This is a genomic window from Spirulina subsalsa PCC 9445, from assembly GCF_000314005.1.
GTDB lineage: Bacteria > Cyanobacteriota > Cyanobacteriia > Cyanobacteriales > Spirulinaceae > Spirulina_A > Spirulina_A subsalsa.
On record NZ_JH980292.1, the window covers coordinates 576715 to 634385 of the forward strand.

The 57671-nt window shown below is 48.2% G+C and carries 51 protein-coding genes and 1 pseudogene (2 of these 52 only partly in view); 30 read left to right on the top strand and 22 right to left on the bottom strand.

Features of this window, described 5'->3' with window-relative positions; genetic code table 11:
* Both vapC and SPI9445_RS0103050 read right to left on the bottom strand, forming a co-directional pair.
* Positions 1-179: pseudogene (gene vapC, locus SPI9445_RS31770) on the bottom strand (type II toxin-antitoxin system VapC family toxin) (it extends 229 nt beyond the left edge of the window).
* Positions 166-378, bottom strand: coding sequence for a type II toxin-antitoxin system VapB family antitoxin (locus SPI9445_RS0103050; protein ID WP_017303248.1), 213 nt, complete (start codon positions 376-378; stop codon positions 166-168). The pseudogene vapC and the gene SPI9445_RS0103050 overlap by 14 nt, the downstream one beginning before the upstream one ends.
* Before the next feature lie 261 nt (positions 379-639).
* Between SPI9445_RS0103050 and SPI9445_RS31910 the strand changes: the two genes are divergently transcribed.
* From SPI9445_RS31910 to SPI9445_RS0103075, 6 genes are all read left to right on the top strand, one after another.
* Positions 640-750: an NACHT C-terminal alpha/beta 1 domain-containing protein gene (locus SPI9445_RS31910; protein WP_420329811.1), complete on the top strand. Its 111-nt coding sequence runs from the start codon at positions 640-642 to the stop codon at positions 748-750.
* 79 nt (positions 751-829) lie between these two features.
* Positions 830-997, top strand: a complete 168-nt coding sequence (locus SPI9445_RS30280) for a hypothetical protein (RefSeq protein WP_017303250.1) — start codon at positions 830-832, stop codon at positions 995-997.
* 244 nt (positions 998-1241) lie between these two features.
* A complete protein-coding gene (locus SPI9445_RS31915) occupies positions 1242-1442 on the top strand; it encodes a hypothetical protein (RefSeq protein WP_026079490.1) in 201 nt (66 codons plus the stop codon).
* Complete coding sequence (locus SPI9445_RS28130; RefSeq protein WP_071525254.1) at positions 1442-1651, top strand: hypothetical protein; 210 nt, start codon at positions 1442-1444, stop codon at positions 1649-1651. The genes SPI9445_RS31915 and SPI9445_RS28130 overlap by 1 nt, the downstream gene beginning before the upstream one ends.
* Positions 1652-1954: 303 nt before the next feature.
* Positions 1955-3538 (top strand): serine hydrolase, encoded by a 1584-nt coding sequence (locus SPI9445_RS24145; protein ID WP_017303252.1) that lies wholly within the window; start codon positions 1955-1957, stop codon positions 3536-3538.
* Between the two features lie 214 nt (positions 3539-3752).
* Positions 3753-4982: an RNA-guided endonuclease InsQ/TnpB family protein gene (locus tag SPI9445_RS0103075; RefSeq protein WP_017303253.1), complete on the top strand. Its 1230-nt coding sequence runs from the start codon at positions 3753-3755 to the stop codon at positions 4980-4982.
* Between the two features lie 90 nt (positions 4983-5072).
* Here the strand turns inward: SPI9445_RS0103075 and SPI9445_RS0103080 are convergent, their stop codons facing one another.
* From SPI9445_RS0103080 to SPI9445_RS30285, 8 genes are all read right to left on the bottom strand, one after another.
* Entirely contained in the window at positions 5073-5363 is a 291-nt protein-coding gene (locus SPI9445_RS0103080) for a hypothetical protein (protein WP_017303254.1), read from the bottom strand.
* 33 nt (positions 5364-5396) lie between these two features.
* Positions 5397-6338: an Hpt domain-containing protein gene (locus SPI9445_RS0103085; protein ID WP_017303255.1), complete on the bottom strand. Its 942-nt coding sequence runs from the start codon at positions 6336-6338 to the stop codon at positions 5397-5399.
* A gap of 54 nt (positions 6339-6392) precedes the next feature.
* Positions 6393-7034 carry an HAD-IA family hydrolase gene (locus SPI9445_RS0103090; RefSeq protein WP_017303256.1) on the bottom strand — a complete coding sequence of 214 codons (642 nt, stop codon included), beginning with the start codon at positions 7032-7034 and terminating at the stop codon, positions 6393-6395.
* Positions 7034-8257, bottom strand: coding sequence for an NAD(P)/FAD-dependent oxidoreductase (locus tag SPI9445_RS0103095; RefSeq protein ID WP_017303257.1), 1224 nt, complete (start codon positions 8255-8257; stop codon positions 7034-7036). Before SPI9445_RS0103095 ends, SPI9445_RS0103090 begins: the two co-directional genes overlap by 1 nt.
* Before the next feature lie 182 nt (positions 8258-8439).
* Positions 8440-9225, bottom strand: a complete 786-nt coding sequence (locus SPI9445_RS0103100) for an ABC transporter permease (RefSeq protein ID WP_017303258.1) — start codon at positions 9223-9225, stop codon at positions 8440-8442.
* The gene (locus SPI9445_RS0103105) at positions 9225-10208 is read right to left on the bottom strand and encodes an ABC transporter ATP-binding protein (RefSeq protein ID WP_026079492.1); all 984 of its coding nucleotides are present in this window, start codon (positions 10206-10208) and stop codon (positions 9225-9227) included. Before SPI9445_RS0103105 ends, SPI9445_RS0103100 begins: the two co-directional genes overlap by 1 nt.
* A gap of 430 nt (positions 10209-10638) precedes the next feature.
* Entirely contained in the window at positions 10639-11181 is a 543-nt protein-coding gene (locus SPI9445_RS0103110; RefSeq protein ID WP_017303260.1) for an SgcJ/EcaC family oxidoreductase, read from the bottom strand.
* Between the two features lie 562 nt (positions 11182-11743).
* Positions 11744-11881: a hypothetical protein gene (locus SPI9445_RS30285; protein WP_017303261.1), complete on the bottom strand. Its 138-nt coding sequence runs from the start codon at positions 11879-11881 to the stop codon at positions 11744-11746.
* A 46-nt stretch (positions 11882-11927) separates the two neighbouring features.
* On the opposite strand from SPI9445_RS30285, the gene SPI9445_RS26890 reads away from it, so the two are divergent.
* From SPI9445_RS26890 to SPI9445_RS0103150, 7 genes are all read left to right on the top strand, one after another.
* Positions 11928-13997 carry a type I restriction-modification system subunit M gene (locus tag SPI9445_RS26890; protein WP_202803629.1) on the top strand — a complete coding sequence of 690 codons (2070 nt, stop codon included), beginning with the start codon at positions 11928-11930 and terminating at the stop codon, positions 13995-13997.
* Positions 13998-14044: 47 nt separating this feature from the next.
* On the top strand, positions 14045-14275 hold the full coding sequence (tumA, locus tag SPI9445_RS0103125) for an antitoxin TumA (RefSeq protein WP_017303262.1): 231 nt from the start codon (positions 14045-14047) through the stop codon (positions 14273-14275).
* Positions 14265-14642: a toxin TumE gene (gene tumE, locus SPI9445_RS0103130; RefSeq protein WP_017303263.1), complete on the top strand. Its 378-nt coding sequence runs from the start codon at positions 14265-14267 to the stop codon at positions 14640-14642. The genes tumA and tumE overlap by 11 nt, the downstream gene beginning before the upstream one ends.
* 128 nt (positions 14643-14770) lie before the next feature.
* On the top strand, positions 14771-16063 hold the full coding sequence (locus SPI9445_RS27245) for a restriction endonuclease subunit S (RefSeq protein WP_017303264.1): 1293 nt from the start codon (positions 14771-14773) through the stop codon (positions 16061-16063).
* Positions 16060-17718, top strand: a complete 1659-nt coding sequence (locus SPI9445_RS0103140; RefSeq protein WP_017303265.1) for a DNA glycosylase AlkZ-like family protein — start codon at positions 16060-16062, stop codon at positions 17716-17718. Before SPI9445_RS27245 ends, SPI9445_RS0103140 begins: the two co-directional genes overlap by 4 nt.
* A gap of 59 nt (positions 17719-17777) precedes the next feature.
* The gene (locus tag SPI9445_RS0103145; protein ID WP_017303266.1) at positions 17778-20903 is read left to right on the top strand and encodes a type I restriction endonuclease subunit R; all 3126 of its coding nucleotides are present in this window, start codon (positions 17778-17780) and stop codon (positions 20901-20903) included.
* A gap of 2 nt (positions 20904-20905) precedes the next feature.
* Positions 20906-21589 carry a M48 family metallopeptidase gene (locus tag SPI9445_RS0103150; protein WP_017303267.1) on the top strand — a complete coding sequence of 228 codons (684 nt, stop codon included), beginning with the start codon at positions 20906-20908 and terminating at the stop codon, positions 21587-21589.
* Between the two features lie 83 nt (positions 21590-21672).
* On the opposite strand, the gene SPI9445_RS0103155 is transcribed toward SPI9445_RS0103150, so the two are convergent.
* The 5 genes from SPI9445_RS0103155 to murG all read right to left on the bottom strand — a co-directional run bounded on the left by SPI9445_RS0103155 (position 21673) and on the right by murG (position 30749).
* Positions 21673-23478 (bottom strand): hypothetical protein, encoded by a 1806-nt coding sequence (locus SPI9445_RS0103155; RefSeq protein ID WP_017303268.1) that lies wholly within the window; start codon positions 23476-23478, stop codon positions 21673-21675.
* Positions 23479-23491: 13 nt separating this feature from the next.
* On the bottom strand, positions 23492-27079 hold the full coding sequence (locus tag SPI9445_RS27250; protein WP_237747919.1) for a Dor-1 like family protein: 3588 nt from the start codon (positions 27077-27079) through the stop codon (positions 23492-23494).
* A 542-nt stretch (positions 27080-27621) separates the two neighbouring features.
* Entirely contained in the window at positions 27622-28785 is a 1164-nt protein-coding gene (dnaN, locus tag SPI9445_RS0103165; RefSeq protein ID WP_017303270.1) for a DNA polymerase III subunit beta, read from the bottom strand.
* 38 nt (positions 28786-28823) lie between these two features.
* Entirely contained in the window at positions 28824-29699 is an 876-nt protein-coding gene (locus tag SPI9445_RS0103170; RefSeq protein WP_017303271.1) for a DMT family transporter, read from the bottom strand.
* Positions 29700-30749, bottom strand: a complete 1050-nt coding sequence (murG, locus tag SPI9445_RS0103175) for an undecaprenyldiphospho-muramoylpentapeptide beta-N-acetylglucosaminyltransferase (RefSeq protein ID WP_017303272.1) — start codon at positions 30747-30749, stop codon at positions 29700-29702.
* Positions 30750-30997: 248 nt separating this feature from the next.
* Here murG and SPI9445_RS24165 point away from each other — a divergent pair, with 248 nt between their 5' ends.
* The 9 genes from SPI9445_RS24165 to SPI9445_RS30290 all read left to right on the top strand — a co-directional run bounded on the left by SPI9445_RS24165 (position 30998) and on the right by SPI9445_RS30290 (position 40834).
* On the top strand, positions 30998-31663 hold the full coding sequence (locus SPI9445_RS24165) for a hypothetical protein (protein WP_017303273.1): 666 nt from the start codon (positions 30998-31000) through the stop codon (positions 31661-31663).
* A gap of 145 nt (positions 31664-31808) precedes the next feature.
* A complete protein-coding gene (locus tag SPI9445_RS24170; RefSeq protein ID WP_017303274.1) occupies positions 31809-34673 on the top strand; it encodes a P-loop NTPase fold protein in 2865 nt (954 codons plus the stop codon).
* Entirely contained in the window at positions 34666-36111 is a 1446-nt protein-coding gene (locus SPI9445_RS0103190; RefSeq protein ID WP_017303275.1) for a DUF1802 family protein, read from the top strand. The genes SPI9445_RS24170 and SPI9445_RS0103190 overlap by 8 nt, the downstream gene beginning before the upstream one ends.
* Positions 36112-36214: 103 nt before the next feature.
* The gene (locus tag SPI9445_RS0103195) at positions 36215-37087 is read left to right on the top strand and encodes an oxygenase MpaB family protein (protein WP_017303276.1); all 873 of its coding nucleotides are present in this window, start codon (positions 36215-36217) and stop codon (positions 37085-37087) included.
* Positions 37088-37379: 292 nt separating this feature from the next.
* Positions 37380-37802, top strand: a complete 423-nt coding sequence (gene pirA, locus SPI9445_RS0103200) for an arginine synthesis PII-interacting regulator PirA (RefSeq protein WP_017303277.1) — start codon at positions 37380-37382, stop codon at positions 37800-37802.
* A 127-nt stretch (positions 37803-37929) separates the two neighbouring features.
* Positions 37930-39288 carry a nicotinate phosphoribosyltransferase gene (locus SPI9445_RS0103205; RefSeq protein WP_017303278.1) on the top strand — a complete coding sequence of 453 codons (1359 nt, stop codon included), beginning with the start codon at positions 37930-37932 and terminating at the stop codon, positions 39286-39288.
* 41 nt (positions 39289-39329) lie between these two features.
* Positions 39330-39899, top strand: coding sequence for a nicotinate-nucleotide adenylyltransferase (locus SPI9445_RS0103210; RefSeq protein ID WP_026079493.1), 570 nt, complete (start codon positions 39330-39332; stop codon positions 39897-39899).
* 47 nt (positions 39900-39946) lie between these two features.
* Positions 39947-40681, top strand: coding sequence for an NUDIX hydrolase (locus SPI9445_RS0103215; RefSeq protein ID WP_026079494.1), 735 nt, complete (start codon positions 39947-39949; stop codon positions 40679-40681).
* A 6-nt stretch (positions 40682-40687) separates the two neighbouring features.
* Entirely contained in the window at positions 40688-40834 is a 147-nt protein-coding gene (locus SPI9445_RS30290) for an AraC family transcriptional regulator (protein ID WP_202803775.1), read from the top strand.
* Positions 40835-41011: 177 nt separating this feature from the next.
* Here the strand turns inward: SPI9445_RS30290 and SPI9445_RS0103220 are convergent, their stop codons facing one another.
* Complete coding sequence (locus SPI9445_RS0103220; RefSeq protein ID WP_164674457.1) at positions 41012-42127, bottom strand: hypothetical protein; 1116 nt, start codon at positions 42125-42127, stop codon at positions 41012-41014.
* Between the two features lie 115 nt (positions 42128-42242).
* The gene (dxs, locus tag SPI9445_RS0103225) at positions 42243-44153 is read right to left on the bottom strand and encodes a 1-deoxy-D-xylulose-5-phosphate synthase (protein WP_017303282.1); all 1911 of its coding nucleotides are present in this window, start codon (positions 44151-44153) and stop codon (positions 42243-42245) included.
* A gap of 161 nt (positions 44154-44314) precedes the next feature.
* On the opposite strand from dxs, the gene SPI9445_RS24175 reads away from it, so the two are divergent.
* Positions 44315-44920, top strand: coding sequence for a hypothetical protein (locus SPI9445_RS24175; protein ID WP_017303283.1), 606 nt, complete (start codon positions 44315-44317; stop codon positions 44918-44920).
* 104 nt (positions 44921-45024) lie between these two features.
* Here the strand turns inward: SPI9445_RS24175 and SPI9445_RS0103235 are convergent, their stop codons facing one another.
* Positions 45025-46275 (bottom strand): SUMF1/EgtB/PvdO family nonheme iron enzyme, encoded by a 1251-nt coding sequence (locus tag SPI9445_RS0103235; protein WP_017303284.1) that lies wholly within the window; start codon positions 46273-46275, stop codon positions 45025-45027.
* Positions 46250-47038: an ergothioneine biosynthesis protein EgtC gene (egtC, locus tag SPI9445_RS0103240; RefSeq protein ID WP_017303285.1), complete on the bottom strand. Its 789-nt coding sequence runs from the start codon at positions 47036-47038 to the stop codon at positions 46250-46252. Before egtC ends, SPI9445_RS0103235 begins: the two co-directional genes overlap by 26 nt.
* A gap of 30 nt (positions 47039-47068) precedes the next feature.
* Here egtC and SPI9445_RS0103245 point away from each other — a divergent pair, with 30 nt between their 5' ends.
* From SPI9445_RS0103245 to SPI9445_RS0103270, 6 genes are all read left to right on the top strand, one after another.
* Complete coding sequence (locus SPI9445_RS0103245) at positions 47069-47410, top strand: DUF952 domain-containing protein (protein WP_017303286.1); 342 nt, start codon at positions 47069-47071, stop codon at positions 47408-47410.
* 80 nt (positions 47411-47490) lie between these two features.
* On the top strand, positions 47491-48420 hold the full coding sequence (gene miaA, locus SPI9445_RS0103250) for a tRNA (adenosine(37)-N6)-dimethylallyltransferase MiaA (RefSeq protein ID WP_017303287.1): 930 nt from the start codon (positions 47491-47493) through the stop codon (positions 48418-48420).
* A 48-nt stretch (positions 48421-48468) separates the two neighbouring features.
* Positions 48469-49374, top strand: coding sequence for an Hsp33 family molecular chaperone HslO (hslO, locus tag SPI9445_RS0103255; RefSeq protein WP_017303288.1), 906 nt, complete (start codon positions 48469-48471; stop codon positions 49372-49374).
* The gene (locus SPI9445_RS24180; RefSeq protein ID WP_017303289.1) at positions 49375-50712 is read left to right on the top strand and encodes an O-antigen ligase family protein; all 1338 of its coding nucleotides are present in this window, start codon (positions 49375-49377) and stop codon (positions 50710-50712) included. It abuts the gene before it with no gap.
* Entirely contained in the window at positions 50693-51778 is a 1086-nt protein-coding gene (gene ald, locus SPI9445_RS0103265; RefSeq protein ID WP_017303290.1) for an alanine dehydrogenase, read from the top strand. Before SPI9445_RS24180 ends, ald begins: the two co-directional genes overlap by 20 nt.
* Before the next feature lie 10 nt (positions 51779-51788).
* A complete protein-coding gene (locus tag SPI9445_RS0103270) occupies positions 51789-52826 on the top strand; it encodes an RpnC/YadD family protein (protein ID WP_017303291.1) in 1038 nt (345 codons plus the stop codon).
* A 241-nt stretch (positions 52827-53067) separates the two neighbouring features.
* On the opposite strand, the gene ftsH2 is transcribed toward SPI9445_RS0103270, so the two are convergent.
* The 3 genes from ftsH2 to petH all read right to left on the bottom strand — a co-directional run bounded on the left by ftsH2 (position 53068) and on the right by petH (position 56956).
* The gene (gene ftsH2, locus SPI9445_RS0103275; protein ID WP_017303292.1) at positions 53068-54954 is read right to left on the bottom strand and encodes an ATP-dependent zinc metalloprotease FtsH2; all 1887 of its coding nucleotides are present in this window, start codon (positions 54952-54954) and stop codon (positions 53068-53070) included.
* A gap of 248 nt (positions 54955-55202) precedes the next feature.
* Positions 55203-55589, bottom strand: coding sequence for a hypothetical protein (locus tag SPI9445_RS0103280; protein WP_017303293.1), 387 nt, complete (start codon positions 55587-55589; stop codon positions 55203-55205).
* A gap of 185 nt (positions 55590-55774) precedes the next feature.
* Positions 55775-56956, bottom strand: coding sequence for a ferredoxin--NADP reductase (gene petH / locus SPI9445_RS0103285; protein WP_017303294.1), 1182 nt, complete (start codon positions 56954-56956; stop codon positions 55775-55777).
* Positions 56957-57524: 568 nt separating this feature from the next.
* On the opposite strand from petH, the gene SPI9445_RS0103290 reads away from it, so the two are divergent.
* On the top strand, positions 57525-57671 hold the 5' portion of the coding sequence (locus SPI9445_RS0103290; protein WP_017303295.1) for a phosphoribulokinase. It continues 864 nt past the right edge of the window; 147 of the gene's 1011 nt are visible here — the first part of the coding sequence; it begins with the start codon at positions 57525-57527; its stop codon lies beyond the right edge, outside the window.

The following is a 57671-nucleotide window of genomic DNA, read 5'->3' on the forward strand; positions in this document are numbered from 1 at the left end:
AGATAGGTTTCTAATAACCTCCACTCCCGCTCATCTCGGCAACCTTGCAACAGTTCCATTTGAGTAAATCGGCTCAAAAAAATGGGTTGCTCCTTAATAATTTCTGATAAAGATTGACCAACTGTACCCGTCTTGTCTCGGAAAACAGCAATCCAAACGGATGTATCAATCAAAAACATTTCGGTTTAACCGTAAGGCTTTATAGTCGTAATCTGTTGAGAATTGAATCTGTCCGCTCAAATCGAGTAAATTTCGTTTTTTGCGGTTTTTGACTAACTCGGATAAAGCAAAGTTAATTAATTCTTGTTCTGTCTGAATATTGGTTAAGCGCAATCCTTCTTTCACCAATTCTTCATTGAGTTCGATGGACTTTTTCATCGCTAGTGGTTGATTTTATGTTCAGATTTATTGTCATACAGATTTACTTATACTAACATTTTTCTGACTCAATATCCCCCTGATTTGGGAAATCACTTGTCCCGACGAAGACCCCGCCGGAAATGCGCCGTCACCTCAAAACCCTAAAACGCGCCCCACCTCCTCCCCCACCGCGCCATCCTCTTCGGTAGCGAAACGGTTTCCACCCCGACCCAACCCACCCCAGAACTCATTGCCTTTTGCCAAAAACTGACGGGGGTAATCGCCGTAGCCTTCCTCACCGAGGAACCCCTAGAAGCGCCGTTAAAAGGCTTTCCCCCCAATCAACTCAATCTGATATCTGCCATTGAAACCTGGTTAGGGGAGATTTAAGCAGCCAAGAAACCTGGTTTCTGACCCTTAGCGGCAAAATTAGCTAAAATGTCAGCACCCCCTAGCCGCCAACTCAAAAATGACTCAAACTCTTGATATCACTGGACTCACCCCAAAACAAATCGAGCAAATTCAGAAGATGATAGAAACCTTTAAAACGATTAATCAACAGCAGAACCAATTAACCCCAGAAAATCTCTCAGAATCAGACTTAAATTCCTTGTTTTTTGCCAGCGAAATCCTCTAGCCCTTTAATCGGACGATGCTTTATGGTAACAGAAGCTAAACGAATTTATCTGGATACGAACATCCTCGCTTATGTTGCTAATACGAAAGCCCCTCAACATAAAGCCGCTTTAGAAATAGTTAGACCCACAGAAAGGGAAATTTTGTGTGTCTCATCGCAGGTTTTAGCGGAATTTTACTCCTATATTACTCTGATGCCTTGCCAGCCCAGCTATAATTTCTACAACCACGACAGAGGTAAAATTGTGTCCGACCTAAAAGAAATTGAACAAGCAATTCTCTCCCGGCCATCCCATGAGTTTAAAAAACTAAAACAATGGTTCCTTGATTTGGATTATCAACGGTGGGATGAACAGATAGAACAGGATATTGCCGAGGGTCATTTAGAAGCCTTCGCTCAAGAGGCGATCGCGGAGTTTGTATCTGGACATTGCCGAGAACTCTGATGCACTATACCACTCGACGATTTTGGCAATGTTACCATGCTTTACCGGAAACTGTACAAACAACTGCCGATGAATGCTACAACTTACTCAAATCTGACCCGTCTCATCTGTTTCTCCATTTCAAAAAACTGGGGAAAAGGTATTGGTCGGTTAGAGTCGGGTTAAATTATCGTGCTTTGGGTGTTGAAGTAGAGAACGGCATTTCTTGATTTTGGATTAGAACCCATGCCGAGTATGACCGATTGATTAGCACATAACCTGGAAATTACTCGCTTAACGTTAAAATTCCCAAACAGTATTTAATCGACCAGGTGGATGACTTCAAGCCTGTGCCTGAGTTAACCTTGTGCAATCCCTTTGACCCAAATCTGATATCCGCCATTGAAACTTGGTTAGGGAAGATTGTTGAGCATCGACCCAAATTTTCATGGAAATTTTTTGCTATTTGTCAGCGAAATTGGTTTAATGGGTGAAGTTCCTATTGGAAAAAGTACGGTGGGGATCTTTAATTCATGCCATCAGACGGATCATCAGATAAAAAACGGGAGAAGTTGGATCTAGCCTTGCCTTTTGGTGGGTTAAATCCCACTCCGCCTCCTCCTGCGCCATCGCCCCCTTCCCCTATCCCGCCTCACCTTTCTCTTCCCAAAGCCTCACCGGAGAACCAAGGAGGCTATCATCAAGCTCCTAAACCGGGGCGGCAATCCTTGCGCGAGGTTTCTCTACCCTCTCGTCCTCCTCAAGATGCCCCTGTTTCCCGTCCGAATCCCCCTCGTCCAACTCGCCTCCCACGTCCTCCTCAAGATGCGCCTGTTTCCCGTCTTAATTCGGCTCGTCCGACTCCAGTTAACCCAAAATTAGTTAACACAAAACGGCGTAAAAGTCAAGATATATCCCCGACCAAAACGCGGCGCGCCCCAGCCCAACCGACCCGACTCCAACAGACGACCCAACTTCAAAGAGCTTACTCTGTCCAGCCCTCGCCTTCGGATACTCCTAGACCTCGGGGAACAGGGACCAAAAAACCGATTTCACCTAAATCTCCCCCGACGCTGACTTCTTTGTTGTTGGTCTATAGTTTGCGGGTGTTGATTTTGGGGGTTGGGGCTGGTGCGATCGCCGGAACCATTTTAGGCACAGTGGACGCTTCCCGTAATTTACCCTTTCTCACCCCCTCCCCCACCACCAGTCAAGCGATCCGAGATCGGGGAGATCAAGGTCGCTATCCCCCTGCATTAGCAGCCAATCGCGAGATTACCCCCCTTAAAAATCGGTTACAAAGTCTGATCGCTCGCTACTCAGAATTTGAGGCCGGGGTATTTTTTATGGACTTAGACACCGGAGACTATGTAGACATTCAAGGCAGCAAACCCTTTGCCGCCGCTAGTACGATCAAAACCCCCATTCTGATTGCGTTTTTCCAAGCCTTAGATGCGGGAAGTGTAAGCTTAACAGAAACCCTTGTTATGGAAGAGGATACCCGGGCTGGAGAGGCCGGGGATATGCAGTATCAGCCCATCGGAACCCGCTTCTCAGCTTTAGATACTGTCACCCGCATGATTACCATTAGTGACAACACAGCAACGAATATGATTATGAAGCGTTTGGGGGGGCAAGACATCCTGAACCAACGCTTTGCAGAATGGGGTTTGTCAGCGACGGTGATTCGCAATTTGTTACCGGATCTCGAGGGGACGAATACAACCAGCGCGGTGGATTTAGCCCATGTGATGGCTAGGGTGAATCGTGGGGATTTAGTGAATTTGCGATCGCGAGATCGGTTGTTAGAAATTATGCGCAATGTTCAGAATAACCAACTCCTCCCCCAAGGCTTGGAAAATGGGGCGATTATTGCCCACAAAACTGGAAACATTGGTTCTGTGGTGGCTGATGCCGGACTCATTGATACACCCACGGGGCGGCGCTACCTCGCGGCCGTGATCATTCAGCGCCCCCACAATGATCCCAAGGCCAAGGATTTAATCCGGGACATCTCCCGGGAGGCCTATCAATATTTTAATCAACCCGTTCCCACTCCTGATACAACAATGGCTCCTCTAGAACGGGATTCGATTGCCGTTCAGCCGGGAGTTTGAGTCATCAACTCCCCGACTCCTGACTCCCGACGAACAGACTTTCTCAGCAAGCCCTAACTTTTCAGCTTTGCCCTGCCAACTGGGGAAACACCGATGAGATGAAAAGCCGACCAGCATAGAACAGCGAAGCACGACTAAGAATAACTCTAATCTATCGTTGCCAATTTAATTCTAGTGTACTAGGATAGTTTGTGTAGCAGGTCGATGGCGCAAAATGTTTGTTTTAGAGTACAAGCTTAGAGGAAAACCATCTCAATATCAAGCCATTGATGAAGCTATTCGGACAGTCCAGTTTGTTCGGAATAAATGCCTTAGATATTGGGAAGAAAATCAAAGTGTAGGACAAAAAGATATTTATCGATATACAACTCAATTGAGAGATGAATATCCTTTTGTCAAAGAGCTTAACTCTACGGCTTGTCAACAGGCTTGCGAACGGATTTGGACTGCTATTCTTCGGTTTTATAACAACTGTAAGAGGAAAATTGCTGGCAAGAAAGGTTATCCCAAATACTCCAAACGGACTCATTCTGTTGAATTTAAAAAGTCAGGGTGGAAACTTAATCGAGATGCCAAGAAAATAACTTTCAGTGATGGAAAAAACATTGGAGAGTTAAAACTAATTGGTAGTCGAGACTTGTTCTATTTTCAAGAATGGCAAATTCAACGAGTGAGAATAGTTAAAAGGGCTGAGGGATATTATTGCCAGTTAATGCTAAAACTCGATGTTAGAGATATAACCCCACAATTAGAACCGACCCAACAATGTGTAGGGCTAGATATGGGGTTAAAATATCTTTATGTTGACAGTAACGGTAATACAGTAGAGCCTCCTAAGTATTATCGAAAAGCCGAAAAGCATCTTAATAAACTGAATAAAAGAAAGTCTAAAAAGTTTAAAAAAGGCAATAGGCAGTCCAATAACTACAAAAAAGCTAGTCGAAAATATGCTAAGGGACACTTAAAAGTAAGTAGGCAACGAGAAGAGTTTGCTAAAAAATTGGCACTCCGTTTAATTCGGTCAAACGACTTGATAGCTTACGTTGGCGAAGCCTGCACGAAGTGCATAGATTTAAAAGTCAAGAACCTTGTCCGCAATCAAAAACTCGCCAAAAGTATTAATGACGCTGGTTGGTCACAATTCAGAAAATGGATTGAGTATTTTGGCATTAAATACGGCAGATTAACGATTGCAGTTAATCCAGCCTATACGAGTCAAGAATGCTTTAATTGTGGTCGATTAATCCAAAAGTCTCTATCAGTTAGAACTCATGTTTGTTGGTGTGGATATGTAGAAGATAGAGACAAGATGGCGGCATTGAATATACTCAAAAAAGCTACGATAGGGCATATCGGAAGCTGGTCGTTAGACCTAAACGCTTGGGGAGATTTAAGCTCTATCTTGGTTGGTAGAAATACCTGCCAAGACAACTTGAGTCAGTGAACCAAGAATCCCTCGCTTTTAGCGACGGGAGTGTCAATAATATCATCAGAAACTCCGAGTTCTGGATCTAACAAAACTTTAAGGCCATGTCTAGGAAAGAGAACTAAAGCTTTTTTCCGGCTGAAAATCTCGGCAATAAATCGCTTGTTCTGTATTAGCAATGGTGGGGTGAATGGTACATTTCAAGCGGTGATCATTGGTGAAAAATTGGCAATTCGTACAGGGGATTTGGTGCATGGTTTGACTACGGGCGAGAACCTCTTGAACACTGCCCACAATGGAACTAATTAGGCTCAGAATGAACAGCCAAGCGAACAGGAAACACAAGGGAATTAGAAAAGGTTGGATGACATGAACAAAGGGAGCAAGCAGTTGAAACATAGACCGATATGACGAACAGGAATTAAAAATCTACTATTTGGCAGCTAGTAATTCCACCAGTTGAGAGAGTTGTTGTTTACTAAACACATTCATTAAGGTTTTGGCCGCCGCCTTGGGTTCTACGGGGATCAGAACTTGGGGCGTTTTCGCGTCGGCCAGTTGTTTTAAGGCGGGGCTAACTTGAATGTCCTCCGACTGTCCTAAAACCTTTAAGTCGCTGTTGTGTTTGAGTTCTTTAATAATAACCGGGGCAAGGGTGCGATAGGAATATTTCGGATTGCCAATGGCCTGATGACAGGATTTTGTCACCATTTGCCAGCCTTTCTCCTTGGGGGCTAATTTGGCCAAGCGCACACATAACTTTTGCAGTTGTTTGCGGCCTTCGGGGGTGGCTTTAGCTTTGAAGAGGGCGAGCATTTCTTTTAACAAGGCCTTAGTTTCGTTGGCAAAGGGATCTGAGGGGGGAGGTGGCGCACTGGGGGCTTTTTGGGGCTTTGGACTTTCTTCGATGACTTCCCCACTGACTAACTGATGTAAATAGTTTTCTAGGGTATCAAAATCCGGTTCAGCCGCTTTGGTGATCCGGCTGGCTGTTGCATCTTGTAAACCATCGGGACTTTCTAAATGATCTAGGAGGGTGTGTAGGGTGTCGTACCCCTTGAGGAATAAGGCCTCTAGTCTGCCATCGACGGGAACATCATGTTCCTTGAGGATTTTAAAACAGTCTTCGAGACGGTGGGCGGTTTTTTGAATGCTGTCGTAGCCCAACATGGCCGATCCCCCTTTGACGGAGTGGGCGGCACGAAATAATTCATTGAGCGCTTCTGGATCTTTACAGACTTTGGGCAAATCCATCACCCCCTGCGCTAAGGTTTCGAGGTGTTCCCTCGCTTCCTCAATAAAATACCCTAAGATTTTCTGTTGATTGGCCGCATCCAAGGTTCTTTCCCCCCACTTGAGACGAACTTGATTCAAAGATAGCTGATTTCGGGTTCAGGCGCTTGATTCCGCTTCCTCTGGAGCCTCGGGTTAACGTTGGAGGAGGAAGGGGCGTAAACCTGCCGCTTTGGCTCCGCGATAGTCTTGTTCTAAACTATCCCCAATAAACCAGGCTTGACTGGGGGGACATTGATGTTTTTCGAGGGCTTTAGTGAAAATTTTGGGATTGGGTTTAGCCACACCGGAGGAGGAGGAAATGGTGATACTTTGGAAAAATTTCCTCAACTCTAACCCGTCTAAAACCGAATGAATCCGGGAGTCGAAATTGGAAATAATGCCTAATTCGATCCGTTCATAACGCCACTTTTCCAAGGAGGGCAGGATGTCGGGGTAAATTTCCCAAGGGTCTGGGGTGGCAAAATACCCATAAAGTCGATTGAAAAAGGCGGGGAAATCCTGAAAGTCTTCGAGGACTCCCGCTTGAGCAAAGGTGGATTTGGCGATCGCCTGCCACCAGTTATATTCCTTTTCGGGAATTTCCACCCACTTCGCCCCCGGAAAAGCGAGGGGGGCGGCGTTTTTGAAGGTGTCATGAAAGGCCTGGTCGAGTCGCTTGGGATCGACCTTTACGCCAAATTCTTGGGCGATCGCACCGTAGACTTCCCCGACGCTCCCCTTGACCCCAAACAGGGTTCCCACCGCATCGAATAAAATGACTTTTGGTTTAGACATTACGAACTTTTGGACTGGGATAGAACTTTAAGCAGTGGCTGAGTGAGCCAGTTCACCCCCACAGCGAATTGATGCTGTAAGGTCGGTAAACGGTATAAATAGGCCAGTCGGCGGGCGACATAGCCAACAGACCCCTCTAACTTCATCCCCAACCCGTTCAGGGTTGCGGTTTCGACTCCTAATGCTAGCATCTCTCCTAGACCTTGATAACGGAATGGCAGTAATGGGCGATCGCACACCGAAGCCCAAAGGTTCCAAGCGCAATAATCCGCCTGTTGAATCGCCACCTGTGCCGTTGCCTGTTCGCGGAGCGTCACGAAGTGAATATCTTGCCCGGTGACATCCTGACAATGGGCGGCATCCCCCAAAGCGAACAGATGGGGATAGTCTACCACTTGCAGGGTGGGCTGAGTCATTAATTGACCCCGTTCATTGTGAGGTAAGGGTAAATCGCGGATCAGGTCACTCACTTGAGTTCCCACCGTCCACAGCACAATCTCTACAGGTAACAGATCAACTTGTCCTTTATACAACAACTCTAGGGAATCGGCTCCCACAGACTCCACGGAAGTTTCTAAATCAACCCAGACTTTCCGCACTTCGAGGGCTTTTTCCGCCGCTTGACGGTTAAAATCCGTCGCCGTTTTGAGCAGTTGCTCTCCCCGTTCCACCAGGCGAATCCGTCCCCGTTCCCCCAAACGATCGGCCAACTTACAGGCTAACTCTACCCCACTATATCCCCCACCGATAATCGCGACGCGGATTTTGTCCATCTCCGACTGTTCGAGAATACGCAATTTTTCCAAGAGGTGGTAGGCGTGGGGGAGGGTACGGAAGGGGATAGCATAATCCTGTACACCCGGAATATTGCTCAGGGGGGTTTGTCCCCCTAGAGCAATGGTCAAATAGTCATAGGTCAAAGCGGGGCGATTTTCTAACTCTACATACTGTTCTTCAATCTCAATTCCCGTCACCTTCGCCTGATAGAAGCGAATCCCCGTCTGACTCAATAACTCCTCAAAGGGGGGCGCAATTTCCCAAGTTTGCAACTCCCCTGTAATTAACTCATAAAGTAAGGGAGCAAACAAAAAACGGTCATTTTTATCCACCAGCACAATTTCGGGGGGGTTTCCCTCCCAAGGAAATTGGCTTAAGCGCAAAGCGGTATAGAGCCCCCCAAACCCCCCCCCGAGGATGACAATTCGTTTCGCTGCGGTAGTCATAAACAGTTAGGCGTAAAATCTAAGTACAACAATCCTTTTCAGGATAACTGCTATCGTCGGCAAGTGGGGAAGCAAGGAGACTGAATCTGGGCGATCGCAGAACCTCGGGAAAATCTCATAGTCACCTGAAGCCCTCCCCACCCGCGAGAGCGCGAGATGAGGGATTCAACCACCAAAATCATTCACGCCCCCATTCCCGAGTATTTTCTCAACCCCTTACGCCACAACCAACGATTCAGTCCCAACAACACCCCTCCCCAGACCAATAACGTTAAGAATCCCCGCCCCACCGACACAGGCAGCCCAATAAACAGCGCCACCGGGAAATAGAGCAAATAGGGAAAAGGAGTCCACTGGGCTATTTCCTGCATAAGCGGCGGAAACACCTCCAACGGGGCAAGATAACCCGATAAAAACAAATAAAACAGGAAAAACAAATCCTCCAGCGCACTCGCCCGTTCCGTCCAAAACGCCAAAATCGCTAAAGTATATTGCAACAAAAACCGCAAACTAAACGCCAATCCTGTCGCCAAACACCCCAGCAAAAATTGCCCTAAACTCATGCTCCAGAAGGCTTGAGGATAGAGCCAGAAAAACAGCACAATCAGCACCACCACAAAAGGGAGACGAGCCAACCGTTCCGAAAGATGGGCAGCGACATGATGCCAAACCGGGTCAATGGGTTGTAATAACTTGAGGGATAATTTCCCCTGCACCACCTCCTTTTCAAACTCCCAAATCACCCAAACCAGCGTAAATTGACGAACAATAAACACCATAATGAAATAGCGGGCAAAGGTGAGAGGGTCTAGCGTAAATTGTCCCCCCTGGGCGGCTTCAATCCAAACCCCCATCAAAATAATGGGCAAAGACCCCGAAAGCACCCAAAACAACAACTCTGCGCGGTACTCCACCATATAGGCGTAATACACCACCAAAAAGGTTTTAATTTTTTGCCACAGCCCCATTATTCTTTCACCCCCTGCGTGAACAATCGACCAATAACCTCCTCAATCGGCGGCTCCGCCACACTTAAATCCTCTAAAGGCAGTTGGGCTAAAAGTTGCGCCACCGTTCGCGTCAGGTCTTCCCGACGAACCAAAAACCGCACCTCGCGCCCCTCCATGGATTCAATTTCTCCGTATTGGTTCAATTGCTCTAAAGGGACTAACTCCGTCAGTTCCACCTTCACTTCCCGATAGGGGGCAAAGCGTTCAAGGAGGCCGTCTAAACTGCCATCGTACATTAACTGACCTTCGTGGATTAATAGCACACGCTGACAGAGGGCGGTAATATCGGCCATGTAGTGACTGGTCAGGAGAATTGTGGCCTCATAGCGGCGGTTATATTCCCGCAAAAACTCCCGCACAGCAGCCTGAGCGTTGACATCTAAGCCAAGGGTGGGTTCATCTAAAAATAAAACGGGCGGATGGTGGAGAAGGGCAGCCAAGAGTTCCGCTTTCATCCGTTCTCCGAGGGAGAGTTTCCGCATCGGCTGGGTGAGTTTCCCCTCTAGGGCGAGGAGTTGGGAGAGTTCTTGGACTCGGTGTTTAAATTCAGCCTCGGGGATTTGATAAACGGCCGCGTTGATTCTCAGGGAGTCTAGGGCGGGCAAATCCCAGAGCAGTTGCTGTTTTTGCCCCATGACGAGGCTCATTTTTTTGAGAAATTGAGGTTGGCGACGAAAGGGGACATATCCCGCAACACGCACCTCTCCACTGGAGGGGTGAATCAATCCGGTGAGCATTTTTAGGGTGGTGGTTTTCCCGGCACCGTTGGGACCGAGAAAACCGACGATTTCCCCCGTGTTTAGGCTAAAGGAGATATTCTGAACGGCATGGATGGAGCGATAGGTACGGCGGAAAAAGTGGTTTAGCGTACCTTTTAAGCCCGGTTGTTTGAGGGCGACGGGATAGGTTTTGCTGAGGGCTTCGACTTCAATAATGGACATAAATTCCTGCAAAGGATGGATTGTGATGTCCATTGTCTAGACCCGAGGGAGGAGAAGGCAAGAGGTCAACGGCGAATTATCGCTAGGGCTTGCTGAATAAGTCCGAGAGTTGGGTAATCGGGAGTCGGGAGTCGGGAATCGGGAATCGGTGTAGGGGCGCAATGCTTGCGCCCTAGGGTGTCGGGGGAGGGGGAGAGAGGGAGACAAGGAATTAAGACTTATTACCTATTACCTCACCCCTGTTCCCTGTTCCCTGTTCCCCGTTCCCTAAAATAAAAGAGTTTTGGCTATTCACTAGCCACTATTCCCCTGCTCCCCTGCTCCCTGTTCCCCACCCCAAGCAGAGTTATTCAGCAAGCCCTAGCTAGTCCTAATGAGACATGAAGGCTATTGTCCTATTTCGATTCCGGGCGAGCCTTTTTTGCAGGACTCAGATAGGTTTGCTATAGTATTGCTCTTTGATATCCACTTCAGACGTTGCAGCTACTTCAGGCATTAAAGAAGAGTGATGATGAGCAATTAACCATTGACCATTTTCATAAACATAGACATAGGAATAACGGGCAGAGGCTTCAATCGCTTCGCCATTTTCGTTATGCAAGGTAAAGGTATAAATCCCCACATCAGAGGCTTTATTACAACCCAGTGTGATGGTACGTTCATTGATTACACCTTGAGGTCGTTGTTGCAGAAACTCAACGAAATAGTCCTTAATTTTTTCCGGTGTCGTGCGGGGGGTGTTGGAAATAGTCGGCAGTAAAACGGCACTTTTACTATAGTTTGCGGCCACTTCAACCGGGTCTAAAGTGGCGAGAGATTGATTCCAACGGTCAAATAAGCTGCTAATTTTCTCTTCACTCACTGGCGCACATACTTTAGTCCGGGGGGTCGTTTCTTGGGCATAACTAGGCAGGGCTAAACTAGCCGCTAAAACACTCAGAGATAGACTAGAAAAAACAGCTTTAAGTAACATAATTTCCCAACTGAATAGATAGCAAACAATTCTTTTTCACGATGACATAGGCTTTCGGAGATTGCCCTCTACCTTAAGGCCAGTATAAAAGCTTAGTGAAAATTAGATATAAGAAAAACTTATTTTCGAGCGCGGAGGGGGAGCCGCAGTTTGTAGGGTGCGTTAGCGGAGCGTAACGCACCGTTGGGGCATGGTGTATCTAGGGTCTGCTGTTCACTTCGTGACGCTCCGCGAACGCGAAGCGTTGCGTAGCAATATATCCCTCTAAGCAGTGTTACTAGGACTTTTAGCCGTTTTAAGAGCGAGAAACTGTAAGGTTTTAGGGATAAATCATCAAAAAGGCTTGCCTTTTTCCGATTCCCCCTGTTCCTTCTTTTTCCCTGTTTTCCACCCGGAGTAGAGTTATTCAGCAAGCCCTATCTAGGTTACGGCGGGGAGTTAACGCCAATTTGTTGGGGTATCCCGTGTTATGGTGCGTTACGGCCGAATAAACGCTCATCGTGGGAATTTGCCCTTAATTGCTGCCTAACGCACCCTACTGCTAAGTTGAAGCCACCCCTCCCTAAACCAAAAAGATACTTAGGGGATCCGCTAGTTTCTGCTGGGTTCCGGCTAACACTAGGGAGAGATACTGCCTTAAGCGTCGCCCTTGCTGATAGTTGGGAATATAATTCCCCTGACCATCGGGACGGAATACCACTAGGATAGAACAGGGGTGAATATACAGTTTGAGGACGGTTATTAAGTTGAAACGCGAAAAGATTACCCTTTCACAACTTGAAAGCTTTCTATTTAAAGCCGCCGACATCCTGCGGGGCAAGATGGACGCATCCGAGTTTAAGGAATTTATCTTCGGGATGCTGTTCTTAAAGCGCTTGTCGGATGAGTTCGACTGCAAGCGGGAAGAAATTAAACGCCAGTACGCCCACCTTGACGAGGAAATGGTGGCGGAATTGCTTGAAGACTCCCAATCCTACGGTGAAACCTTCTTTGTGCCGCGCCGCGCCCGTTGGCATGAGCCTTGGATGGATCAGGATAAGGACGGTAACTGGGTACAAGTCCCGGCAATCAAGCACCTGAAGCAGAATATCGGGGATATGCTCAACAAAGCCCTTGCTGCGGTGGAAGATGCCAACGATGCCCTGGCGGGGGTTCTCAAAAATAACATCAACTTCAATGCGGTCAAAGGTAAGACCAAAATCCCCGATCAGAAATGGAAGGACTTAATCGACCATTTCAATCAGCCGGGGTTTGTTCTGGTTAACGATAATTTCGAGTTTCCCGACCTACTGGGGGCCGCTTACGATTACCTGATCAAGTTTTTCGCGGATAACGCCGGGAAGAAGGGCGGAGAATTTTACACCCCGGCCGAAGTGGTGCGGTTGTTGGTGCAACTGGTTAAACCGGAGGCGGGAAACACCATTTATGACCCCACGGTAGGCTCTGGGGGCTTTCTCATTCAGTCCTATCAGTATGTGGAAGAACAAGGACAAGACCCGAAGGACCTGGCGCTCTACGGACAGGATTCCAATGGCACGGTTTGGTCTATCTGCAACATGAACCTAATTCTGCATAACATCACCAATTTCACGATTGAAAACGGCGATACCCTAGAAAATCCGCAGATTGTGGAGAACGGACAAGTCCGCAAGTTCGATCGCGTTCTGGCAAATCCCCCCTTTTCCCAGAACTACAGCCGCGCCAATCTGGAATTTAAAAATCGGTTCTGGGAATTCTGCCCGGAGACGGGAAAAAAGGCTGATTTGATGTTCGTGCAGCACATGATCGCCAGTCTGAAGACGACGGGACGGATGGCGACCATCATGCCCCACGGGGTTCTGTTTCGGGGCGGGAAGGAGAAGCTAATCCGCGAGGAGATGATTGAAAGGGATGTGATTGAGGCGATTATCAGTTTGCCTTCGGGACTGTTTTACGGGACGGGTATCCCTGCCTGCGTGTTGGTGGTGAACAAGAGCAAGCCGGACGAACTGCAAGACAAAATTCTGTTTATCAATGCCGATCGCGAATATGCCGAGGGCAAGGCACAGAACAAGCTACGCCCGGAAGATATCGAGAAAATCGATTATGTGTTTACCCAGAAGTTGGAGTATCCCAAATACAGCCGGTTGGTGAGCAAGCAGGAAATCGCGGAAGAACACGACTACAACCTCAACATTCGCCGCTATGTTGATAACACGCCGGAACCGGAACCGGAGGATGTCACAGCCCACCTGATGGGCGGTATTCCCCAGGGGGAAGTTATAGCCCAGGCGGGTGAGTTTGATCGCTTCGGAGTCGATCCTGATAGGCTGTTCGAGCCATTGCGTCCGGGATATCTGGCATTTCAAGGGGCGATCGCGCAAAAGTCGGCGATTAAAACGACATTGGAGGCGGACGACCGTTTGCAGGATACCCTCGGTCAACATTACCAAATTCTAGAAAGCTGGTGGCAGGTGGCGAGGGATGACTTTGCCCAATTGGGAGAGGGGAAGAAAATGCCGGAGGTGCGGCGGGAGTTGCTGACGGGGCTGAAACAGCAGTTAATCCCGTTGGGGGTGTTGGATGAGTTTAAGTCTGCCGGGGTGTTTGTGAACTGGTGGCAACAAATCCGCTACGACCTGAAAACGATTATTAACACGGGTTGGCATCATTCCCTGATTCCTGACGATTATTTGATTGACGAGTTTTTCCGGGGGGAAATTAAGGCGATCGAGGATTTGGAAAGCCAAATTAGTGCAGCCCAGGGAGAGTTAAGCGAGGCGGTGGAGTCAGGAGTTGGAGGCGGAACGGGAGGAGACATTGAAAACGTTAAATGAGTATTTAAACAAATTAGGGTATTTGAGTTAAGCTCTGGAGGTTCAAAATGCGAAAACAGCACGTTATTTATACTTCACCGTTGGATGCACTGATTGCCGTGACCAAGCGTCTGAGTTTGTATGAAAGTCAGTACAGTATGGACTCAGAGGAGTTTTTTAATCGCTACTCAAAAGGAGAATTTTCCGATGATGAGCATTGGGTTGAGTGGGCAAATGATTATCGTCATTTTTTGGGCTTGCGGTTGGAGTTAGAGAAGCGATTACAAGATGTTGCATGACGTTTTAGCCAATTATCTAAATCAGATTGAGCAGGCTTTAATGGCACTAGAGGATGTCTATGTCGAGCGATATGTGGAGGAGGTGTTAACGCCACAACGAGCTACGTTGCGGATTCGGGTGCGGTTTAGTGAGGGGCAGTTATTGGAAATCAATGAGGCGATTGTGGTTGAGGAGGATGTATTAATGTGGTTAGATTATCGTTATCACTATCAAAATCAGGGCAATTGTTTGATTTTTCGCTATGACAGCACTCCCCATTTTCCAGGTTTATCGAGTTTTCCCCATCACAAACATTTACCCGATGGGGTTATTGCTTGCGAAAAGCCAGATATTACTGAGGTTTTACGAGAGGCGATCGCTCAGTAATATGAGTGCTGTTAAGTTGGTTTGTTTTGGGAGAATTATGCGGTATCGAGTCAGGAGTTGGAGGCGGAACGGGAGGAGACGCTGAAGACGTTAAATGAGTATTTGAGTCAGTTGGGGTATTTGGATTCATGAGCGTAGAAGGTTGGGAAATCAAGAAAATTGATGAACTAGCGTTAGTTGATCAGGAAACTCTCAGCGAATCGACGGATAAAAATTTTTGTTTTTATTATATTGATATTGGTTCTATCATTGAAGGAAATTTATTAATTCCATCCAACACAATCACTTTTAAAGAGGCTCCTAGTCGTGCAAGAAAAAGAGTTTATTTTAGTGATGTTTTAATGTCTACGGTTAGACCTAATCTTAAATCTTTTGTTTATTTTGATAGAACAGATAACAATTATATTGCGTCAACGGGATTTGCCGTTTTATCTGCGAAGGATGGAGTAGATCCGCGTTTTATTCTTTATTCAATTTTATCTGATAAAATTACGGCCCAGATTGAATCTTATATAGTAGGTTCAAACTATCCAGCGATAAACTCTAATGATGTCCGTAATCTCCAAGTTCTTACTCCGCCTTTTGTCGAACAACAACAGATTGCAAATATTCTCTCTACAGTCGATCGCGCCATCGCCCAAACCGAAGCCCTCATCGCCAAACAGCAGCGTATCAAAGCCGGACTGATGCAGGACTTGCTGACCAAGGGCATCGACGAAAACGGCAATATTCGCAGCGAAGAAACCCACGAGTTTAAGGATAGTGCGATCGGTCGTATTCCTGTGGAGTGGGAAGTTAAACAAGTTGTAGATGTGCTTTTAACGTCTCCTAAAAATGGATATTCTCCACAAGAGGTAGATAGCTGGCAGGGTATCTATACCCTTGGTTTAGGATGCCTTACATTTAATGGATTTCGAGCAACTCACTTAAAAAATGCTCCCGCTAATGACTCTAATGTTGCAAAAGCAATTTTGAATGATGGAGATTTTTTAATCAGTAGATCTAACACCCGTGAGTTCGTTGGACTTGTTGGTATCTATCGGAATGTTGGTCATCCCTGTATTTATCCAGATTTAATGATTCGACTACAGTTTGATGATTCGGTTGATAATCGTTATATGCAATACATTTTGGGAGGAGAAAAACTAAGAAGACAAATTCAAAATGCTGCAACAGGTACTTCGGAAAGCATGGTAAAAATTAACTCATCAGTTGTTCAAAAGTTATATTTTTCCAAACCAAAACTAGAGGAACAGTATAGAATGCTAAAAATTTTAGAAAAATATTCCGAAAGTATAGAAATTTTCAGGCAACAAAGCGAAAAACTTAAGGTTAAAAAAACCGGACTAATGCAAGACCTCCTAACGGGAAAAGTCCGCGTCACCCCATTACTCGACAACAGTGGAGGTATAGACTCGTGACTCCTCAACTTCCCACCCAGGAAAGCCTCACCGTCGAATTTAAAAGCGACAGAAACAAACTGTCAGATCGGGATTTAATCGAAGCCATTACCTGCCTTGCCAACACCGAAGGCGGCGAACTCTGGCTAGGTGTAGAAGACGATGGCACCCCCACTGGACTCCACTCCAGCCGTTCACAACTTAACTATTTAGTGGGTCTTGTGGCAGCGCGAACCGCCCCCTCTCTCTCTGTTCAAGTCGAAGCCATTACCCTAGAGAGCATAACCGTCGCCCGCCTCCAAATCCCCCAAGCCAGAGGAGAAATTGCCACCAGTAACGGCGTGTATTTACGTCGTCGCCTCAAACCGGACGGAACCCCCGAATGTGTTCCTATCTTGCCCCACGACCGCATTAGTCGCGCCAGTCGCTTTGGTCTGACCGATGTATCCGCCCAACCCGTTGCCGAGAGTACCTTACAAGACTTTGACCCCTTAGAACGAGATCGGTTGCGTCAGTGCATCCAAAGCTACGGAGGAGATCGCCCCTTACTCGAACTCGACGACGAAGCACTGGATGGAGCCTTGGGCTTCACCCGCCGCCAACCCGATGGCAGTCGCATCCCCACCCTCACCGGGCTGCTCCTTATCGGTCGAGAAACCGCCCTTCGGGAGTTAGTTCCGACCCATGAATTCGCCTTTCAAGTCTTGGCACAGGAAGCCGTGCGATTTAACGAATTTCGACGCTTTCCCCTCCTCAAAGCCCTCGACTGGCTCGAAACCAACTTTCGCCCCTACAACCCCGAACAAGAAATTCAAATCGGGTTGTTTCGCGTCCCTATTCCTAAAGTGGATATGAGCGCATTTCGGGAAGCGATCGCCAACGCCCTCATCCATCGCGACTATCACCAACTCGGGGCCGTCCATGTCCGCCTCGAAGACGAAGCCCTGAGCGTCAGTAACCCCGGCGGTTTGGTCGAAGGAGTCACCCTCGCCAATTTGCTCACCACCGAACCGCGCCCCCGTAATCGCTGCCTAGCGGATGCCATGAAACGGATCGGCATCGTAGAACGATCCGGACGCGGCATTGATAGCATCTATCGCGGACTGCTACGGTTTGGACGACCCGCCCCCGATTACAGCGATACCAGTAACACCAGCGTTGTCCTCCACCTTGCCACCGCTGACGCTGACTTAGACTTTCTCCGCCTTGTCGTCGAAGAAGAAAACCGCCAACGCAAACCTCTCCCCATAGATAGCCTCATTGTCCTAGCCACACTCCGCGAAGCCAAACGACTCAGCGCCGCACAACTAGCGATCGCCATCCACCGCACTCCGTCCCAAGCTCGGAAAACTCTCGAAGTTCTCAACGAACTCGGTCTGATCCAAGCTCACGGAGCAAATCGTAGCCGTAACTACACCCTTGCCCCTAGCGTCTATCAAGCCATCGGCCACAAAGCCGAATATACCCGTCAAGTGGGTTTCTCAAATCTTCAAAACGAGCAATTAGTTCTGAACTACACGGCACAACATGGTCAAATCAAGCGATCGGATGTCATGGAGCTTTGCCGACTGACTAAAGATCGAGCGTCCCGATTGCTGAAAAAATTGCGCGATCGCGGTCATCTCGTACAATACGGCAAGTTACGAGGAACTTTTTACAAGCTCCCACCCGATTAGTTATGAGCGGTTATGAGCGTTTATGAGCAGTTATGAGCGATTATGAGGTCATCTAAAAAATGAAACCCGACAAAACCCCCAAACTCATCAAAATAGACGAGCGCAACCACGTCGAAAAGCCTTTCCTCGACCAACTTGAGGGGTTGGGCTGGACAATCCTGGATCTAGATCGAGGACAGAAACCCGCCGACAGCCATCGGGAAAACTTCCGCCAAGTGGTGATGTTGCCAGTATTGCGATCGCAACTCAAAATCATCAACCCCTGGCTCGAAGACGACCAAACCGAAGACGTTATCAAACAACTCATCGCCAACTTCCCCAGCACCAACCTCCTGGAAAATAACCGCCACATTTTCAACCTGCTGCAAGAAAACACCAGCGTCTCCGAAAACCGCCAAACCGGGCAAACCAGCCCCACCGTTCACTTTATCGACTTTGATCGCCCCGACAACAACAGCTACATCGCCGTCTGTCAGTTCAAAGTCCGCATTCTCGGCACCGAAAACCACATCATTCCCGATATTGTCCTCTTCCTCAACGGTTTGCCCGTCGTCGTCATTGAGTGCAAATCCCCCAAAACCCAGGAACCTATCCCCGAAGCGATCGACCAGATGATGCGCTACAGCGAACAGCGCGGCTACAAAGGGGAGGGCAACCCCGAACTGTTCTACTTCAACCAGTTCATCATCGCCACCTGTCGCAATCAAGCCAAATTCGGCACCATCACGACCCGCACCGAAAAATACTTTTATCGCTGGGCTGACCCCTACCCCCGCACCCTAGAAGATTTAGATCACGGTAGTAGTTCCCCCAACGACCAACAGCGTCTCGTTGCCGGAATGTGCTACCCCGCCAACCTCCTAGAAATTATCCGCAACTTCACCCTGTTCTCCGTCAACGATAAAGGCGAAACCCTCAAAATCGTCGGCCGTTACCAACAATTTCGCGCCGTTAACAAAGCCGTTCAAGGTCTGCTCAACGGCAGAACCCCAAAGGAGCGAAGCGGCATCATCTGGCACACCCAAGGCTCCGGCAAATCCCTGACAATGATGTTCATGGTCAGAGCCATGTATCGCCACCCCAACCTCTCCCAGTGGAAAGTTGTTTTTATCACCGATCGCACCAACCTCGAAAATCAACTCTCGGAAACCGGGAAGGGCGTGGGGTTCACCGTCAACCCCGCCAACAGCATCGCCGAACTCAAGGAACTCCTCCGCAGCGACTCATCGAACCTCGTTATGGGGATGATCCACAAATTCCAAGAGCGGGATCTACAGGAAACCTTTCCCGAACTCAACCCCGGCACCAACATCCTGATCATGACCGACGAGGCCCACCGCTCTCAATATTCCCTCTTGGGGGCCAACCTCGATCGCGCCCTCCCCAACGCCACCCGCATCGGCTACACCGGAACTCCCATCGACAAAACCGAAAAAGTGTTCGGGGACTACATCGACAAATACACCATGAGGCAATCCATCGAGGATAAAGTCACCCTTCAGATCATCTACGAGGGGCGCACCCAAAACGCCGAAGTTGGCGATCGCGCTGCGATGGATGCCGAGTTTGAGGACGTTTTCAGCGAATACAATCTCTCAGAACGCCTAAAAATCCTAGGTTACGGCTCCCGCAATGCCTACCTCGAAGCCCAGGATATTATCGCCGCCAAAGCCGGGGACATGGTAGCCCACTACGTCCGGCAGATTTTCCCCAACGGTTATAAGGCTCAGGTTGTTGCCACCTCCCGCGAAGCTGCCGTTCGCTACAAACAACACCTAGACGCGGCACTTTCTGATGAGATCCGCCAACTGGAAATTTCCAACCCCCACAACATCAACGTGGAGCGACTGAAACGCCTGAAAACCGATGTGGTAATTTCCGGAAGCCACAACGACAAACCCGACTTTAAGACTTACACTAACCCCTCCACCCACAAAACCACCATCAAAAGTTTCAAACTCCCCTTTGATGCCAAAGAAGAAGGCACGACGGGGGACATCGGGATCGTCATTGTCAATAATATGCTGCTGACGGGGTTCGATGCGCCTATCGAGCAAGTGCTGTATCTCGACAAGGTGATCCAGTCTCACAACCTGTTGCAGGCGATCGCCCGCGTCAACCGTGTCGCCGGGGAAGCGAAAGACAAGGGCTTTGTGGTGGACTATGTGGGCATTGGACACCATCTCAAACGGGCGATCGACAACTACGACGAACGAGAACAGCGAGAAATCGAAGAAACCTTCAGTTTCCCGGAGGAGGAGATCCGCCAACTCGAAACTGATTATCGGGCAATTATGGACTTGCTGGAGGGCTACGGACTCACTGATTTAAGCGATTACGATGCGTTCTATGATGTGTTTTACGACGAAGAAATTCGGTTCAAATACATTCAGGCGTTCAACAAATTCACCCGCAGCCTCAACTTAGTTTATCCCGCCAAAGAAGCCCTCACCTATCAAAACAACTACAAAACCCTCGCCGAAATCAACGTTTTGGCAAGCCGCCACTTCCAAGACACCCGTCTGACTATGAAGGGCATCCCGGACAAACTTCGCCAAATCACCGACGCTCACCTAGAATCAAGAGGAATCAGTCAAAAGGTTCAACCGATCTCGATTTTAGATGACCAATTCGAGCATGAAGTCGTCGCGACCCACCAACGCACCAAAAACAAGGCCGCCGCAATTGAACACGCCTTGCGAAACTACATTGATATTGACTTAGACGACGATCCAGATTTACAAACCTCATTTGCTGATGCTCTAGCGGAAATTTTGGAGCAGTTTAAGGACAACTGGGAGAAAATTTATGAAGAACTGGAAAAACTACGCCAACACCTGAAAAATGCTGATCAGGAACCTACCTATGGGCTGCATAAAAAAAAGCAGATGCCCTTCTTTCGGATGTTAAAACGGGAGTGTTTTGGAGAAAGTGAGCTAGATGATGATAAAATTGCCCTGTCTGTTACCCTTACTCAACAAGTTTACGATGTCGTCGAGCGAGAACTTCAGCTTACCGGATTTTGGGAGAACATCCCGGCTCGGAAAAAACTGGAAACGGACATCCAAAACATCCTATTATCACCAGAGTCTCCTCCAGATCTGTTTAGTAAACGAAAACAGATTATTGCTAAGGTAATGGAATTAGCAGAAAAGAACAACGATAGGATATTATACAGTGGATAGCCATGCAGTTTGATTATCACGTCGTTTTCTCTCCAAAACGCAAAAAATTAACCATTACTGTTGAGCGTGATCGTTCGATTATTGTTAAAGCACCTACTGGAACTTGTCCAGATAAAATTAAGAAGATCGTCGAGTCTCGCAAGCAGTGGCTTTATGAAAAAACCCGTCACCCCCAGAAGTATCGCCCCCCGCTTCACCCTCCCGCTAAGGAACTGGTTAACGGAGAATCATTGTTATATTTGGGAAAAAGTTACCGTTTAGAGCTAGTTGATACGGTGGATTACATTGAACTGGTCAACAATTGTTTTTTTGTTCCAAAGCATCAGTCTAAACGGCGGGGAGAAATCTTTCGAGAATGGTATATTGAACAGGCAAAACTGATTATTTTTCCTCGGGTTCAGCATTACGCCGAATGTCTCGGAGTTTCCTACAATCAAGCAAAAATCACTGATAGCAAATATCGCTGGGGGTCTTGTACCCTGAAAAACAACGTAACTTTCAATTGGCGACTGGTTAAAGCTCCCATGTTTGTCATCAACTATGTAGTCATCCACGAGTTAACCCATTTTTTGGAACCCAACCACACGCCCCGCTTTTGGGGCATTATTCGCTCCCAGACACCCCACACAGAAAAAGCAAGGAACTGGCTTAAAGTACACGGCACTTTGTTGGATGAGACACTGTGAAAAATAGCACAGTGATCGGAGGTGGTGAGAAAATACACTGGATTGGATAATCATGACTAACGGCCTTTTTGGGCCACCCCTCCCTAAACCAAAAAGATACTTAAGGGATCCGCTAGTTTCTGCTGGGTTCCGGCTAACACTAGGGAGAGATACTGCCTTAAGCGTCGCCCTTGCTGATAGTTGGGAATATAATTCCCCTGACCATCGGGACGGAATAAGGGGGCGGCCATGATGGCCTGATATTCTACGGTTTGCTGGGACTCCTCACTCAACCAGAGCAGATGATCGACGGTGGGGACTAACCCAGAGGGTAATTTTCCTTCTAAGATGGCTAAAACCCGCCACATACAAGCTTTTGGATTAATGCCCCGTTGTTCTAAGGCCTGTAACATTCGGTCAAGGGTGATGGGTTTTTGGGGGAAGGTGTGGAGTAATTCCGAAAGCAGGAAAAAATCACTGTATTGGTGGCGCAAACGGTCGAAGAGTTGGGGATATTGGGGCAGTTGGGCGAGTCCCAGAGCAACTGGACGGGTGTCGGGGGGGTGAAGGCCTTGGATAAAACGGGCTTGGGGGAATTTTTGTTTTAACCAAGGTTCGAGAAAGGGCCATAAGGGGGTGAAAAAATCCCCACTGTAGAGAATTTGGCTGATTTGGGTTCCGGGATGCTGCACCCTCTCATCCTGATAGTCTTTATGGCTGAGGAGGAGATTAATCTGTTGGTTGAGTTGTTGGGTGAGGGGGGTTAATATCTGTTCAATTAAGTCCCCCCGTTGTACTCCCCAAGTCTGTTCTCCGAGGAAGGTGGAGAAGGATTCCTGTTTCTGTAAAATCAACCACACTCGACGAGCCATTTCTAAAAGCGATCGCCCTTCGGAAAACCCCAAGACTTGCAATAAGGCCTGGTCTCGCTTGGGGCGGTCTGGTGTTCCTCCTTGGGGAGCTTCAAATTGTAAATCGGTCAGAAAGGCTTGTTCTGGTTGCCACTGCGGATAAATCAACTGGTAAAAAATATCCTCATATAAGGCCTGTAACCCATAGTCCAAACTGGTCAGGGTGAAATCCCCATAACAGAGGTCGTTTAAATCCTCGGGAAGGTCTACTAAACCCAGTTCAAGGGTGGTTGTACCCCCTTGGAGGATTAGGGTGCTAGAAGGGGCAAGGTCGGGGGTGTAGGGGCGGGGATCTTCGAGACGTTCCTGCTGCACCTGTTGCCGATTCTGACGGACTTGTGACCAATGGGCGAATAAAACGGCGATCGCATCCTCCACAAAAATCACCTGATCCGGACGTTCCACCACCTTCGCCCCCAAAATCGCCTCCCGCACATTAAAGCGATAACTATCCCCCCAAGTCCCCGGACAGTTCACCACCACCGCCACCACATTCACCAACATCTCACTCAACACCTGACCCGATAACCCCTTAGCCCCCACTCGATACAAATGTTTTGCCCCAGCAGGCGTTAAGGTACTCAATAAACTCTGTAACGCCCGTTGCACCCAATATAGGGAAATCGTTTGACCCCAATCCCCATAAACCTTGGGCTCCCATTGTCGTTGTTTGCGACTGTAATAAGGCACCGCCACATTCAACAACGGCTTAAACTGCTGAACAAACGTCCCCTCCCCCGGTTTCGCCACCTGGGCCGCCATCTCCCCCACCACCATACTCAACCGAGACTTCCCCGTTGGTTTCACCTTGGGGCTAAAATAGGCCATCAACGGCAACACCGAAAGCTCCCCATGCTCACCCCCACCATGGCGGGCTGACCAATAGAGGGGATATTGTTCCCCGGTTCCCACTTGCTGCAACACAGCCGAAAGGCCAAGGGTGTCAATCTCTAAACCGAGATAACAACGATTTTCTGGAGCTTCTTCCGAGGAAAACATGGACGACAGAGGGTTAGGAGTGATGTTTAAAGGGGGAAGGAGTTGTCACCTCACTCCAGGGGTCTGTTGTAATTTCTGTAATAGAGTGAATAATCCTCACCTCATCGGAATCCTCCTCCGATTCTAGGTCAGCCTCAGCTTCAAAATCTAGACTTTCCTCGGGACTGTCCCATAAATCTGCAATAGGGGGCAACTCCTCAAAAACCATTTCAGGGGGATCTAGAGGATCCAAGGGGTGAAAATCTCCCGCATCTACAAACGTCACCACCGGATCCGTTGCCACTCCATTCATGGGGAGTTCTTCCCAATCTTCCTCCGTCGGTAAATCCAACAGGGACGAATTCGGATCTTCAGGCCAACTCTCAGGATCAACTACATTCGGTTCTAAGTCATTCTCTGTCGATAGGTGAATCCCGTCTGAGGGGGAAACTTCGTCCGGTGTCTCTAGTGTCAAGGGATGGGTCATCTCGTCCTCGTGAGGCTGTTCTAAGACCCTTTCCGGTTCAAAATTTCCCTCGTCTGGTGAGCTAGTTTCCCACTCTTCAACAGTCGGTTCTACTGTCTCCTGTGGGGTAAAGGATAAGAGAACCTCTCCGGGGGGATTTTCTGCCTCTGGTGAGCTAGTTTCCCACTCTTCAACAGTCGGTTCTACTGTCTCCTCCTGCGCTAAAACCTCCTCAATAGGGGATTCTACTAGCTCATCAACAGGAGCAGCCAGAAGCACTTCCTCTTCTTCTAAAACCTCCTCAACAGGGGATTCTACTAGCTCATCAACAGGAGCAGTCAGAAGCACTTCCTCTTCTTCTAAAACCTCCTCAACAGGGGATTCTACTAGCTCATCAACAGGAGCAGCCAGAAGCACTTCCTCTTCTTCTAAAACCTCCTCAACAGGGGATTCTACTAGCTCATCAACAGGAGCAGCCAGAAGCACTTCCTCTTCTTCTAAAACCTCCTCAACAGGGGATTCTACTAGCTCATCAACAGGAGCAGTCAGAAGCACTTCCTCTTCTTCTAAAACCTCCTCAACAGGGGATTCTACTAACTCATCAACAGGAGCAGCCAGAAGCACTTCCTCTTCTTCTAAAACCTCCTCAACAGGGGATTCTACTAACTCATCAACAGGAGCAGTCAGAAGCACTTCCTCTTCTTCTAAAACCTCCTCAACAGGGGATTCTACTAGCTCATCAACAGGAGCAGTCAGAAGCACTTCCTCTTCTTCTAAAACCTCCTCAACAGGGGATTCTACTAACTCATCAACAGGAGCAGCTAATTCCGTTTCCGGTACAGGAACAACCTCCTCGGCCGGACTAACACTAGACCCCTGTGCAACCTCCGGTTCTCCCCATATATCCCCCTCCCCCCCATCATTCATGGCTAAAGGACGAGCAAAGGCAGGATTAGAATTAGGGGGACTGCTAGCTGTATCATCAGAGTCCCACATATCCCGAGACACAAAAACCTCGTCGGGTTCTTCTTCTTCCTTTTCCTCAATCTCGACAACTTCCACCTCGTCCTCTGCTTCCTGTAACAGCAAATCAGACAAGGACTGAATCACCACCACCCCGGATAAGTTCTCGGGTGGAGCAACGGCAACCACTCCCTCCTCTGCTTCCTCTTCGTCTAACACAATTTCTAGGGATGGGGGGACAGAAGTCACTGCTTCCGGCGATTCTACTTCCTGATCAGGAACGGATTCTGTTGTTGTTTCTAACTCTTCGGTAGGTTCTACCCGAGTGGGTTCTGTTGTTGTTTCTAACTCTTCGGTAAGTTCTACCCGAGTGGATTCTGTTGTTGTTTCTAACTCTTCGGTAAGTTCTACCCGAGTGGATTCTGTTGTTGTTTCTAACTCTTCGGTAGGTTCTACCTGAGTGGGTGCTACTTCCTCATCCGGGACAACAGCAGGGGCAATTTTTTCCTCGGGTGTAGCCACTACTGGAGACTGTTCAAAACTTACTAAATCCTCGTTGAGATGTTGGAGGGTTTCCTCTCCTAACACTTCATCTAATACAGGATGAGGCAGAACCGAGGTTTCCTCTTCTGAGACGAGTAACTCCTCTTGTTCTGGATTGTGAAACTCATCAATGTTCTGTTCTATCTCTTCTGCTTGTTCGGGGGAACGGACGACTAAATCCGACACCTGATCTAACAACAGGGTTAATGAGGCGGTGGTGACAATCTCCTCATCCTCCTCCTCGCGGTTTTCCCCGAACTTGTCTTCTGCTGGCGATAATTCGGCCGGGGTTGCGGGGGCGGGTAAAGTAAGGACTTCTTCAAAGAGCAGGGTTTCGAGGGTGACATCTCCCCGCAAGACCAACCCAGAGGAGTCTTTTAACCCGGTGGCAGGATCTTCTAACTCCCCAAAGAGAGCGGTTTCTAAGGGTTGATCGGGGCTGATTCCCTCAAAAAAGACGAGTTCGGGGGTGGGAGGTAGGGATTCTTCGGGGGTGAGAACGAGATCGGATTCTGGGGGGGGTGTTTCGGTGGTGAATAGATCGGAGTTGCTGCCGAATAACTGCTCATCCCAAGCTTCCCACATTTCGCCGGCCTGGGGGGTTGCAGTGGTTTCGGGGGTGGGTTCTGTGGGGGCAATCTGGAGGACTTGATTGGCTTCTGTGTCGCTTAAATCGAGATCCAGAATGGCGGCGAGGGTGTCGGGTACCTTGGCGGCTTCAGAACGGTCTAAAATGTCGAAATGATGCCTTTCTAGGGGGATTTCTACCCCGGCAAAGGGGTAGAGGGCATTTTCGAGGGAAAGCTCTGCTGTGGGCGTTTCTGGGGCTTCTGGGAGGGCGGGGGCTGGGTCGGAGGAGGAGGGGAGGGAGAGGGGCGTTCCTAGGGCGGGGGTGAGTTGTTCTAGGTAGTCCTGGAATAAATTGACGCTTTGTTCCCCTAGGTTGTGGAGATCGGCGATATTTTCGCCGAGGGAGTAACGATAGGCTTGGAGATCCTGTTCTAGGGTTTGGAAGACGCGGCGCACGGTGGCATCCCAACTCATCAACAGTTGATCAAATTGGCGCTGGAGTTCTCGTAATTGTTCGAGACGTTCGAGTTGTTGTAGGGGGTTGGGGTTGAGATTGGGGGGCAGGGCGGCATTTTGGGGGTTTTCCTGTAGGAGGGGCAGGAGTTGGTGGGTGAAACTTTCGAGCGATCGCGCCATTTGTTGCTGAAGCCCTTCACTACACCGGGCGAGTAACACCTGAACAAAATCCCCGGTAATCTGTTGACGCTGACTTTCGAGCTTGCGGATCTCATGGAGTAAGGCCTCACGTTGTTGACGCAGGGTTTCTAACTCCATCTGTAAGGGTTCAATCCACTGATGGCGCTGTTGATTCATCTGTCGCATGACGGCCTGGGCGATCGCCTCGGCTGTCTCTTCCCCCCCTACTCTCCCCATCTGGACTGGATTGGGGGCATTTCCTTCCGAAGGCTGGGAGAACAACAGAAACTGACGGATTTTCGCTAAAACCCTCTGTTGTTGATGGAGTTGTTGTTGATGCACTTGTTGGGGGTTAACCTCTCCTGCCTTGGCGTTAACCCCAGTCAAAACCTGATCAATTTCTGCAATCAGTGCGTGAATATCCGTTGGTGAAGTCACAGTCAAACCCAGATTGTAAAAGTACGCAAAGCGGAAACGCCCTATCTAGGGCTTGCTGAATAAGTCCGAGAGTTGGGGAGTCGGGAGTCGGGAGTCAGGAAAAGGCAATAGTTAAGAGTTTTGGCTATTCCCCTGCTCCCCCTATTCCCTGTTCCCCGTTCCCTGTTCCCTAGCCCCACCAGCAGAGTTATTCAGCAGACCCTATTTATCTTTAGATTATCTTGACACTCTCCCGATACATTGGGAAATTTTTGACTCAACACTTGGAGTTTGCTGAAAAAAACACTCTCTGCGAGACGCTGCGCGTTGCGTAGCAAACGCTAGACTCAAACAAGGGAACGCCGGATTCTGGAACAGATCATCTAGAACTGGCACAAGTGCCTATTCACGACTCCTGACTCTCACTTCCCGACTGGTTCAGCAAACCCTACTGAGAGGCCTTGCCTAAATCATAACCCAGGAACATCAGAGAGAAGATATCCTGACATCCTCCCACACTGAATCAGAGATTATAGTGTGGGATTCCCCATTCAACCACCAAACTTACTTTACTCCCGTAATTGAACAGGCATTGCCAAATAGGTCATTTTCAACCCACTCAGAGGGGTAAAAATCACAGGCTGAGTCGGTGCATTCAGATGAATGCAAATCTCCTCGCTCGAAAGTGCCTTTAAACCATCCATCAAATATTTAACATTAAAAGCAATTTCTGGGGGATTGCTGCTGGTAATTTGCGCAGACATAGACTCTCGTCCACTGCCTAAATCCTGAGACTCAACCGACAAAAATAATTGCTGATTTTCATTGTCAATCACACAGCGCACAACATTATTTTTAGAATCTGCTAACACAGAAATTCTCTCTAAAGCACTCTGGAATTGACGACGGTTTACATTAATCTGATTGCCAAATTGTTGAGGAATTAACTGCCGATACGCCGGGTAAGCTCCCTCTAATTTCCGGCTCGTAATGCGTTGATTTCCTAGCTCAAAAACAATCTGGCTTTCATCAAACTGTAGAACAACAGAATCGCTATTATTGCGCGAGTTTAAAATTCGTTCTAATTCTCTTAACGTTCTCGCGGGAATTGTTACCTCTAATTTATCCCCCGCTTCAACCGTTTCTGTACTCTCTTCATTCGGCGTTTCAACCACAGCTAAACGGTGGCCATCGGTGGCAGCAAATTCAATAGCATCTTGCCCTAACGTAACATGAACTCCCGTTAACACTTGTTTAGTTTCTTCGGTGCTAGCTGCAAAAATTGTAGACTTCAACCCCTCAGCTAAGGCTTGTGCAGGTAAGCAAATGGATTCCCCCTCTTCAACCATTGGTAAGTCAGGAAATTCCTCGGCGTCCATGCTGCGTAATTTATAACTGCCCGAGGTAGAAGTTAAGGTAATAATCGTATTTTCTCCCTCTTCTTCTGTCTCTTGAGCTTGAGCGAGAGTAATTTCTCCTTCCGGTAATTTCGAGATAATATCACCCAAGGTTTTAGCGGGGAGGGTAATTATTCCTCCTTCGCTTACTTCAGCCGGGAAACTGGTTTGAATCCCTAAACTTAAGTCAAATCCTCTTAAGCTAACTTTTTGGGTGTCTTCATCGGCAATCAAGAGGACATTTCCTAAAACGGGGTGAGTCGGACGGGAGGGAACAGCACGACTCACTAAGGAAAGATTTGTGTTCAGGTCACTTTGGCTACAAACGAGTTTCATGGGCGATGTCATAATCAAAAGCCCTTAATTGTAGCATTTTAAGAAGGTTTAGTCAAGAATACTTGACTCACGCCACAGCCTAAAATTAAAAGGCCTCCAATGGCTTGTAATAGGGAAAGACTTTCACGGTAGAGGAGAAATCCAAGGAGGGCAGCAAGGAGGGGTTCTACATAGGAAATAACCCCATATTCTGAGGTTTTTAAATAGCGAACGGCGGTAATCATTAAGGTGATGGCTAGGAAGCCATGAAAAAAGCCAACTCCGACTAACCAGAAGGTATTACTCAGGGTGAGAAATTGTAGCTTAAATTCTAGCCACAAGGGGAGGAGGAAGAGGTTAGTAAAGAGAAACTGATAGAAAATTCGGGTCTGGGATAAGCAATGGTTGGGGATTTTGCGATTGATGATCACAAAACTAGCATAGGCAAGGGCGGATAGGAGTCCCCACAAGGAGCCGATGAGGTTTTGTCCGCCTTGGGTGGGGTCGAAATCGAGGATAAAAATAAACCCGAGGAAGGCAATAATGAGGGCGAGGCTTTGAGAGAGGGTGAGTTTTTCTTTGAGCCAGAAAAAGGCTATGGCGGTGGCAATAAAGGGGGCAAGATAAAGAAGAAATACGGCGTAACTAAGGGAGGTAAAAAGGATGGCTTGGGTGTAGGAAAACATCAAGCCTGCCCAACTTAGTCCGCCTAAGATGAGGGGAAGAAAGGATTTTTGAAAGGGTTGGATGAGTTGGATTTTACGGGTGATGAGTAAATAAATGAGGAAGAATAAGAAGCCGAGGTAAAATCGCGCTAGGACAATAAGGGAAACGGGGGCGTTAATTTGTTTAACAAATACGCCTAAGCCTGCCATAATACTAACGCCGACAATGGCGTAACTGTAGGCGAGAATTCGGGGATTTCTAGGGGTCATTTAAGGGGATTGAAGAGAGGTGAGTAACTGCACAAGTTGTTCTGCGCTGTCTAATACGGCTAATTGGGCGGCCTGTTGTGCCATTTGGGTTAATTGCTGGGGGGTTTTGAGGAGGTCTAGAACTTGTTGTTCTAGGTGTTCGGGGGTTAAGTCTTTTTGGCGGTAGACTTGGGCGGCTCCTGTTTCTTCAAAGGCGATCGCATTGTAATATTGATGATCTTCGGCAGCGTAGGGATAGGGAATTAAAATGGCAGGGGTTTGAGTAACCGCTAATTCGGTTAAAGTCCCCGCCCCAGCCCGACTGATGGCTAAGTTCGCCCGTTGCAACAGTCCGGCCATATTATTATAAAACGGTCGAGGGAAATAATGGGGATGTTGGAAACTCTCAACGTCTGGGTCTTGTTCTCCGGTTAAATGGACGATGTAAGCCCCGGCTTTTAGCCAAGATTCGGCACAGAGACGGACAAAACGATTCAGGGCAACGGCTCCCTGAGAACCCCCCATGACGACGATGAGAGGGGCTTCTGGGGGGATGGGAAAGTCGAGAGATTGGGGAGTCAGAAAGCTATCTCGAACAGGAGTACTGACCCAGCGCGTTTTAGCGGGGGGGAGGAAACGGGCGGTATTCTGAAACCCAATGGCGACGGTGTGGCAGAGGGGAGCAAGTAAGCGGGTGACTTTGCCGGGGATGGCGTTGGATTCGTGGAGAATGACGGGGATTCCTTGGAGTTTGGCGGCAAGGATAGCGGGGGCGGCGATATAGCCTCCGGTGGTGAATACGGCCTCAATTTGCAGGGTTTTGAGCAGTTTTTTCACTTGCCAGATGGAGCGCATTTGTTGCCAGAAGATGCGCAGGGTTTTCAGGCTGAAACGCTGTTGAAACCCTTCAATGGGGATGAGGTGGAGGGGATAGGTTTGGGGAACGAGGGTTTGTTCTAAACGGTTGGGAACACCTAACCAGTTGATTTCGGCTTGGGGGAGGCGTTGTGCAACGGCTAACGCGGGGAAAAGATGGCCTCCGGTGCCACTAGCGGCAATGAGTAAACGCATAAAACTTTTTAGGACAAATGATCTGAGATAGGCTGGGGGTGGAATGATCAAGTTATATCATAGGGCTGGAGATCAGAACTAACGGCTGATTGTGTCAAGATATGTGGCGTTTTTTTAACTTCTGTATAGATTAATTTTTTTTTGATCGAGTAATAAAAAATCTTTGTGAGAGAAACCCTATAATCGGGGATGGATTAAGGATAATACCACTACACGATTCACATTATCAAGGATAGGTAGGGCGAAGTATGTCACCCAAAACAAAAGAGTCCAAAGTTGATGTTCAACAAGCACAAACGCGCCTCTTGCTATATTTATGGGATATGGATGGAAAGGAAACCCCTGTTAAGCGCGGAGACTTGAACAAACGACTGGGGAAGTATGCGAAAGACTATCAACCTGCACTGACAGCGCTGGAAGAGTCAGGAGCTATTGAAACGATTCAGAACAAACGTTCTGTTAAGTTTGCTTTGACGGACAAGGGATTTCAAGAGTTAGAAACCGGATTACAAAGTCCGGATTTTGTTTTTGTGGGGAATCAAGTGGGGACAAAAGTTCCCAATGCCTTGTTACGCTGGATTAGAGGCACGAAGGGGGGAGGAGTTGCACCCAGCCAGAAGGCCGCGCCTAAAATCAGCAAGTATGATGAGTTTAAATCGGTGGTTTTTGCGGTTTACGATGAACTCAATCAAGGCTATAACTTGGGCGATTTAGTGCCGATTTATCGCATTCGTCGGGAAATAGGCGATCGCATTAAACGCACCCAGTTTAATGATTGGCTGGTCAAAATGCAAAAGGACGACTTGATTCAACTGATGGCTGGAGAAATGCCAGACATGACCCCAGACAAGCAGGAAGACTCCATTACTCTCACTGGGGGAGCCTTCCGTTATTACGTTAAACGCTTGGGGTAATTCATCGCCAGAAGTGAGTTGACCCCTATTAACTCACTTCTGCTTAACCCCTCTCTTTTTATGCAGCACCCCACCCCACAACAGAGCGTTGTGGTGTAGCAGATTACCTGTTATTGGTCACTTCACAGGATTATATAAATAAATCATGGCTAAAAATTCACCCATCGAAGCCGTTCACGCGGCCATTCAAAGCCAGAATATTTTTAGTAAAGCAGGCATTGTCCGAGAACAAAATGTATGGGGTCGTGGGTTTCCTGATGTTCCTTCCTTAAATGATCATGCCTCCGATGCCGTTTTAAAAGCCTTAGAACAAGTGCGCACAACCGATGATAAAGTTACCTCTTTAGTTATTACGGCACAGCAAGGACAAGGCAAAACTCATTTACTCAATCGCATTCGTCGCCAACTCTTACAAGAATCTGATTTTACTTTTATTTATGCAAATGTTCTCAGTTATACAGACTTAAATCAGGTTCATGTTTACTTTTTGCGTACAATTGTTGATAGTCTAAGTCGAGCCAATCATGAGGGAGTGACCCAGTGGCAAATGATTGCATCGGCTATGATGAATAGTGTTGTTAAAAACCAACAATCTACTAAAAGTTTTATTCGCAAATTTGACCAAGTTCATCAAACTTATTTAAACAAAAGTCAAAACCTCCTTGATGCTTTAACGACAAAAATTAAAGAACGAAAACCCGGAATTGATCCTTATATTATTCGTGCCGTAATTGGCACACTTTCGTTAAAAGCTTCGAGCTATGCGGAAAAGTGGTTAGTGGGAGATCAGCTTGAAGAATCCCACGCTAAATACTTAGGATTACCCCCTCATTCTCAACATCTGAATCACAGTCAAGAAAAAACAGCCCTCAGTTTTATTAAACAGGTTCTTAGTTTAATTGGTGAGTACAGTTCCGTTCTCATTTGTTTTGATGAACTAGAAAGTGATCAATATAATGAGGGTGGGTTTATGTCTCACCAAGTCATCGCCTTTTTAATTAAATCCTTATACGACACATTAGAACAGTCTAAAACCGGAAAAGGGGTCGTTATTTTATCCGTAATGTTACCCGATACGTTCCGCAGTATCATGAGTTTGCCCGGAGGCACTCCCGAAAGAATCGAAACCTTCAACCAGAAAAAGGCGATAGAGTTAACGTTTATTAATGGGACATCAATGGTTGAGCTAGCTAAACTCTATCTTAACCTATTTTACAGAAAAAAAGAAGTTGTTCCGCCTAATGAACTATATCCCTTTGATGAAGCTGAACTAACACAATATGCACAAACGAACAAGCCAACCGTTAGAGAAGCATTGCGTTGGTGTGCGGAGAACTTCAAAGTGGCAGAAGATCCCTTACCTGCGGACGCAAAAAGCCGCTTTGAGTTTGCTTTAAATCGGGAAACAGAGGATGATTATAGCGACGATCTCGAAGATAATCAGTTTATTGGTGAGGTTCTACGATTTGGCTTTAGTACCCTGATTGGGGAAGCTCTACAAGGTACAACATCAACCGGAGAATTGCTCAAACAAATGATAGTGCAGGGGATTGAAGACATTACTCCTAAATCAAAAAATAATAACTGGATTAACTTTAAAATTATTGTCACAGATGAAGGGAAAGAAATTAAAATTGGTCTGATGGTATTGCAAAATACTCACGGTTTATCTGTCGGTGCAGGAATGAGTCGGATTATTGACTATGAAACCTTTGGGTTTAATCGCGGGTGTTTAGTTCGTTCCCATGAGAAAAAAATTAAGGAAAATTGGGATTCTCATGCTTATTTAGAATTCCTTGTCCAAAAACTGGGGGGGGAATGGGTAGACTTGAAACTAGAAGACGTTAAACCACTCATTCAGCTTTATAATGTTTATCAACAGCGTGACTATTACAAGCTGGAAGAACAAGATATTTTGACCCTGGCGAAAGAAATCACTGTCGAGAATCCTTTGTTGCGGGAAATTCTGAGTAATCCTGCCAGTAATATTGACTCCTTAATTCAAGATTTTATGGATGAGGTTGGTGTGGAGGATGAGCAGAATTCAGAGGATGCTGAGTTAATGAACAGTGAGATTGTTTTTGATCTCCCCAATAGTTCAGATAGCAGTGAAATAGTGTCACCTACTCCCACAACACCAGATAATCCACAAATAAGTTCAGCCGTTGCTGTTACCCCAGATCCTCCCACAGAAGAAACCCAAACCCAAGAAACCCAGACAAAAGTTAATGCGGCTACGTCATCTAAGACCGCAAAAAGGGGTAAAGCTAAAACATCGACTGCTGGGAAAGGAAAGATGGAGGAATCATCTAAAACAGTAGAATCTGAGCAATCCGAGAGTTCTAAGCCATCCGCTAAAGCCACATCGGGGAAAACAAAATCTGCGGAAAAATCCCCACCCCCAGCCGTTGAGCAATCCGAGAGTTCTAAGCCATCCGCTAAAGCCACATCAGGGAAAACCCAATCTGTGGAAAAATCCACCACAACACCTGCTAAGACGGCTAAAAAGTCGGCAAAATCTTCATCACAAACACCCCAGACTCCTGCTAAAACGAAAGCATCGAGTCAGAAAGGAAAATCTGTCAAAGTTGAACAAAAAGCGCCCTCTCCTGCGGCAGAAAAAAGTCCACCTGTCACCCCTCCCCCCACACCAGAACCGGAAAAACAATGGTTTGAGAAAAGCTACTCTGGTCAAACAATTGTCGCTTTTCATTTCAATGGAGAACGGTATGAAACGGAGTCTTGGAAAGACTTTCTAATCAATGTCTGTATTTTGATTAAACTGAACCACGCCAAAGACTTTTATAAAGTTCAAGAAGCGGTAAGGGGAAGGAAAAATTATTACTTTAGTCCCAAGCCAGAAGATTTGAATAAAGCGGAAAAAATATCTGGGACGAATCTTTATGTTGAGACGATGTGGAGTGCTAATCAAGTGGTTACAGTGATCAAAAAAATAGTTGACTTATTTGAATATCCTGCGGATGTCGTTGCCATAGAAACCCATGAATAGTTCAATACTTTCTGAAACCATTTCATTAGGATTTTGTGCTTTTGATCTTGATATTGAAGCACTGTTAGCACAACAATTGATTGCACTCCCGGCGAAAAAGTCCCTGAGAAGTGGTCAACGCTTTGCGTTAATTCCGGTTTTTTCGGGGGACTTAATTGAGCGCAATTACTATCACCCTAACTCGCTGAATTTTTCCCCATCTTCCCATCTCCAAAACTTGACAGATCCTATTCAGATTAAAGGGTGGGTTGAGTGTAAAAATTGTGAACTGGTGAACGCTTCTGATCTCGATACTCTCGCTCAAGCTACTCTTTGGACTCCCCAAGGATTGCAGGAACATTTGCAAGATCGCCCCCATTTATTCTTGGCTTATTTCCGGGTGTATGAACTGCCGGAAGTGCTGGAAATTCCCACGTTGGGGGATGTGCGGGAGGCCCTGGGGGATTTTGTGCCCTTGGGGGATAAGATCGCCACTCCCCGCAGTCACCCCATCCTAACCGACGACATCTTTCAACAACGCTGTCAACAACTGCAACAACGAGAACCTGCACCCCTCCCAGAAATCCTTCCCCCTGCCCCTCCAGAGCCACCAGAACCCCCCTCTCCCCCCCCAGAAGAGCAAAACACCCCAACCCCTCCCCCTCCCCCTCCTATTTTGGAGGAACGGGACTGGAAAGAGCGCATCGCTGAAACAGGCAACTCTAGCCAAGGTCATGAGTTTGAAAAATTAGTGCGTCAAAGTCTATTATTTTTAGGGTTTCGCAACACCAACCCCACCCCAAAAGCTAACTTAGATCCCAACAGTACCGGAGGCGCTGGCGGTATTGATTTCTATGCTGATTTTCCCTACTCTATTGTGGGAGAATGTAAGGCAACGCAACAAGAAAGTGTACCGAACAAAGTCACATCCCAACTGATTCATTTAGGGGTCACTCATTTAGGACAAAAACAATTTGAGCAGAGCTTAAAATTGATCTGTGCCGCAGGCAAGTTAACCCGTGACGCAGAACAAGCGGCTAAAGAGCATAAAATGAATGTGATTCGACCAGAAACGCTGGAAAATTTGGTGACACTAAAGGCACAATATCCCGGTTCTGTTGATTTATGGAAGTTTAGAAAATGTTTGGAAAAAGAACCTTTTGGAGAAATGTCTGATGAAAAAATTCAAGGATACATTGAGGAGGTGTGGACGAGCTTAAAAATTCGCCTGCATTTAGTGCAATTAATCCAAGAGATTAACGAGCCTGCTGGGTTAGAATATATTCGGGGAAAATATGATAGTTCTGATCCTCCTCAGTCTCTGAGTGAAGCGGAATTAAAAGACATCTTAATTGAATTAAGCTCTCCGCTCATTGGCTATTTAGGATGGGAAAAAACAGCCGATGGGAGAAAGCGGTTTTATTTGTTGCGTAGTCTTGATGAGGATTACCTGGGTTAAATTCCCGAAAATGTTACAACTCAGCTAGAAGTGCTATAGTTGATTTTTGCCTAAATGAGGTCTGACACACCTGACATGAAGTGAAACCCCCAACAAACCCAAAATGCCTCTAACTCAGCGTTTCAATCGTTTAAAATTGATTCAAAAACTAGACCCAACTCAAGATTATGAGCAAATCTATCATTTCTTGACGGGCTATGAGTTCTCCTGGGATATTAATAAAGCCTTAGAACTAGCATTGATGAAAACTTTTTGTGTACCCAGTATTAGCAAAATTCTTGATAAAACTGGAGAGTTTCATCACCACGGACAAAAACGTTATGATGATACAGCTTTAATCGTTTCTCGTATGGTTAAGTACGGGTATCTGCTAGGAGAAGGCAAAGCGGCACTCCAACGGATGAATCAAATTCATCAGCATTTTTTGATCAAAAATGAGGATTATTTATATGTTTTGTCTGGTTTTATTTATGAGCCGATTCGCTGGATTGAGCGTTTTGGCTGGCGGCCTCTTTGCGAAACGGAAAAGTTAGCGATGTATTACTTTTGGTGTGCTGTGGGTCAAGAAATGGGGATAAAAGATATCCCCGAAAATTACGCCTTATTTGAGCAGTATAATCAAAGCTATGAACAGCAATATTTCCGCTATTGTGCGGCTAATGCTAGGGTCGGAGAATCAACGGTTCAAATCTTTCTCCATTGGTTCCCTGCTGTGTTTAGACCTGCTCTCAGACCCTTGATTTATGCGATGTTCGATGAGTCTATGCTGGAGGCCTTTGGTTTGCCTTCTCTCCCCGCTTATCAGCGTTCTATCGTGACTAACACGCTTAAATGGCGAGGATATCTACTCCGCTATTTTCCCCCTCGGCAACGACCGGATTTTTATCTAGACCGCCAACATCTCAGTTATCCCGGGGGCCACACCTTAAAGGATGTCGGACCGTTGGCTATGCTGGAGGAGTTGAATCGGGAATAGTAAGAACAAAAAAACTAATCTAATCCCCTGCTGGCTGCTGGGGAATTTTATCAAGTTTTCTTAACACTCTTGGATCTTCCCCCAAAAACTGTCACAATAGATACAGAATTACATTGCGGGTGTGTTTTCCGGATTGACTGATTCTCACGATGAAGGGTTAACAGAATCCGTCCCGGACGATCAGATATCACATAATAGATATCAAAGGGTCAGACTTGAGAGATATCTCAGGTTGTGGGGGGATCTCCTTTTGAAAATTTTTTAATAAAGCAAGCAATCGAGGGTTTTAACAATGGAACTATGCTATCGCGGCGTTCATTACCAACGTCAACCGTTATCTTTGGAAGTGTCTGAGGGGGAATTGTCAGGCAAATATCGCGGTCAGTCTTATCACTACCGCTATCCTAGACATATTCCGACGCTGCAAACCAAACCGCCGTTGAAATATCGGAGCGTGGCTTACCAATACTGCCCGATGATCCAAACGGAGAACACTTTAAAGGCTCAGTTGGCTGCGATCGCCGAAAGCTGTCAACAGGAAAACTACCAGAAATCTGCTCCTGTGGCTCGTCTTAATCTCGCCCAGGAAACGGCTCAAGTTCACCTCTACAATATGCGCCGCAATTTAGAGTACCGCTTACAGGTGGCGCGGGCGAGAGGGGATCAGAACTTGATCGGAATGCTGGAAAAAGAGTCCCGGCAACTTGCCCTTTAGAATTCTAGCCTGACTCGCAACGAAACGCAATCCTAGAGCGAAACTTTTTAGCTTCGCTCTTTTTTTGCTCCTAATTTTGGTAAAAATCACTATAATTAAAATAGCCCGCACAGCTAAGGGAAAATTTATGATCACTCAAACCTTGCTCCCTCAAACTCCAGACTTAACCTTACAGCCCAAGGACTACAGTCTGTTTACGGATCTTTATCAACTGACCATGAGCGCTTGTTATGTTGGGGAAGGCATCGCCCAACAGCCAGCGAGTTTTGAACTGTTTACCCGACGATTGCCCGAGGGGTTTGGGTATTTAATCGCTATGGGACTCACTCAGGCGCTAGAGTACCTAGAGCAACTCCAGTTCACCCCCGGACAGATTGGGGCGCTACAGGAAACGGGAATTTTTGCTCAAGCGCCCTCGGAGTTTTGGCATTTGTTGGAGTCGGCGCGTTTTACGGGGGATGTGTGGGCGGTACCGGAAGGGATGGCGGTTTTTGCTCATGAACCTCTGTTACGCATTGAGGCTCCCCTGTGGCAGGCGCAATGGGTGGAAACCTATCTGCTCAATGCTATCAATTATCAAACTCTAATCGCGACCAGAGCGGCGCGTTTACGGGATATAGCGGGGGAGGATGCCCATTTGTTGGAATTTGGCACTCGGCGGGCTTTTAGCCCTCAAGGGGCGCTCTGGGCGGCACGGGCGGCTTTAGCGGGGGGATTAGATGCTACGTCCAATGTGTTGGCGGCCTTGCAGTTGGGGGAAAAACCGGTGGGAACGATGGCTCATGCTTTGGTTATGGCGGTGAAGGCGCTGGCGGGGTCGGAAGATGAGGCGTTTACAGCGTTTCAGCGTTATTTCCCCGAGGCGGCGCTGTTGGTGGATACTTATGATCCGGTGGCGGCGGTGGAACGCTTGGGGGAACAGGTGCGGGCGGGGGAACGACAGTTAAGGGGGGTGCGGTTGGATTCGGGGGATTTGGTAGCGTTATCTCAACAGGTGCGATCGCAGTTACCCCAGGTGAAAATCTTCGCCAGTGGGGATCTCGATGAGTGGGAAATCCAGCGCCTACAAGGGGAGGGAGCCTGTATGGATGGCTACGGATTCGGCACCCGCTTAGTCACTGGGGACCCGGTGAATGGGGTGTATAAGTTGGTGGAGATTGGGGGCATTCCGACTATGAAACAATCGAGGGGGAAGGCCACCTATCCCGGCAAAAAACAGGTTTTTCGGCGCGTTGGGGAGGAAATGAGCGATCGCCTAGGTCTGGCCGGGGAACAGCCCCTAGAGGGGGAAATTCCCCTATTACGTTGTGTGATGAAGGGGGGGGAGCGTTGGTTAGAAACAGAGTCTTTAGGGGAGATTCGCGATCGCACCCGTCAATCCGTGCAGAGTTTACCCCCCCAAACGCGCCAACTGAATCATCCCACACCTCCCCCTGTCCTCATTTCCCAACCGTTACAAGCGTTACAGCAAACCCTTGCTCAATGAACAATTATCCCTTTTCAAAGCCCCCACAACCCACTAAAACCATGACAGAAATAGCCCTTTTCGGTACTAGCGCCGATCCTCCGACTTCTGGCCACCAAACCATTCTACGCTGGCTTTCTAACCATTATGATTGGGTGGCCGTGTGGGCTTCTGATAATCCCTTTAAACAGCATCAAACCCCCCTAGAACACCGGATGATGATGTTGCGCTTAGTGATTATGGAAATTGAGGCGCCCCGACACAATATCAGCTTAAATCGAGAATTAAGCCATCCTCGCAGCTTAACGACTGTAGAGAAAGCGCGAGCAATTTGGGGGGATGAGGTAAATTTAAATCTGGTGATTGGTGCGGATTTAATTCCTCAACTCCCCCGATGGTATAACGTCGAAACCTTGTTAAAACAAGTACAGTTGCTGATTGTGCCGCGTTTTGGTTATGCCATTGATCCCGAAGGACTGGCACAATTAGAAGCATTAGGGGGAGATTATGCGATCGCCGATCTCCATGCACCGGGAGTCTCATCGAGTGCCTACCGGGAAAACGGAGATCAGAGTGTGGTGATTCCCCTAGTTCAAGACTACATCTATCAACAACAACTCTATGCCTCGTGATTCTGTCCCGACTCTTATTCTCCTCACCTGCACTGCACCATAAACCCATGAATACCCCGAATCCCCCTAACATCCATTCACCCGTGTTAGCTGATTTTAAAGTGGGGGTGGATAACGTTATCTTTTCCGTAGATAGTGAGCAGAATCGACTCTTAGTGTTATTAGTGAGGCGATCCCATGAACCCTTCCTAGAATCTTGGAGTTTACCCGGAACCCTTGTCCGTCAAGGGGAATCCCTCGAAGAGGCCGCCCATCGCATTTTATGCGAGAAAATCAAAGTCAAGAATCTTTATTTAGAACAACTCTACACCTTCGGCAATCCCGGCCGAGATCCTCGGGAGGATATTCACTCTTTTGGGGTACGTTATCTCAGCGTGAGTTATTTCGCCCTCGTCCGTTTAGATGCCGCAGAATTACTAATGAAACAGGGGGGAGCAACGGCTTGGTATCCCGTGAAAAATGTGCCTCAACTGGCTTTTGATCACAATCAAATTATTGACTATGGCTATCGAAGATTGCGCAATAAATTAGAATATAGTCCCATTGCTTTTGATGTGTTGCCTCAACTCTTTACCCTCAATGATCTTTATCAACTTTACTGTACGGTTTTGGGGGATAATTTCTCTGATTATTCTAATTTTAGAACCCGCTTATTAAAACTCGGTTTTTTGGAAGATACGGGGGTGAAAGTCTCACGGGGGGCGGGGCGACCTGCGAGTTTATATCGGTTTAATGCAGAAGCGTTTGCTCCGTTAAAAGACAAACCGCTTGTTTTTGTTTAGGGCTTGTTGAAAAAGTTGGAGAGTAGGGAACAGGGAACAGGGAATCGGGAATCGGGAATCGGGAATCGGGAATCGGGAATCGGGAATCGGGAATCGGGAGTCGGGAGTCGGGAGTCGGGAGTAATGTCATTGCGTTCGCGAAGCATGACCTAGGAAGGTACGAAGCAATAAGCGTCAGGAGTCGGGAATCGGGAGTCCGGGAACTCTCCCCCCCTGTTCCCTGTTCCCTGTTCCCTGTTCCCTGTTCCCTAAAATAAAAGAGTTTTAGCTATTCACTATTCCCCTGCTCCCCCTCTCTCCCCCTCCCCCGTTCCCTATGCCCTAAGAAAACTAGCCCCAGAGGAAAAACTCAGGGTAATTCTGCATTACCCACGCACTCCCCCAGAGAAGGAGCGCTAATCCTAACGTTCCCCAAGCCCAAAATTCCTTCCGCCAAGGTAACTCAAAATATTTTTCTAGGGCGTATAAAAAGAAGAACGTGCCACCAATGCCTTGGAAGGTGCCAATGTTTAACATCGTGCCGAAATAAAGGGCAGCCACTCCAGAGGCGATCGCACCAATTTGTAAAACTGGGTACATCCACGGCCGCTCATGATGATACCATTTGGACGACCAAATCAACATCCCTAGACTATATACGAATGTACCGATATAGAAAACCCCTCGTTGAAAAATGCTAAATTGAGGTATCGTGATCCAACCTTGTAAATGGGCGGTATAGACCAAAATCAGGGCGAGAGAGGCAAAAGTAGCATAGGGGATGACCCGACGACTGCGAAAGCCAAAACTGTAGATTCCGGGGGTAACAGTCACCACAAAGCCGAAAAAGGCCTCTAGAGCGAGAATCGCCAGAAAACCAAAGACCGAACTTTGATAGGCGATCGCCATTCCCCCCCATAACAGCGTTAAAACCCCACTGCCAAAGGTGATCGGGTTCGTTTTCAAAGTGCGATAAAACCCTTCTAAGGTTTTGGGGTGTAACCCATGAGACCAGGCCCAGACTCCATTAATGGCGATCGCACCCGGCAGCGCCCAAAACTCACTAGGACTCGCCACAATTAGCCCCCCACACACCCCATAGGCCAAAATTTCGTAGCCTTCTATAGGAATTAACGCCAACAGAGCAACCAGATAAATTCCCCCTAACCACACCACCGCTAGGACAATTAAAAAACTGGCCACCACCCAGATAATATTGGCAAAAGTCAGAACCCCCCGCACCTGTTCCCCCAAACTCAGAGGGTACAAGTCAGAATGACTCCTATAGTAATCCCGTTGGGTTTGCGCCATCGTCTCATCCAAAACCCCCCGTTGCGTCAGATCCCCCACCACCTCCAACGCACAGGACTGGGAAATAGCCGCCGCTTGCACCGGGGAGGACACCATCACCCACCCCACCATCACCAAAGTTAACAGCCAAAGTATAACCATCCGGCCTCGCATCATGACACCTGCCTTTTAAATGTCGCTACCTTGATCTCAACTCCGGATACAGAAAACAAGGCCGGGGATGTACCACTTTATAAATTACCCCACCCCTGATGAGGGTGGGGTAATTCATTTAGCGGCTCACCGTAGACAACTGTTTGCTAAAGAACCCCTTCAGCAACGACTCCGTAATTTGTGAACCCGTTAACCCCAAATCCGCAAAAGATTCATTGGGTTTCGCGTGATCCACCAACTGATCCGGCACCCCAAACCGTTTCACCGGAACCATCACATCATGATCCTGTAACGCCTCCACCACCGCAGAGCCGAAACCGCCCATTAAACACCCCTCCTCCAACGTCGCCACCTTGCCGATTTGTTGCGCTAGAGGAACAATTAACTCCGTATCCAACGGCTTCACAAAACGGGCATTAATTACCGTCGCCTCAACCCCATGTTCGCTCAACATCTCCGCCACCTGCATCGAGGTATTCACCATCGAACCATAGGCCACCAACAGCAGATCATCCCCATTGCGCAGAATCTCACCCTTACCAATCGGCAACGGTTCCCAACCATCCTCCATCAACGGCACCCCAACACCATTACCGCGAGGATAGCGCATCGCAACCGGGCCATCAGTGTATTCAATTCCCGTCACCAGCATCTGTTGTAACTCCGCCTCATCCTTCGGAGCCATCATGACCAAATTCGGCAAACAGCGCATATAGGCGATATCATACATCCCTTGGTGAGTCGGACCATCCGCCCCCACAATCCCGGCCCGGTCTAAACAGAAAAACACAGGCAAATTCTGAATACAGACATCATGCACCACCTGATCATAAGCCCGTTGGAGGAACGTCGAATAAATCGCCACCACCGGACGCATCCCCTCACAAGCCAAACCCGCCGCCAATGTAACCGCGTGCTGTTCCGCAATCCCTACATCAATATACTGTTTCGGCAGTTTCGCCTGTAACTTATCCAAACCTGTTCCCGTGGCCATTGCAGCTGTAATCCCCACGATTTTGGGATTATTGGCCGCCAACGTCGTCAGGGTGTGGGCAAAAACCTTAGAATAACTAGGGGGTGTCGGCTTTTTGGGAGGATACGCCTTACCTGTTGCGAGGTCAAAGGGACTTTGAGCATGGTAGCCCACTTGATCCTTTTCCGCCAATTCGTAGCCTTTCCCCTTCACCGTCGCCACATGAACCAAAACCGGCCCGTGCATTTGGTGCGCTTGTTGGAACGTCGTAATCAGTTCTTCGAGATTATGACCATCAATGGGGCCAAAATACTTAAAGCCTAACTCTTCAATCACTGCCCCCACTTTGGACACAGCCAAGCGTTTCATACTGTCTTTAAGGCGTTCCATATCCGGGGATAAGGTATTCCCTAAGAACGGCAGATGCTTAAATTGTTCTTCTAGGTTATCCGTCAAGAACTGCATGGGGGGAGATAGACGGACTTTGTTCAAGTAACGAGAAATTGCCCCAACATTGGGCGAAATTGACATTTCGTTATCGTTGAGAACTACCATTAAGTTAGTATGGGGCAAATGTCCAGCGTGGTTAATGGCCTCTAGTGCCATCCCTCCGGTTAAAGCACCATCGCCAATAACGGCCACTACTTTATAATCATCCCCCTGCATATCCCGGGCTAAAGCCATCCCCAAGGCGGCAGAAATACTCGTAGAGGCGTGTCCTGCCCCAAAATGGTCAAATTTGCTCTCACAGCGTTTTAAATAGCCAGCAATGCCGTCTTTTTGGCGCAGGGTGTGAAAGTCGTTGTAGCGTCCTGTTAACATTTTGTGAGGATAGGCTTGGTGTCCCACATCCCAGACCACCTTATCCCGATCCAGATCCAAAGTCTGGTAGAGTGCAATGGTCAGTTCTACCACACCTAATCCCGGGCCGAGGTGTCCCCCACTGCGGGCAATGGTTTCTAGGTGTTTTTCTCGCACCTGACGGGCAATATTTTCCAGTTGGCGGATAGAGAGTCCATGCAGTTGGTTGGGATGAGTGAGTTCACTTAGGTGCATAAGATACTATTTTTGATTTTCTTAAGGTTTATTGTGCCTACATCACACTTTAAAGGATCTAGCAAGAGGTAGCGCAGAATTGCTACGATCTTTCATCTTTTGAGAAAAAAGCCGCTCAATTTCCCCATTTTCTGTTTTTTTGATCTGCAAGGAGGATATTGATGATAAAACCTATTTGGATCAGTGCGATCGCACTTCTCACCTTTACCTCTCCCCTCCTGGCCGTCACACCCGCCCCCATTGAGCCTAATGCTCGGGTGGCATGGTCTGAGGTCATAGAAGATCCCTTTGATGGTCTAATTGTCCATGATCGCAACTTTAACCCCTCCAACGGCAGCACCTATGTCAGCACTTGGTCAGAGGATGCCATCCGTCTCACTTACACTTGGTATGAACAGCGCATCATCGGCTATCGTACCGTGTGGCGGGAGCGCACTGTGTATGTTCAAGGAACCTCCCGTCGGGAAAGCTATCCCGAACAAGAACCGATTTATGAACGAGAGGCTTATTCTCGCAGCCCAGAAAAAATTCTGTTCGCCCTTAACGGGGAAGTCTACACCTACACAGGCGGCCCCGTTTCCCCTGAACTCGCGGCCGCTTTAATTCAAGTCCCTTTAGCCAACACCACCATCCGACTGGTTTGGGCGGATGGCCGCACCGATGATTTAATTATTGGGCGGGGTACTGTACGCGCTTGGCGAAGGATTTATCAGTCTCGGGCGGCGGAAGAAGCGGAAAATAGTCAAGAGTTCACTTTACCTGAATAAGTCCGAGATTTGGGGAATCGGGAGTCGGGAGTCGAGGTATCAAGAATTATTACCTATTCCCTATTCCCCCGTTCCCCGTTCCCTAGCCCCACGAGTAGAGTTATTCAGCAAGCCCTACCTATTGCACAACGAAATCCGACAAACATTTGACGCACCCAAGGATGATACCAGTTGCGGAAACTTGACCGTAACCCCCAAGGACGAGTAATCCAACTCCCTCCCCGCATGACCCGATGTTGTTGGTCAAAATAGACCTCGGAATACCCCCGATAGGGATAAAATTCAAACCCCGGATAGCCCGCAAACCAACTGTCGGTCCACTCCCACACATTGCCTAACATATCCCAACAGCCCAAGGGACTGCGACCGTCAGGATATGCGTAGACGGGGGTAGTGTCTCGGAGATGGGTGTCAAAATTGCAGCGCTGGGGGTGGGGGGAATCTGTTCCCCAAGGATAGGGGGCGGGGTGGGACTGGGAGGGGTGCCAGGTGGCGGCTTTTTCCCATTCGGCCTCGCTGGGGAGGCGTTTCCCGACGAAACGGGCGTAGGCCTCGGCTTCATACCAACTGACACCACAAACGGGATAATCGTCCCAGTCTGCCCCCTCTCGCCAATAGTAGGGCTTGGTGACGGGGTTTTGTTGCAGCCACTGCCACCCGGCATCGGACCAGTATTTTGGCTCGTGGTAGCCTCCGGCCGTGATGAATTGACGGTATTGTTGGCAGGTGACGGGGTGGCTGTCGATTTGGTAGGTGTCGAGATAAACCCTGTGGGGGGGGCGTTCGTTATCTTGGGCGAGGAGGTTATCCTGTCCCATCTGAAATTCTCCCGAGGGGATGGTGATGAGGGTGGGGGAAAAGGTGTCGGAGGTTTGGGTTTTTGTCGGGGGCCTTTGGGGGGATTTCCCCCAGCGCAACATGGCCAGGACAATGGCGATGGTTTCGTTGTGTTGGCTTTCGTGTTGCAGTAACCACCACCAGAGGCGTTCTTGTTGCTCTAGGGGGGCGGTTTCTAGGTAGTTGAGGACGGATTGACGGATGGTGTCGAGGTAGTCCTGAAGGATGGGAAGGGGGGGTAGGGCTTGGCGTTGGCTTTTGGGTAAACCATCGGCAGCCCAGAATTGCCGGGAGACGGGGGCGGGGAGTTGGATTCCGGCACAATGTTCTAGAATCCACAGCCCCTCGGTGAAGGCGATATGCCCTAAGTGCCAACCGACGGGACTAAAATCCGGGTGGCTTTGTTGGCACAATTCTGAGGGGGTAATGTCGGAGACTAGGGTTAGGGTTTTTTGCCGACAGTCGAGGAGGGCTTGTCGTAGGGTTTCCTGTTTAGAGTCCGTCGCATTTAATCTCAAGATCCTCTCCCACACTGAGTAAACTTTGGGCTGGACACGCTTTCCAGTCTGCCTCAAAAAGGGGTTCGGAGGCAAGAATTACACTACCTGGAAAGTTTAGGTCGTCCCGTAACCAGTACAAGGTTGAGATGATTTCAAAGTTGGAGTAACGACAAGCGACGAGGCGTTTTCCGGTACTCATTACGGCGGTAACGGCGAGTTTTACGCCTTGGGGTGTGGCGAGTTCGATCAGTTTTGCGATCGCCTTTCGGAAAGCCTCCTCTAAGGATAACTCGGGCTGATCCCGCCAAATACTCAAAATTAGGGCAAAAATATGCTCAGAGTCTGTCACCCCTTGGATTAAACATTCCACATCCTCCCGCAATAATTGCCGCAAAGGACGGCGCAAGGTGTGGCGAAATCGCTCAATAAAGCCATTATGGACAAACATTAAGCGCCCCCAGGTGAACGGCTGACAGTTGCCCAAATCTACGGCTAATCCCGGCGTGGCACTGCGCACATAGGCTAAGGTACAAGGAGACTCCACATAACGGGCTAAATGGGGCAAATTGACATCATTCCAGATGGGCAAGGTGTTTTTATAGGTGTAGGGGTTTTCGTCCCGTTGTTCATGATACCAGCCCACCCCAAAACCATCGGCATTCAATAGGGCGACCTGCATTTCCCGGGGTTGATAACTTTGGACAATCAGGGAATGTTCCGGTTTACAGAGAATCTGATCCAGTTGAATGGGGGCTCCAAGATAGGCTAAAACTCGGCACATAGTAATAGGTTAAAGAGGATAGAGAACAACATGACCCTGATTGTACACATAACTTCTCCCGCGCAATGGTTACAAGCACGGCAAAATGGAGAATATTGTTGCGCTTCTCTCTTGACAGATGGGTTCATTCATGCTTCTAAGCCGGAGCAGGCGATCGCCGTGGCAAACCGTTTTTATTCTGGACAATCGGATCTCGTTTTATTATGGATTAATCCGGCACGAGTTCGGGCAGAAATTCGCTGGGAAACGGTTCTAGATCATGGCACGTTTCCTCACATTTATGGCAGACTAAATTTAGATGCGGTAGTGGGAGTCACTCCTTTTGTGACCAATGCTCAGGGCGTTTTTGAAGTTCTCCCCCCATTGCCCTAAGAAACTATTTAATGGGTTGGGTTTCCCTGTCGCTTTACCCCATAAAACCATAGAATCTCACCGTACAATTCAGAAAAAAATTGTTAGACCTTAAACCTTTAATTGTTATTTGTGGAGCCACAGCAACGGGAAAATCGGGGCTGGCGTTGGAGATTGCCCAACGCTTGGCAACGGGAATTATTAGTGCAGATTCTCGTCAGGTGTACCGAGAATTAGATATCGGCACGGCGAAACCAACGGTAGAAGAACAAGCGGCCGTTCCCCATTTTTTGCTGGATATTTGTGACCCTAGAGAGACTTTAACCCTCGCTGACTATCAAGACCAAGCTCAACAGGTTATTAAACAGGTTTCTCTGCCCTTATTAGTGGGGGGGACAGGATTATATATTAAGTCGATTACCAAGGGCTTAAAAATCCCCCGTGTTGCGCCTAATGAGGAGTTACGAGAGAGTTTAAAGGCTTTGGGGCAAGCCCAATGTTACCAATTTTTGCAACAGGTGGATCCTGTGGCGGCCGGGAAGATTCACCGGAATGATCAGGTGCGGACATTGCGATCGCTGGAAGTCTTCTACATCACAGGCCAACCCATTTCCCAACAACAGGGCGAATCCCCTCCCCCCTACCCCATCTTACAGTTAGGTCTAGATGGCCCAAAAGACCACCTCCAGCAGCGCATTGAACGACGCACCCGCCAAATGATTGCACAGGGTTTAGTGGAAGAAGTGGCCGCACTGGGGGCGAAATATGGCTGGGATTTGCCCTTGTTAAGCACCTTAGGTTATAGCGAGATGGGTCAGTATGTACAGGGGGAAATTTCCTTAGCCGAAGCCCAAGCCCTAACGGTACTTCATACCCGACAGTTTGCCAAACGACAAAGGACTTGGTTTCGCGCTGATCCTGATATTCTGTGGTTTGATGTGACCCAAGCTAACTTAGGCGAACACATTTGGGACACCATTCAAACCTTCCTCAAGACCAGTGGAGTGCAGAACTTCGTTAAGATACATTAAGAACAGATCAGCACAATCTCATAAAGCAGGACTCAGCAGGTTAGATCAATGGCAGACCAATTAATCCGCGCTACCGCAGCAGATGGCGGCATTCGGGCCGTCGGTGTCATCTCCACTCGTCTGACAGAAGACGCTCGACAACGGCATAATTTATCCTATGTGGCCACCGCCGCCCTCGGACGGGCGATGACGGCTGGGTTATTGCTCGTTTCCAGCATGAAACGGGACGGTTCACGGGTCAATATTCGCATCAAAGGCAACGGCCCCCTCGGGGGTTTATTAGTAGACGCTGGACTAGATGGCACCGTGCGCGGTTATGTAGACCATCCTCATGTGGAACTCCCCCCCAACGACAAGGGAAAGCTAGATGTTGGCGGTGCTGTAGGGCGGGATGGGTATTTGTATGTCGTGCGAGATGTGGGGTTTGGCTATCCCTACTCCAGCACTGTCCAATTAGTCTCCGGGGAAGTAGGGGATGATATTGCCCAATATTTAGTCAACTCCGAACAAACCCCCTCGGCCCTGTTGGTGGGGGTATTTGTCGGGCAAGACGGGGTAACGGCGGCCGGGGGGATTTTGTTGCAAGTCATGCCCAAAGCGGCACGGGATGAGGCGTTAGTGAGTACCCTAGAATCCCGCGTGGCGCAATTGTCCGGTTTTACTCCTTTATTGCGTTCCGGGAAAACCCTACCGGATATTTTTGAGCAGTTATTAGGGGACATGGGACTGCAAATCTTGCCGGAGGTGCAGATGGTGCGGTTTGATTGTCAGTGTTCCTTTGACCGAGTTTTAGGGGCGTTGAAAATGTTAGGGGCCGATGAGTTACAGGACATGATTGAGAAGGACAACGGGGCCGAGGCCACTTGTCATTTTTGCGGTGAGGTCTATCAGGCCAGTAGTGCGGAGTTAGCCGCGCTGATTCAGGAGTTACAGGCTGTTAGTAGTAATCAGTAAATGAACAGGGAAAAGGGAACGGGGAACGGGGAACGGAGAATCGGGTGGGTTTGGCGCTGCTTTTTGTTGGGACTGTTTCTCTTCCCCCTCTGGCCGACTGTGGGGGCGATTGGTTTGGGGATTCCCCTACTGATGACTTGGGGGCCCCAGGGGCGGACTTTGGTGAAAATGCCCCTGAATCGGGCATTAGGAGGACTAACGATTCTCTGGTTACTCAGTACCGCTTGGGCGGAATTTCCCCTAGAATCCCTGCTGGGTCTAGGGAATTTTCTCCCCCAATTCTTGTTTTTTAGTGCGATCGCCTTTTTCGTCCGTACCCCCGCCCAACTCACCCAGATGGCCTGGGCGTTCACCCTCCCCGCCCTTGCCGTTGTTCTCCTCGGATTCGTCCAAATGGGCTTAGACGGGGGAACTCCCCCCTGGTGGGAAAACCTCACCGGATGGCATCTCATCCCCGGCGGCCATCCCGTCGGGCGCATGGCCTCCTTGTTCATGTATGCCAACATTCTCGCCTGTTATTTACTCCTTGTGTTCAACCTGACCTTAGGCTTGTGGGTGCAACAGTGGGAGCGCTGGCGGCAAAATCGCACCGCCTCCAGTACCTACTCCCTCCTAGGTTTGAGCCTGATTCTGGTGGGAATTGCGATCGCCTTCCTCCTCACCAAATCCCGCAGCGCTTGGATTTTCGCCCTCTTGAGCTTTGTCGCCTTCGCCCTTTACTACAGCTGGCGATTCCTCCTCCTCACCCTCACCAGTCTTAGCACCGTCATCCTCTGGGCATCCTTCCTCCCCCAGTGGGGTGGGGAAACCCTACGGCAGATTGTCCCCTTCTACCTTTGGGGTCGCCTCTCCGGAGCCATGTATCCCAACGTAGCCGACGCTCACACCCGCCTCAACCAGTGGGAATTTGCCCTCAACATGGTACAACAACGCCCCCTCCTCGGCTGGGGATTGCGCAGCTTTGACCCCCTCTATCACAACGCCACCCAACACTGGTTAGGTCATCCCCATAACCTCTGGCTGATGTTACTCGCCGAAACAGGCATTCCCGCCACCCTGCTCTTTTGCGCCATTGTTGGCTGGATTCTCGCCCAAACCCTACGCCAACTCCTCCACCCCCCCTCCCAAACCCTCCTCTTTGCCTATTTCATGGCCTTTATTAGCTGTATGGGGTTTAATACCTTTGACGTTTCCATCTTTGATTTTCGCGTCAATGTAATGGGATGGATTATTTTAGGTGTGCTTGGCGGAATCGTCCAGAGTCAAAGGCAACCCCCCCCACAAAACCTAGAAAATTCGGTAAAATCACCTAAAAAACATGAAAATCGGGATTCCTAAAGAAATCAAAGACCAAGAGTTTCGCGTCGGTTTAACCCCCAGTAGTGTGCGCGTCCTCACCTCCCATAATCATCAGGTATTCATCGAAACCCAAGCCGGACTAGGAGCAGGTTTCACCGACCAAGAATATCAACAAGTCGGAGCGACCATTGTTCCCACCGCCCAAGACGCTTGGCATCAGGACATGGTAATTAAAGTCAAAGAACCCCTCCCCGCCGAATACCCCCTCTTAAAACCCCAACAAATCCTCTTTACCTACCTCCACCTCGCCGCCGATCGTTCCCTCACCGAAGCCCTCCTCCAATCCGGTATAACAGGCATCGCCTACGAAACCGTCGCCCTCCCCGACGGCAGACTCCCCCTCCTTGCCCCCATGAGCATCATTGCAGGGCGTTTATCCGTTCAATTTGGCTCTCGTTACCTCGAAAAACAACAGGGAGGCCGAGGAGTCTTATTAGGGGGAATTCCCGGAGTCCGTCGCGGAAAAGTCGTCATCTTAGGCGGGGGCGTTGTCGGTACCGAAGCCGCTAAAATGGCCATTGGCATGGGAGCAGAAGTCCAGATTTTCGACATTAATGTAGACCGTTTGAACTACTTAGAAAGCCTCTTTGGTTCACGAGTCGAATTAATCTACAGTAGTCCTGTGCAGATTGAGGCCGCCATCCCCGACGCCGATTTACTCATTGGAGCCGTGTTAGTTCCCGGCAAACGCGCCCCCATCCTCGTTTCCCGTGAATTAGTCGCCCAAATGCACCCCGGCGCCGTAATTATTGATGTGGCAGTCGATCAAGGGGGGTGTATCGAAACCCTCAACGTAACATCCCACAGTAATCCTAGTTATGTAGAGGAAGGCGTCGTTCACGTGGGGATTCCCAATATGCCCGGTGCCGTACCTTGGACAGCGACCCAAGCCTTGAATAATAGCACCTTACCCTACGCCGTGAAGTTAGCCAATGAGGGGATCAAAGCCCTAGAAAGCGATTCTGTGTTAGCTGGGGGGTTAAATATTCAAGATCACCGTTTAGTTCATCCGGCCGTGCAAGAAGTGTTTCCCGACTTGAGTTAAGAAATTCAGAATGGCTACAACTCCCCCCATGACCGACCAACAACGTGCCGATTATGATTCCCCTTGGAAAGAAGCCATTTCCCTCTACTTTCCCGACTTTTTAGAATTCTTTTTTCCCCACGTTTATGAAGGCATTGACTGGAGTAAAAACTACGAATTTCTAGACAAAGAATTCCAGCAAATCGTCCGAGAAACTGAAACCGGGCGGAGAGATGCCGATAAACTGGTGAAAGTTCGGCTCAAAAATGGTCAGGAAATCTGGATTCTGATTCATATTGAAGTGCAGAGTCAAGTCCAGATTTCCTTTCCCGAACGGATTTACATTTACAACAGCCGAATTTACGACGTACATCGCTGTCCGGTGTTAAGTTTAGCCGTTTTAGCCGATGAGCAAGAAAGCTGGCGACCAGATAACTACAGCTACGGGTTTTTAGGGGGTAGACTTACCTTAGAGTTCCCCATAGTCAAGCTCCTAGACTATAGCAGAGAAACCCTAGAAGCCAGTTCTAATCCCTTTGCCGTGATAGTGCTAGCGCACCGAGAAACCCAAGCCAGTGCGAAAGACCCCAATCGTCGGTATCGGGAGAAATTAAGAATAGCCAAGAGTTTGTATCAACGGGGTTATGAGCGAGCAGATATACTAGAGTTATTCCGACTGATTGACTGGATGATGACCTTGCCGGAACAGTTTCAGTCGGGATTTCAAAGAGAAATGGTTCGTTTTGAGGAGGAAAGTAAAATGCCCTATATCACCAGTATTGAACGTTTCGCCCGTGAAGAGGGATTGCAACAGGGAATTGAACAGGGAATTGAACAGGGAATTGAACGGGGAATTGAACGGGGAATTGAACAAGGAGTTCTCCGAAAGAGTCGAGAAGCCATTCTAGAGGTGTTAGAAGTCCGTTTTAGCTCGGTTCCTGAAACCCTTGTAGAGTTACTCAATCAAATTGAGGAGAAAGCTGTCCTGTCCTCTCTCCTTCGACAATCCATTACAGTAGATTCTCTTGATACGTTCGAGGGAATGGTTAGGGAACAGTTTTCTGCCTGAACTGCTATCCCCAAAAACCTTGTACGTTTTCCAAGAAAAAACGGACGGGTTGAGCAGACCCAAAAGAAACCCGATTTCTGCTTGTTTTTCCCCTAATACAGGGCAATAAACAGAGAAACCGGGTTTCTTTCATGCCCTCGTTCTTTGCCTACATCTTGCCAGAAACGAGGTTTCTATATCTTTTAATCTGGGCGTGTTGGGTTTTGCTGTCGCTCCACCCAACCTACGGAGACTTCACACTCTAAAGTTGAGGAACAAACTGTTCCTTTTCCGGGACTTCCGTGTACTCGGCGACAATTTGGCGGAATTCCTCGCCGTCGATGGTTTCTTTTTCAATCAGTAAATCCACTAAACGATCCACCACCACGCGGTTATCCCGTACCAGGTGGCGCGCCATTTGATGGCCATGTTCTAAGATTAAACGCACTTGGTCATCAATTTTGGTGGCGATCGCCTGAGAATATTCCGCCCGATTCATTAAACCATTGCCCAAGAACACCTCACCCATTTGTTCCTCCAACGACAACGGCCCCAAATCACTCATCCCAAAACGAGTCACCATTTGCCGCGCCATCGAAGTCGCCTGTTGTAAATCACCCCCGGCCCCGGTAGTCACTTCCGCATCACCGAACACCTCCTCTTCCGCCGCACGGCCGCCCATTGCCCCAGCAATCCGCGCCATCAGTTGAGAACGAGTGATTAACCCCTGCTCCTCATTGGGCGTAAACCAAGTTAACCCTTGGGCTTGTCCCCGAGGAATTAGCGTCACTTTCTGCACCGGATCATGGTCTTTGACCAAAGTCCCCACAATAGCGTGACCCACCTCATGGTAAGCAATCAGCCGCTTGCTCTTACTATCCACTAAAGGAGTCCCTTCCATCCCCGCGACAACCCGATCCACCGCGTCATCAATTTCCAACAACGTGATCGCCTCTTTCCGTCGTCGGGCGGTTAAAATCGCCGCCTCATTGAGCAAGTTCGCCAAATCAGCCCCCGTGAACCCCGGAGTCCGGCGCGCAATAGTTTCAATGGAAATATCCGGATCTAACTTCTTATTGCGGGCATGAACTTCTAAAATCCGCAGACGGCCTTTCAAATCCGGTGCATCTACAATTACCTGACGGTCAAAACGGCCGGGACGTAACAGCGCCGCATCCAACACATCCGGGCGGTTAGTCGCCGCAATGATAATAATGCCCGTATTCCCCTCAAAACCGTCCATTTCCGTTAATAACTGGTTGAGGGTTTGTTCCCGTTCATCATTACCGCCCCCAATCCCAGCGCCCCGTTGACGGCCTACCGCGTCAATTTCATCAATGAAGATTAAACAGGGAGCATTTTCCTTGGCCTTCTTAAACAAATCGCGCACCCGAGAAGCCCCAACCCCAACAAACATCTCCACAAACTCCGACCCAGAGATGCTGAAAAAGGGAACTCCGGCCTCACCTGCGATCGCCTTCGCCAACAACGTTTTCCCCGTCCCCGGAGGCCCCACTAACAGCACCCCCTTCGGAATGCGCGCCCCCACCGCCGTAAAGCGTTCCGGTTGTTTGAGGAACGTCACCACCTCTTGTAACTCCTCCTTCGCCTCATCAATCCCGGCCACATCATCAAACAAAACCCCCGTTTTCGCTTCCATTTGGAAACGCGCCCGAGACTTACCAAAACTCATGGCTTGACCCGGACCACCAGGAATATTGCTCGAACGACGGAACAAGAAGAACAAAGACCCAATCAACAACAAAGGGAAAATTAAATTGCCCAAAAAGCCCCATAACGCCCCATCATTGCGCGTGGGATGAGACGCTAAAGCGACCCCCTCTTCCCGTAACTTCGCAATCAATTCCGGTGCGCTGGCAGGTAAATCCACCCGAAACTGTTGTAGACGACTATCTAATTGAGGATCAATCGCCTGCACAATTGCCGTGCGTCCCCCCTCATAGAGGTCTACACTGGTGACACGGTGCGCGTCGAGGTACTCCAACAGGCGACCATAGGACATCCGAGTATTCGCGGCATTATTCCCTAAGTCGTTGGTGTTAGAGGCAAACGTCCCTTGCCAGAGGAAAAACCCAATGACGAGGGCGGGTAAGGTCCAAAGTAAGATGACTCTCAAAGATGGTTTCATTGCTTAATGTCTCGCGTATAGGTTCTTTTAGGCGATGATTTCAAAAAGATTTTTTTAATCAATCCGCCCTTTTCGGGGTCGAGCCGAGCAGATAATGGTTTGACAAAAATGAGTCCTTTACTGAATACAGGTAACAATTGCCAAGCTCGCTTAACTAAATTTAACGTAATTCTCATCTTTCTCGCAAGGAGGGGGAGAATCTTAGAAGAATTTAATATAATTTTATATTCATGTGAGTAAATAGTGTTTTACTTAAAAGCACTATGGCTTGTTATCAATAAATAGAGTTTTGCGAACCCCTCACCTCCGGCAAAGTACAAACTAAACAAGAAAACCAGAATATAGGATTCTAACTGAATATTCCATCGTTGTTTAACAGGATTAATTAGCTTGCGCTCTAACAGATGCTCATAAACAGGAGGACAAAGCCAAAGAAACCAACAAAACCCGAAAAAAGCATCAAAGAACTGGGTTTTCACTAAAGCATCTACCCCTCCTAGAATCATCAATATTCCTAAAGTCCAAGCCAACCACAGGGGGCGATGGTGGATCATAAAACGATAGATTAAATTTAGTTCTTTAGGGAGCAAAATAGCAGCCAAAACCATCAAGGCAATGGTTAGAATGATTTCCATAATAAATCTCCTGTTTCCTAATCCTTGTTCGCTGTCCCCTTCAATACTAGCCTTTGCACATTGGAAACGGGTTCTGTATTTGGCGTATAAAAAAATACGTTTGCGCTGGCAAGGAACACCTAAAGCAACAAACGTATTTTAACTAAATCGGATTCAAGAAGAACTCAGAAAAATTGAGGGTCTGATTAGTAAACTTCAACGTGCCAGCGTTCTTCTTTCTTCAGTTGTTTACGGAACTCATCCCAATTCATATCGCGTTTCCCAGCTTCATCCGTAAAGGTTTGGGAAATGGGGGGTTCCATGCCTTTCAAACCGCACATATACAGGTGAGTATTAGGACGGCGTAACATTTCAAAGATTTCGTCAGCATACTCACTCACGCGGCTTTGAACGTACATTTTGCCACCTTCAGCGTTTTGTTGTTCGCGACTGATGGCATAGGTTAACCGGAAATTCTCGGGGAATTCTGCCGCTAACCGCTCTAATTCTTCTTGGTAAAGAATATTGGCAGAATAGGGAATACCGAAAATTAACCAGGCTAAACCTTTGAATTTATATTCTGGATTGTTTTCCTTGAACATCCGCCAGAGGAAGGCGCGGAACGGCGCGATTCCGGTTCCGGTGGCTAACATGATAATGGTGGCGTTTTCATCGTCAGGTAAGAGCATTTCTTTCCCGACTGGGCCGGTAATAGCCACATCTGCACCGACTTCTAGGTTACACAGGTGAGTGGAACAAACACCATAGACGGTTTCCCCGGTTTCAGGGTGTTGGTATTCCAGTTGACGCACACACAGGGACACGGTTTTGTCGTCTACATGGTCGCCGTGACGGGTGGAGGCGATGGAGTAGAGTCTCAATTTATGGGGTTTTCCTTTCTCATCAGCACCGGGGGGAATAATCCCGATACTTTGTCCTTCAAGATAGCGTAAGTCCCCGCCTGAAATATCAAAGGTCAAGTGGCGAACTGTTCCTACACCCCCTTCGCGGACTAACTCGGTGTTTTCTATGCACTTCCCGATATAGGGGTTTTTCGGCTTATAGATATTAACAGGGATTTGAACAGGTTTATGCTCGGTCTGAGTCATAGGTTTACTGGGTTCTGTCTGAGCAGGAACATAACCTGTAACCTCACCATTGGTGTTCAACGGCTTGATGCTGAGGATTTTTCCTCCTAACCGAGTAATTCGGCGCATTTCCTCGTTCATCCGACGGTAAGGCACAGTGATGAAGACACTGCCACTTTGACGAACGGGATAGTTTTGTTGGTCGGTTTGTTCGTTTTGACGCAGACCTGCAACTTCATAAACAAACATCCGGCTTGTGGCCTGAGAGTTCGCGGTGGAACCCGCACTAGCTCCGTACATTCCTTCTAAGTCTCCCAACTTACGATGAATAGGCGTGTAATCTGAGTTTGGGTTCAGGTTTCGCGCTAATTGTCCCCTCGAATCTGTCGGGGGGAGAAGTGCCACGGTTTGACCCTCATCACAAACACACTATTATTCAGACTAACATTGCAGGGCTATCCCATGAATGTTGGCGGGTCGCCTAAAATGTTTCCTCGTCGTGGCAGTGTCTCCCTAGAAGGTAGTCGGAGTTGATACACGATTTTGTAAAAGTCGCTTCATTTTTACTTTTTTTTAGCAAAAATGCACAAGCTACCGTAGCATAAGAACTGGGCAGGATTATTCCCTTGCCACACAGCCTTGTAGGGGAGTGCCTGTTCTGGTAAAATTCCCTTGAAGTCCCTAGGACTAAATACCTACATAAAGTTGGGCTGCGTTTGTTGTCATGAACAATGCAGTTGTGGGGGTTGCTTGGGTTAAGTTCTTATGACGGCCGAGCGTACAACAAACGGGACAAGCTCTAGGCTTTTGCACTGAACTTCTTGCTGAAGGCTATTTAAGATAATTAGTTTTGTAATAGAGGGAACGTATGATCACTCAATCAGACCGTGTGGTTGTCATTGGAGTCGCAGGTGACTCAGGTTGTGGAAAATCTACTTTTTTACGTCGCTTAACGGATTTGTTTGGCGAAGAGTTTATGACGGTTATCTGTTTGGATGACTATCACAGTTTAGAC

Coding starts and splice junctions, on each gene's coding strand:
- SPI9445_RS0103050 (WP_017303248.1), bottom strand. CDS start 378: ATGAAAAAGTCCATCGAACTCAATGAAGAATTGGTGAAAGAAGGATTG.
- SPI9445_RS30280 (WP_017303250.1), top strand. CDS start 830: ATGACTCAAACTCTTGATATCACTGGACTCACCCCAAAACAAATCGAG.
- SPI9445_RS28130 (WP_071525254.1), top strand. CDS start 1,442: ATGCACTATACCACTCGACGATTTTGGCAATGTTACCATGCTTTACCG.
- SPI9445_RS24145 (WP_017303252.1), top strand. CDS start 1,955: ATGCCATCAGACGGATCATCAGATAAAAAACGGGAGAAGTTGGATCTA.
- SPI9445_RS0103075 (WP_017303253.1), top strand. CDS start 3,753: ATGTTTGTTTTAGAGTACAAGCTTAGAGGAAAACCATCTCAATATCAA.
- SPI9445_RS0103080 (WP_017303254.1), bottom strand. CDS start 5,363: ATGTTTCAACTGCTTGCTCCCTTTGTTCATGTCATCCAACCTTTTCTA.
- SPI9445_RS0103090 (WP_017303256.1), bottom strand. CDS start 7,034: ATGTCTAAACCAAAAGTCATTTTATTCGATGCGGTGGGAACCCTGTTT.
- SPI9445_RS0103095 (WP_017303257.1), bottom strand. CDS start 8,257: ATGACTACCGCAGCGAAACGAATTGTCATCCTCGGGGGGGGGTTTGGG.
- SPI9445_RS0103100 (WP_017303258.1), bottom strand. CDS start 9,225: ATGGGGCTGTGGCAAAAAATTAAAACCTTTTTGGTGGTGTATTACGCC.
- SPI9445_RS0103105 (WP_026079492.1), bottom strand. CDS start 10,208: ATGTCCATTATTGAAGTCGAAGCCCTCAGCAAAACCTATCCCGTCGCC.
- SPI9445_RS0103110 (WP_017303260.1), bottom strand. CDS start 11,181: ATGTTACTTAAAGCTGTTTTTTCTAGTCTATCTCTGAGTGTTTTAGCG.
- tumA (WP_017303262.1), top strand. CDS start 14,045: ATGCGAAAACAGCACGTTATTTATACTTCACCGTTGGATGCACTGATT.
- tumE (WP_017303263.1), top strand. CDS start 14,265: ATGTTGCATGACGTTTTAGCCAATTATCTAAATCAGATTGAGCAGGCT.
- SPI9445_RS27245 (WP_017303264.1), top strand. CDS start 14,771: ATGAGCGTAGAAGGTTGGGAAATCAAGAAAATTGATGAACTAGCGTTA.
- SPI9445_RS0103145 (WP_017303266.1), top strand. CDS start 17,778: ATGAAACCCGACAAAACCCCCAAACTCATCAAAATAGACGAGCGCAAC.
- SPI9445_RS0103150 (WP_017303267.1), top strand. CDS start 20,906: ATGCAGTTTGATTATCACGTCGTTTTCTCTCCAAAACGCAAAAAATTA.
- SPI9445_RS0103155 (WP_017303268.1), bottom strand. CDS start 23,478: ATGTTTTCCTCGGAAGAAGCTCCAGAAAATCGTTGTTATCTCGGTTTA.
- dnaN (WP_017303270.1), bottom strand. CDS start 28,785: ATGAAACTCGTTTGTAGCCAAAGTGACCTGAACACAAATCTTTCCTTA.
- SPI9445_RS0103170 (WP_017303271.1), bottom strand. CDS start 29,699: ATGACCCCTAGAAATCCCCGAATTCTCGCCTACAGTTACGCCATTGTC.
- murG (WP_017303272.1), bottom strand. CDS start 30,749: ATGCGTTTACTCATTGCCGCTAGTGGCACCGGAGGCCATCTTTTCCCC.
- SPI9445_RS24165 (WP_017303273.1), top strand. CDS start 30,998: ATGTCACCCAAAACAAAAGAGTCCAAAGTTGATGTTCAACAAGCACAA.
- SPI9445_RS24170 (WP_017303274.1), top strand. CDS start 31,809: ATGGCTAAAAATTCACCCATCGAAGCCGTTCACGCGGCCATTCAAAGC.
- SPI9445_RS0103190 (WP_017303275.1), top strand. CDS start 34,666: ATGAATAGTTCAATACTTTCTGAAACCATTTCATTAGGATTTTGTGCT.
- SPI9445_RS0103195 (WP_017303276.1), top strand. CDS start 36,215: ATGCCTCTAACTCAGCGTTTCAATCGTTTAAAATTGATTCAAAAACTA.
- pirA (WP_017303277.1), top strand. CDS start 37,380: ATGGAACTATGCTATCGCGGCGTTCATTACCAACGTCAACCGTTATCT.
- SPI9445_RS0103205 (WP_017303278.1), top strand. CDS start 37,930: ATGATCACTCAAACCTTGCTCCCTCAAACTCCAGACTTAACCTTACAG.
- SPI9445_RS0103210 (WP_026079493.1), top strand. CDS start 39,330: ATGACAGAAATAGCCCTTTTCGGTACTAGCGCCGATCCTCCGACTTCT.
- SPI9445_RS0103215 (WP_026079494.1), top strand. CDS start 39,947: ATGAATACCCCGAATCCCCCTAACATCCATTCACCCGTGTTAGCTGAT.
- SPI9445_RS0103220 (WP_164674457.1), bottom strand. CDS start 42,127: ATGATGCGAGGCCGGATGGTTATACTTTGGCTGTTAACTTTGGTGATG.
- dxs (WP_017303282.1), bottom strand. CDS start 44,153: ATGCACCTAAGTGAACTCACTCATCCCAACCAACTGCATGGACTCTCT.
- SPI9445_RS24175 (WP_017303283.1), top strand. CDS start 44,315: ATGATAAAACCTATTTGGATCAGTGCGATCGCACTTCTCACCTTTACC.
- egtC (WP_017303285.1), bottom strand. CDS start 47,038: ATGTGCCGAGTTTTAGCCTATCTTGGAGCCCCCATTCAACTGGATCAG.
- SPI9445_RS0103245 (WP_017303286.1), top strand. CDS start 47,069: ATGACCCTGATTGTACACATAACTTCTCCCGCGCAATGGTTACAAGCA.
- hslO (WP_017303288.1), top strand. CDS start 48,469: ATGGCAGACCAATTAATCCGCGCTACCGCAGCAGATGGCGGCATTCGG.
- SPI9445_RS24180 (WP_017303289.1), top strand. CDS start 49,375: ATGAACAGGGAAAAGGGAACGGGGAACGGGGAACGGAGAATCGGGTGG.
- ald (WP_017303290.1), top strand. CDS start 50,693: ATGAAAATCGGGATTCCTAAAGAAATCAAAGACCAAGAGTTTCGCGTC.
- SPI9445_RS0103270 (WP_017303291.1), top strand. CDS start 51,789: ATGGCTACAACTCCCCCCATGACCGACCAACAACGTGCCGATTATGAT.
- ftsH2 (WP_017303292.1), bottom strand. CDS start 54,954: ATGAAACCATCTTTGAGAGTCATCTTACTTTGGACCTTACCCGCCCTC.
- SPI9445_RS0103280 (WP_017303293.1), bottom strand. CDS start 55,589: ATGGAAATCATTCTAACCATTGCCTTGATGGTTTTGGCTGCTATTTTG.
- petH (WP_017303294.1), bottom strand. CDS start 56,956: ATGTACGGAGCTAGTGCGGGTTCCACCGCGAACTCTCAGGCCACAAGC.